The 46,687-nt window shown below is 39.7% G+C and carries 48 protein-coding genes; 6 read left to right on the forward strand and 42 right to left on the reverse strand.

Annotated elements, in window-relative coordinates; all coding sequences use genetic code 11:
• Positions 1-64 precede the first annotated feature (64 nt).
• Positions 65-1,072: a catabolite control protein A gene (ccpA, locus tag HMPREF2987_RS00070; RefSeq protein ID WP_075228829.1), complete on the reverse strand. Its 1,008-nt coding sequence runs from the start codon at positions 1,070-1,072 to the stop codon at positions 65-67.
• A 206-nt stretch (positions 1,073-1,278) separates the two neighbouring features.
• On the opposite strand from ccpA, the gene HMPREF2987_RS00075 reads away from it, so the two are divergent.
• A complete protein-coding gene (locus HMPREF2987_RS00075) occupies positions 1,279-1,596 on the forward strand; it encodes a DUF960 domain-containing protein (RefSeq protein WP_075228830.1) in 318 nt (105 codons plus the stop codon).
• A gap of 44 nt (positions 1,597-1,640) precedes the next feature.
• On the opposite strand, the gene folK is transcribed toward HMPREF2987_RS00075, so the two are convergent.
• From folK to pgk, 5 genes are all read right to left on the reverse strand, one after another.
• A complete protein-coding gene (folK, locus tag HMPREF2987_RS00080) occupies positions 1,641-2,453 on the reverse strand; it encodes a 2-amino-4-hydroxy-6-hydroxymethyldihydropteridine diphosphokinase (protein ID WP_075228831.1) in 813 nt (270 codons plus the stop codon).
• A 157-nt stretch (positions 2,454-2,610) separates the two neighbouring features.
• Complete coding sequence (gene folE, locus HMPREF2987_RS00085; protein WP_000380927.1) at positions 2,611-3,165, reverse strand: GTP cyclohydrolase I FolE; 555 nt, start codon at positions 3,163-3,165, stop codon at positions 2,611-2,613.
• Between the two features lies 1 nt (position 3,166).
• Positions 3,167-4,465: a bifunctional folylpolyglutamate synthase/dihydrofolate synthase gene (locus HMPREF2987_RS00090; protein WP_075228832.1), complete on the reverse strand. Its 1,299-nt coding sequence runs from the start codon at positions 4,463-4,465 to the stop codon at positions 3,167-3,169.
• A 1-nt stretch (position 4,466) separates the two neighbouring features.
• Positions 4,467-5,417, reverse strand: a complete 951-nt coding sequence (gene folP / locus HMPREF2987_RS00095) for a dihydropteroate synthase (protein WP_075228833.1) — start codon at positions 5,415-5,417, stop codon at positions 4,467-4,469.
• Positions 5,418-5,755: 338 nt separating this feature from the next.
• The gene (pgk, locus tag HMPREF2987_RS00100) at positions 5,756-6,955 is read right to left on the reverse strand and encodes a phosphoglycerate kinase (RefSeq protein WP_075228834.1); all 1,200 of its coding nucleotides are present in this window, start codon (positions 6,953-6,955) and stop codon (positions 5,756-5,758) included.
• 144 nt (positions 6,956-7,099) lie between these two features.
• Between pgk and HMPREF2987_RS00105 the strand changes: the two genes are divergently transcribed.
• On the forward strand, positions 7,100-7,807 hold the full coding sequence (locus HMPREF2987_RS00105) for a hypothetical protein (RefSeq protein WP_257374690.1): 708 nt from the start codon (positions 7,100-7,102) through the stop codon (positions 7,805-7,807).
• Positions 7,808-8,056: 249 nt separating this feature from the next.
• On the opposite strand, the gene HMPREF2987_RS00110 is transcribed toward HMPREF2987_RS00105, so the two are convergent.
• Positions 8,057-12,865 (reverse strand): endo-beta-N-acetylglucosaminidase, encoded by a 4,809-nt coding sequence (locus tag HMPREF2987_RS00110; RefSeq protein ID WP_075228835.1) that lies wholly within the window; start codon positions 12,863-12,865, stop codon positions 8,057-8,059.
• 302 nt (positions 12,866-13,167) lie between these two features.
• Between HMPREF2987_RS00110 and HMPREF2987_RS00115 the strand changes: the two genes are divergently transcribed.
• Positions 13,168-14,799 (forward strand): Na/Pi cotransporter family protein, encoded by a 1,632-nt coding sequence (locus tag HMPREF2987_RS00115; RefSeq protein ID WP_075228836.1) that lies wholly within the window; start codon positions 13,168-13,170, stop codon positions 14,797-14,799.
• Positions 14,800-14,828: 29 nt separating this feature from the next.
• On the opposite strand, the gene HMPREF2987_RS00120 is transcribed toward HMPREF2987_RS00115, so the two are convergent.
• The 12 genes from HMPREF2987_RS00120 to HMPREF2987_RS00170 all read right to left on the reverse strand — a co-directional run bounded on the left by HMPREF2987_RS00120 (position 14,829) and on the right by HMPREF2987_RS00170 (position 22,496).
• Positions 14,829-15,125 (reverse strand): bacteriocin immunity family protein, encoded by a 297-nt coding sequence (locus tag HMPREF2987_RS00120; RefSeq protein WP_075228837.1) that lies wholly within the window; start codon positions 15,123-15,125, stop codon positions 14,829-14,831.
• 24 nt (positions 15,126-15,149) lie between these two features.
• Positions 15,150-16,214, reverse strand: coding sequence for a glutamyl aminopeptidase (gene pepA / locus HMPREF2987_RS00125; RefSeq protein ID WP_075228838.1), 1,065 nt, complete (start codon positions 16,212-16,214; stop codon positions 15,150-15,152).
• A gap of 121 nt (positions 16,215-16,335) precedes the next feature.
• Entirely contained in the window at positions 16,336-16,572 is a 237-nt protein-coding gene (yidD, locus tag HMPREF2987_RS10145; protein ID WP_083312392.1) for a membrane protein insertion efficiency factor YidD, read from the reverse strand.
• Positions 16,572-17,294 (reverse strand): pseudouridine synthase, encoded by a 723-nt coding sequence (locus HMPREF2987_RS00130; protein ID WP_001222230.1) that lies wholly within the window; start codon positions 17,292-17,294, stop codon positions 16,572-16,574. Before HMPREF2987_RS00130 ends, yidD begins: the two co-directional genes overlap by 1 nt.
• The gene (gene scpB / locus HMPREF2987_RS00135) at positions 17,281-17,850 is read right to left on the reverse strand and encodes an SMC-Scp complex subunit ScpB (protein WP_075228839.1); all 570 of its coding nucleotides are present in this window, start codon (positions 17,848-17,850) and stop codon (positions 17,281-17,283) included. The genes HMPREF2987_RS00130 and scpB overlap by 14 nt, the downstream gene beginning before the upstream one ends.
• Before the next feature lie 12 nt (positions 17,851-17,862).
• A complete protein-coding gene (locus HMPREF2987_RS00140) occupies positions 17,863-18,597 on the reverse strand; it encodes a segregation/condensation protein A (RefSeq protein ID WP_075228840.1) in 735 nt (244 codons plus the stop codon).
• Positions 18,597-19,331, reverse strand: a complete 735-nt coding sequence (gene xerD / locus HMPREF2987_RS00145; protein WP_075228841.1) for a site-specific tyrosine recombinase XerD — start codon at positions 19,329-19,331, stop codon at positions 18,597-18,599. Before xerD ends, HMPREF2987_RS00140 begins: the two co-directional genes overlap by 1 nt.
• Positions 19,328-19,789 carry a cyclic-di-AMP-binding protein CbpB gene (cbpB, locus tag HMPREF2987_RS00150; protein WP_075228842.1) on the reverse strand — a complete coding sequence of 154 codons (462 nt, stop codon included), beginning with the start codon at positions 19,787-19,789 and terminating at the stop codon, positions 19,328-19,330. Before cbpB ends, xerD begins: the two co-directional genes overlap by 4 nt.
• On the reverse strand, positions 19,786-20,307 hold the full coding sequence (locus HMPREF2987_RS00155) for a metallophosphoesterase (protein ID WP_075228843.1): 522 nt from the start codon (positions 20,305-20,307) through the stop codon (positions 19,786-19,788). Before HMPREF2987_RS00155 ends, cbpB begins: the two co-directional genes overlap by 4 nt.
• Entirely contained in the window at positions 20,283-21,254 is a 972-nt protein-coding gene (locus tag HMPREF2987_RS00160; RefSeq protein WP_075228844.1) for a nucleoside-triphosphate diphosphatase, read from the reverse strand. The genes HMPREF2987_RS00155 and HMPREF2987_RS00160 overlap by 25 nt, the downstream gene beginning before the upstream one ends.
• Complete coding sequence (gene racE, locus HMPREF2987_RS00165) at positions 21,251-22,045, reverse strand: glutamate racemase (RefSeq protein WP_075228845.1); 795 nt, start codon at positions 22,043-22,045, stop codon at positions 21,251-21,253. The genes HMPREF2987_RS00160 and racE overlap by 4 nt, the downstream gene beginning before the upstream one ends.
• Positions 22,046-22,250: 205 nt before the next feature.
• Positions 22,251-22,496, reverse strand: coding sequence for a YneF family protein (locus HMPREF2987_RS00170; protein WP_004251708.1), 246 nt, complete (start codon positions 22,494-22,496; stop codon positions 22,251-22,253).
• A 273-nt stretch (positions 22,497-22,769) separates the two neighbouring features.
• Between HMPREF2987_RS00170 and HMPREF2987_RS10150 the strand changes: the two genes are divergently transcribed.
• Positions 22,770-28,043: an SIALI-17 repeat-containing surface protein gene (locus tag HMPREF2987_RS10150; RefSeq protein WP_083312393.1), complete on the forward strand. Its 5,274-nt coding sequence runs from the start codon at positions 22,770-22,772 to the stop codon at positions 28,041-28,043.
• Positions 28,044-28,154: 111 nt separating this feature from the next.
• Here HMPREF2987_RS10150 and HMPREF2987_RS00180 read toward each other — a convergent pair whose 3' ends face one another.
• From HMPREF2987_RS00180 to HMPREF2987_RS00275, 22 genes are all read right to left on the reverse strand, one after another.
• Positions 28,155-28,850: a hypothetical protein gene (locus HMPREF2987_RS00180; protein WP_075228846.1), complete on the reverse strand. Its 696-nt coding sequence runs from the start codon at positions 28,848-28,850 to the stop codon at positions 28,155-28,157.
• Positions 28,851-28,898: 48 nt separating this feature from the next.
• Positions 28,899-29,183: a DUF5960 family protein gene (locus HMPREF2987_RS00185; protein WP_075228847.1), complete on the reverse strand. Its 285-nt coding sequence runs from the start codon at positions 29,181-29,183 to the stop codon at positions 28,899-28,901.
• The gene (locus HMPREF2987_RS00190; RefSeq protein WP_075228848.1) at positions 29,176-29,538 is read right to left on the reverse strand and encodes a hypothetical protein; all 363 of its coding nucleotides are present in this window, start codon (positions 29,536-29,538) and stop codon (positions 29,176-29,178) included. Before HMPREF2987_RS00190 ends, HMPREF2987_RS00185 begins: the two co-directional genes overlap by 8 nt.
• Positions 29,535-30,950 (reverse strand): Y-family DNA polymerase, encoded by a 1,416-nt coding sequence (locus HMPREF2987_RS00195; protein WP_075228849.1) that lies wholly within the window; start codon positions 30,948-30,950, stop codon positions 29,535-29,537. The genes HMPREF2987_RS00190 and HMPREF2987_RS00195 overlap by 4 nt, the downstream gene beginning before the upstream one ends.
• 3 nt (positions 30,951-30,953) lie before the next feature.
• Positions 30,954-31,640, reverse strand: coding sequence for an XRE family transcriptional regulator (locus HMPREF2987_RS00200; protein WP_075228850.1), 687 nt, complete (start codon positions 31,638-31,640; stop codon positions 30,954-30,956).
• Positions 31,641-31,786: 146 nt separating this feature from the next.
• Complete coding sequence (locus tag HMPREF2987_RS00205; protein ID WP_075228851.1) at positions 31,787-32,299, reverse strand: GNAT family N-acetyltransferase; 513 nt, start codon at positions 32,297-32,299, stop codon at positions 31,787-31,789.
• Between the two features lie 388 nt (positions 32,300-32,687).
• Positions 32,688-33,251, reverse strand: coding sequence for a hypothetical protein (locus HMPREF2987_RS00210; protein WP_075228852.1), 564 nt, complete (start codon positions 33,249-33,251; stop codon positions 32,688-32,690).
• Between the two features lie 64 nt (positions 33,252-33,315).
• Positions 33,316-33,576: a hypothetical protein gene (locus HMPREF2987_RS00215; RefSeq protein ID WP_075228853.1), complete on the reverse strand. Its 261-nt coding sequence runs from the start codon at positions 33,574-33,576 to the stop codon at positions 33,316-33,318.
• A gap of 112 nt (positions 33,577-33,688) precedes the next feature.
• Positions 33,689-33,838, reverse strand: coding sequence for a hypothetical protein (locus HMPREF2987_RS10915; protein WP_180364482.1), 150 nt, complete (start codon positions 33,836-33,838; stop codon positions 33,689-33,691).
• 41 nt (positions 33,839-33,879) lie between these two features.
• Complete coding sequence (locus tag HMPREF2987_RS00220; protein WP_075228854.1) at positions 33,880-34,200, reverse strand: DUF6881 domain-containing protein; 321 nt, start codon at positions 34,198-34,200, stop codon at positions 33,880-33,882.
• A 181-nt stretch (positions 34,201-34,381) separates the two neighbouring features.
• On the reverse strand, positions 34,382-34,873 hold the full coding sequence (locus tag HMPREF2987_RS00225; protein ID WP_075228855.1) for a hypothetical protein: 492 nt from the start codon (positions 34,871-34,873) through the stop codon (positions 34,382-34,384).
• Positions 34,860-35,276: a hypothetical protein gene (locus HMPREF2987_RS10155; protein ID WP_083312394.1), complete on the reverse strand. Its 417-nt coding sequence runs from the start codon at positions 35,274-35,276 to the stop codon at positions 34,860-34,862. The genes HMPREF2987_RS00225 and HMPREF2987_RS10155 overlap by 14 nt, the downstream gene beginning before the upstream one ends.
• A 414-nt stretch (positions 35,277-35,690) precedes the next feature.
• On the reverse strand, positions 35,691-36,107 hold the full coding sequence (locus tag HMPREF2987_RS00235) for a hypothetical protein (protein ID WP_075228856.1): 417 nt from the start codon (positions 36,105-36,107) through the stop codon (positions 35,691-35,693).
• A 390-nt stretch (positions 36,108-36,497) separates the two neighbouring features.
• Positions 36,498-36,668, reverse strand: coding sequence for an Imm70 family immunity protein (locus HMPREF2987_RS10160; RefSeq protein WP_142995320.1), 171 nt, complete (start codon positions 36,666-36,668; stop codon positions 36,498-36,500).
• Between the two features lie 289 nt (positions 36,669-36,957).
• A complete protein-coding gene (locus HMPREF2987_RS00240) occupies positions 36,958-37,431 on the reverse strand; it encodes a hypothetical protein (protein WP_075228857.1) in 474 nt (157 codons plus the stop codon).
• A 151-nt stretch (positions 37,432-37,582) separates the two neighbouring features.
• A complete protein-coding gene (locus HMPREF2987_RS00245) occupies positions 37,583-38,254 on the reverse strand; it encodes a hypothetical protein (protein ID WP_075228858.1) in 672 nt (223 codons plus the stop codon).
• Positions 38,255-38,576: 322 nt separating this feature from the next.
• On the reverse strand, positions 38,577-38,960 hold the full coding sequence (locus tag HMPREF2987_RS00250; RefSeq protein WP_075228859.1) for a hypothetical protein: 384 nt from the start codon (positions 38,958-38,960) through the stop codon (positions 38,577-38,579).
• Positions 38,961-39,313: 353 nt separating this feature from the next.
• Complete coding sequence (locus HMPREF2987_RS00255) at positions 39,314-39,859, reverse strand: T6SS immunity protein Tdi1 domain-containing protein (protein ID WP_075228860.1); 546 nt, start codon at positions 39,857-39,859, stop codon at positions 39,314-39,316.
• A gap of 172 nt (positions 39,860-40,031) precedes the next feature.
• The gene (locus HMPREF2987_RS00260; RefSeq protein WP_075228861.1) at positions 40,032-40,238 is read right to left on the reverse strand and encodes a hypothetical protein; all 207 of its coding nucleotides are present in this window, start codon (positions 40,236-40,238) and stop codon (positions 40,032-40,034) included.
• A gap of 25 nt (positions 40,239-40,263) precedes the next feature.
• Positions 40,264-40,524 carry a hypothetical protein gene (locus tag HMPREF2987_RS00265; protein WP_075228862.1) on the reverse strand — a complete coding sequence of 87 codons (261 nt, stop codon included), beginning with the start codon at positions 40,522-40,524 and terminating at the stop codon, positions 40,264-40,266.
• Between the two features lie 778 nt (positions 40,525-41,302).
• A complete protein-coding gene (locus tag HMPREF2987_RS00270; RefSeq protein WP_075228863.1) occupies positions 41,303-42,250 on the reverse strand; it encodes an AEC family transporter in 948 nt (315 codons plus the stop codon).
• 77 nt (positions 42,251-42,327) lie between these two features.
• Positions 42,328-43,953 (reverse strand): malolactic enzyme, encoded by a 1,626-nt coding sequence (locus HMPREF2987_RS00275; RefSeq protein WP_075228864.1) that lies wholly within the window; start codon positions 43,951-43,953, stop codon positions 42,328-42,330.
• Positions 43,954-44,311: 358 nt separating this feature from the next.
• Here HMPREF2987_RS00275 and HMPREF2987_RS00280 point away from each other — a divergent pair, with 358 nt between their 5' ends.
• Together HMPREF2987_RS00280 and HMPREF2987_RS00285 are read left to right on the forward strand one after the other, a co-directional pair.
• The gene (locus tag HMPREF2987_RS00280) at positions 44,312-44,662 is read left to right on the forward strand and encodes a helix-turn-helix domain-containing protein (protein ID WP_075228884.1); all 351 of its coding nucleotides are present in this window, start codon (positions 44,312-44,314) and stop codon (positions 44,660-44,662) included.
• A 122-nt stretch (positions 44,663-44,784) separates the two neighbouring features.
• Positions 44,785-45,663 (forward strand): LysR family transcriptional regulator, encoded by an 879-nt coding sequence (locus tag HMPREF2987_RS00285; RefSeq protein ID WP_075228865.1) that lies wholly within the window; start codon positions 44,785-44,787, stop codon positions 45,661-45,663.
• Positions 45,664-46,346: 683 nt separating this feature from the next.
• Here HMPREF2987_RS00285 and HMPREF2987_RS00295 read toward each other — a convergent pair.
• Positions 46,347-46,687 (reverse strand): LPXTG cell wall anchor domain-containing protein (locus HMPREF2987_RS00295; RefSeq protein ID WP_142995323.1); only part of this gene is annotated, 341 nt, incomplete at its 5' end.

Raw genomic sequence — 46,687 nt, forward strand, 5'->3', positions numbered from 1 at the left:
CCTTTACTTAAATTATTTGTCTAACTTTTTGGGGTCAGTACATTTTGATCCCGACCTCTTTTTCTTATTCTTTTCGAGTTGAACGGCGTTCAATCAAACCATGTGGTAGGAGAACTTCACGTTCTTCTAACTCTTCCTTGTGCATAATCTTAGTCAACATACGCATACTAATGGCACCAAGATCATACAAAGGTTGAGCAATGGTTGTTAGATTTGGACGAGTGTAGCGCGCGATTTGTGAATCATCACTGGTAATAATTTCGAACTCTTCTGGTACAGAAATTCCTTTATCAGAAAGACCGTTCAAAACACCTGCCGCTAATTCATCGCCTGTTACAATCGCTGCTGTTGCTTTGGAAGAAATCAAGCGTTCTGCCAAGGCATAACCATCGTCATAACGGTATTTTGATTCAAAAACAAGACCTTCACTGTAGTTGATTCCGGCTTCTTTCAAAGCATCTTTATAACCAGCCAAGCGAATTTTCCCGTTGATGTCATCCACTAATGGTCCACTAATAAAAGCAATTTTTTTATTTCGTTTCAAGAGGTGGCGGACTGCATCAACAGTAGCATGTTTATAGTCAATATTGACACTTGGAAGTTGGTGCTCCACATCCACTGTCCCCGCGAGAACCACAGGAGTACGTGAGCGTGAAAACTCTGAGCGAATCTTCTCAGTTAAATGGTAACCCATGAAGATAACGCCATCCACCTGTTTAGAAAAAAGAGTATTGACTACAGATACTTCCTTCTCATCATCTTCGTCACTATTGGCAAGGACGATGTTGTATTTGTACATCTCCGCGATATCATCAATCCCTTTAGCAAGGGTAGAGAAATAAGTATTTGTGATATCTGGAATGACGACTCCAACTGTTGTCGTTTTCTTGCTTGCTAGACCACGTGCTACTGCATTTGGACGATAATCAAGACGGTCGATGACCTCTAAAACCTTCTTGCGAGTGTTTTCCTTGACGTTCTTATTGCCATTAACAACACGACTAACAGTCGCCATTGACACTCCTGCTTCTCGGGCAACGTCATAAATTGTTACTGTATCATCTGTATTCATTCCGTTTCCTTTCTACTTTGAAAATTTTGTTTTCATGATTCCACTATTTTCATTCTACCACTTCTTGTAAGCATTTTCAAGCATTTGATGAGGAAACTTTGAAAAAAGTTTCAAAAACATTCACAACTTTTTAAAAGCAGTTGACTTTTCTTGATTTTTCTAGCAGTTTGCAGTATGATAATAAAAAAATCAATCAGGAGAAATGGATGGCTTTTACAGATTCCCATAGACGGTGCGCCAGTTTCGGTGTTGTGACCAATCTACCAGACGATGTTATCGACTCTATCTGGTATATTATCGATCATTTTTTAAAGCATGTTTTTGAACTAGAAGATGAGCTCGAATTTCTACTTTTAAACAATGATGATTCCATCACCTTCCGTTTTTCAAGTCAACACCTTCCGACTACGATTGACTTTGATTTTAATCATCCCTTTGATCCACTCTACCCACCAAAAGTTCTGGTGCTAGATATGGATGGCAAGGAAACTATTCTCCTCCCTGAAGAAAATGATCTATTTTAAAAACTCTAGTCTCCTCTGTAAATACTTCGGAAACTAGAGTTTTCTTATTTTTTCAATTCTTGATACAAGTGACGAATTGGTTGTCCCAAGACTGGATGGATGAAATGAGGTGCAATTTCCTGCAGAGACTCTAAGACAAAGAGGCGCTCAGCGATATAAGGATGGGGCAAGATGAGGTCGTCTGTATAGATGATCTGGTCCTCTACAAAGAGCAAATCTAGGTCAATCAAGCGAGGTCCCCAATGTACCTCTCTGATCCGTCCCATTTCTGCCTCAATAGCTAACAAGGTTTCTAACAAGATTGGAGCAGGCAACCAGGTTTCCACTTCAACCACTTGATTAGCAAAGCTAGCCTGTTCAACACCACCCCAAGGCTCCGTCGTCAAGACACTGGATTCTTTGAGAATGTGGATGCCACGATTTCGCATTTTCTCAATGGCTTGCTCTAAGTTTGCTTGTTTATCTCCCATATTGCTTCCTAGGGCGATAAATGCTCGTTGCTTGCGACGATGAATGGTTACTGAGCAAGTATCTAGTGGCAAATGCACCGGTGCCCAAGGTTTTTTCAGTTCCAGCTCAATCTCTTGAACGAGAGGGTAGGTCTCAAAAGTACGCTCTACAAGTTTATAGGCTACCGTTTCAATCAGGTCTTCGCTTTCTTCCTGAAACCAAGTCGTCCATTTCTGGCAAAGTTCTCCGTAATGTACAGAAGCAGTTAAATCCAAGTCTGTCGCAGCCTTGGTCATATCATAGGATAGGGTGGCTGAAACGACAAACTTCTGCCCCAGTTCCTTCTCACTAGGAAAAAGTCCATGAAAGGCGAAAATTTCTAGGTCTTTAATTAGCAGTTGATCCATAACTAGTCCTTTCTAGAAAAATCCGCTTAACGCGGATTTTTTTTATACTCAATGAAAATCAAAGTGCAAACTAGGAAGCTAGCCGCAGTCTGCTCAAAACACTGTTTTGAGGTTGCAGATGGAAGCTGACCTGGTTTGAAGAGATTTTCGAAGAGTATTATAGTCCCATTAAACGATAAGCCTGATCTCGGAGGTCCTTATCTGTTTCAAATAGACCACGAGCTACTGTCGTCAAGGTTGCAGTGCCTGGTTTTCTGACACCACGCATGCTCATACACATATGTTCCGCCTCAATGACAACAAAGGCTCCTTTAGCACCTAGATACTCCATCAAGGCATCGGCCACTTCGATATTCAATCGTTCTTGAATTTGCGGCTTTTTCGAATAAACTTCAACCGTACGGGCTAGCTTAGACAAACCTGCCACACGACCATCTGGGATATAGGCAATATGAGCTCGACCATAAAATGGTAAAAAGTGGTGTTCACACATGGTATGGAAAAAGATATCCTTTTCCACTACCATATTGTCATCGATAATCTCAAAGGATTTTGACAGGTGCTCTTCAGCAGTTTGCCCAAGACCTGAAAAAATCTCTTGGTACATACGAGCAACACGGGCAGGTGTTTCCTGCAAACCTTCACGATTTGCATCCTCACCAACTGCCTCGATAATCATTTTTACAGCTTCTTCAATCTTTTGTGTATCCATTCTAATTTTTCCTCTCCATCAGATAGGCTCTCACTTGGCTCAAGAAATACAAGGAACCCGTGACTATCCTAACTGTTTTTTTCTCTTCATTTTCTGATAATTTTTGGTCTAGAAATTCTTGCCAATCTTGGTAGTTGAGATTTCTAGAATCAGCTAGCTCTTTCAAGATTTTTTCATCCGTCGCCCGACTATCCTCAAAGTGAGTGAGGGTCAGTTCAGTATCTGGCAAAGTCTCTAATAAGTCTAACATATCCTCCAAGGCCTTGGTTTTGATACAAGTAAAGAGGATTTCCTTATGGTAGTCGGCAAATCGTTCTTGCAAAGTTGCTACTAAAGCCTTTATGGCATGAGGATTGTGGGCCCCATCCAAGATCATCAAGGGGTCTCTCGACACAACTTCCAAACGACCTGGCCACCTTGTTTCTTCCAAAGCTTGAGCCACTAAAGCATTATCTGGCAATTTTTGACCAGTCTCTTTGCAATAGCTATCTAACAAGGCCACCGCCATCCCTGCATTCTCTATCTGGTGCAAACCAAGCAATCCCGTTTGGAAACAACCTTGTCTGACCGAACTTGAATAGTCAAAGACCTCTCCAGTGATAATACTCTCATGATGGCTTACCTGATAATCTCTTCCATAAACAATTCTAGCAGCCTGTTTTTCCTCTGCAATTTGGTCTATCACGGCCAAGGCTTCTGGGACAATATTCCCTGTTACCAGGGGAACTCCTTGTTTGATAATTCCAGCTTTCTGCTCCGCGATGGCTTCCAAGCTATCCCCTAGTAGAGCTACATGGTCCAACCCAATGGTCGTGATGCCAGTCAAGATAGGCTGGCAAACATTGGTACTATCCAAAAGTCCACCCATGCCGACTTCCATAATAGCCACATCGACTTGCTCAGAAGAAAAATAGTCATAAGTTATAGCAGTGATAATCTCGAATTCTGTCGTTCCTTGCAAGGCTTGAGTATGCTCCCCTTCAAGTAGTGAACGATAATCCGCCATCAAGGACTCTAATCTTGCTTCTGGAATGGATTCCCCATTAATAGTAATCTGGTCGGTATAATGAATCAGATAGGGTGAGCTAAAGACTCCAACTCTTAGCCCCATCTTTTCCAGCATATTTTTCAAAAAGGCTATAGTAGATCCCTTACCATTGGTTCCTCCGATATGGATAACCTTGAGTTTAAGATGAGGATTACCACGTAGGGCTAATAGCTTCACCATTCTATCCAAACCAAAATGCGGTTGGTCTGTCCGGTAGTTAGTTATCCACTGATTCGTTTCGTTTTTATTCATCTTATTTATACTGTTTCAAGTTTAAATTTTCCGCATCATCTGCCAGACGGATGGCTGATGCAATTTCAACCGCCATCTTGTGGCTGGCTACATCGTGTACGCGCACCACTTCCACACCTTGTCTAGCGGCGATACTGGTCACATGAGATGAAGCCGTATCACGATTTCGGAAGCCTTCTTCAGTTTCTGGATTTACTTCAAAACCATTTTCTTCCAGAATATTGATGACAAAGCGCTTACGAGAGACTCCCAAAAAGATTGGATAGCCCATCTCGTGAAGCTTATCAAGGTCACGTAGGAGAATGAGATTTTCCTTTTTGGTCAAGCCAAAGCCAATCCCAAGATCCAGCATGATCTTGTCTTTCGAAATCCCTGCTTTTTCTGCTCTTCTTAGAGCACGGTCAAAGAAAGCTGTCCTCAATTCTTCTACTGGTAGTTTTTCAAACTCATCTAAGTCTTCCTTTGTAAAAGGCTCTCCAAAGCCAAAATGAGGGAAGATAAGTGAACTAGGGTGCTGAGGGCGTGCCATGACTGGATTAAACATGATGACTACCTGAGCTCCAGCTTTGGCAACTACTTCCGCCATCTTCTCATCCCCCATAAGACCTGTAATGTCATTGACTATATGGGCACCAGCCTTTAGAGCTACTTCTGCAACTTGACTTTTCCAAGTGTCTACCGAAATCAGAACATCACTTTCTTGACGGATAGCCTGAATGACTGGAACCACACGTTGGATTTCCTCTTCAATCTCAACATAGCTATAGCTACTTCCAGGTCGAGTAGACTCTCCACCGATATCTAAAATAGTGGCACCTTCAGCAATCAATTTTCGAGCTTGTTTTAAGGCTTCTTCAACGGCAAAAAACTTCCCCCCATCTGAAAAAGAATCAGGGGTGACATTGATAATACCGCAAATAGCTGTTTTTGTATGATTGTCTCTTTTTTCCACGATTATCACTCAAATTTCATTTAGATTGGTATTCCTCTATTTTACTATTTTTTTTGGATTCTGTCCAATTATCCCTCGGTAACTAAATATCTCTTGAACTATACAAGGGCGCAAAAAAAGGAGAACCTGAGTCCTCCTTTTTAGGTTTTCTTATTTTTCAGTCAAAGCTGCAAGTCCTGGAAGAACTTTACCTTCAAGAAGTTCCATTGAAGCTCCACCACCGCGTCACAAATACCTCCACTAACACAAAAAGGTGACAGAGCCACCTTTTTGTTAACGTTTCAGTTTTGCTCCTTTTTCTACAAAATCAGGATTTTGTAGAGACTAACGGGCTGAAATTATTTTTCTGTAAGTGCAGCCAAACCTGGTAATACTTTACCTTCAAGGAGTTCCATTGAAGCGCCTCCGCCCGTACTAATCCATGAGAACTTGTCTGCACGTCCAAGGTTGATAGCTGCGGCAGCTGAGTCACCACCACCGATGATTGATTTAACGCCTGGTTGTTTCACGATAGCGTCCATTACACCGATTGTACCAGCTTGGAAGTCAGGGTTTTCAAATACACCCATTGGTCCGTTCCATACAACTGTTTTCGCACCAGTCAAAGCTTCGTCAAACTTAGCGATAGATTTAGGACCGATATCCAAACCAAGGAATCCTGGATCTACTGCTTCACCTTCAGTGTCTTTCACTTCAGTGTAGTCAGCAAATGCGTTTGCTTCTTTTGAGTCAACTGGCAAGATCAATTTACCGTTTGCTTTTTCAAGAAGAGATTTAGCAACATCCAATTTGTCTTCTTCTACAAGTGAGTTACCGATTTCGATACCTTGTGCTTTGTAGAATGTGTAAGTCATCCCACCACCGATAAGGACTTTATCAGCTTTTTCAAGCAAGTTTTCGATAACACCGATCTTGTCAGATACTTTTGATCCACCAAGGATAGCCACGAATGGACGTTCTGGAGCTTCAACAGCTTCTTGGATGTAGGCAATTTCGTTTTCAAGAAGGAATCCAGCGACTGCTTTTTCAACGTTTGCTGAGATACCAACGTTAGATGCGTGTGCACGGTGAGCTGTACCGAATGCATCGTTTACGAAGATACCATCTCCAAGTGATGCCCAGTATTTACCGAGTTCAGGATCGTTTTTAGATTCTTTCTTACCGTCAACATCTTCAAAACGAGTGTTTTCAACCAAAAGAACTTGTCCATCTTCAAGAGCATTGATAGCTGCTTCCAATTCAGCACCACGAGTAACACCTGGAAGGAATGTAACTTCTTGACCCAATTTAGCAGCCAAGTCAGCAGCTACAGGAGCAAGTGATTTACCAGCCTTGTCTGCTTCTTCTTTTACACGTCCAAGGTGAGAGAAAAGAATCGCACGTCCACCTTGTTCAAGGATGTACTTGATAGTTGGAAGTGCTGCAGTGATACGGTTGTCATTAGTAATCACGCCATCTTTTACAGGAACGTTGAAGTCAACACGAACGAGAACTTTTTTCCCTTTCAACTCAACGTCTTTAACAGTCAATTTTGCCATTTGGAAAGACTCCTTAATTTTTTTTATGTGTTAATTATATCACAAAATCAATAAAAGAGATAGCAAAACCTTAAACTTTTCCAGTTCTTTATTGCCCTTTATTTCTTATTGTTTTATAATAAAAAATAAGATAAGGAGCGCTAAATGATGAAAAATACTCTAACAGATAAGCAAAAAGAGGCAGATTCAGACCTCAATATCATTGCCATTTTGACAATTCTTTCGTTTATAGGATACATCCTTTTCCAAAAACAAATACTTGATTTCTCTCACCAAACAGAGTTTCCCGTCTGGATTCGTCTTCTTTTTCTCGCAACTCTCCAGTTTTGTGTTGCTGGATTGGGGACTAGCGTGGTAATGATTCGAAGAAAAGAAAGCTGGAAACAATATGGTTTGCTAGCTAAACACTTCCTCCCAACCCTCATTCAGACGGCTACTATCTGTCTCCCCTTACTTCTTTTTCTCATCAGTAGAGGGCAGATTCATTCCTATATCCCCTTTCAATCCATCCTCTTAACCAGAGAAGTTCTGGCAAGTTCTTTTCCGACAAATATCTTGGGTTTCCTCCTTATTGGACTTATCTGGGGATTCTGGGAAGGTTTTAATTATGTTGTCATTGCAAACAAAATTAACTGTCGCTTTCCATCACATCAGACTTGGCTTGATTACGGAGCCTTGACTTGTGCTCTTATCTGTCTGATGATTCATGGGATGATTAGCTTTCATCTCCATGCCATTTTAGAGGCTTTGTCTGTTTTTATCTTGATTTATGGTATGCTCGTCATTCAAAAGAGAACAGGCAACGCTTGGGGTTGTATTTTTATCTTCCTATTCATTTGGAACGCATTTTAACCCCCAAACAAGATTTTCACTTCTTAAACTCAAAAAGAGGTTGGGACAACAGATCCCAACCTCACTTTTTATTAGCAATTAAACTTTGACGCGGTAGCTGATTGAACTTTTTGTTCGTCTTTTAGACTCCAAAAAGCTCCTAATCATCCTCGCGGGGCTGGGACTACGAAATCGAGACTTTGTCTATCGATTTCTGTCCCACCGCCTTCTTTTTATTTCTAAGAAGTTACATTAAGCAAAGTTATTAACTTAATCTTCTTTTTTCTTTTGAGCTAGCAAACCAAAGCCACTTAAAACTCCAGCTAGTCCAAGAGCTACTAGATTTGCGTCTACTTCTACAGCTGTGTTTGGAAGTTGTCTTCCTTCAATTTTTTCAGCTTGTGCTTCTGCTTTTACTGGTTCTTGCTTCGTTGCTTGGCTTACTTGGGCTGGCGCAACAAATGGTTCAGTCTTAGGTTCTGTTTTTGTAGTTTCCTGCTTAGTATCTTGAGTCGCTGGAGTAGACACTACTGATTTGTCACCTGGTACTCTAGCCACTTTTGTACCGACTTCAACAATCTCAGTTACGGCTTCCTTGAGAACTTCCGTTCCCTTAAGACTACGATGTCCTTCAGAATCAATCTCTACAAGGTTTCTACGAAGGCCTGTAACTCCTACTTGAACCAAGCGACGTTCACCTGCTGAAAGGTTTGCGTTTTCTCTTTCTTCACGTCCAAATGCAAGAATTTCTTCTTCAACTACTAGGCTTGGGTTCTTAACTTCCAAGACTTTTGAACCATCAAGCGGTTGAGTGCTACTTTCAATTTTAGTACCAACTTCAGTAATCTCTGAAACTGCTTCCTTGACTACCTCTGTCTGAAGAAGTGTGCGATTGCCTTTAGCGTCTACCTCAATCAAGCGACGGATTTGCCCAGCTTCACCAGCTTGAACCACACGGCGTTCACCTAACAAGAGGTCTCCTGACGGACGTTCTTGGCGTTCGAAGGCTTGAGTTTCTGTTTCAACCACTAGCTCAGGTAGAGCTTCAACTGTTGGAGCAGATTCACCTTCTTCTAAGCTACCCACATGATGACTCTCTTCAACAAGAAGTTTTTTATTGAGTTCTTCCTTCATGCTTGCAAATGCTTCTGGACTTGGATTCGTTGAGCCGATAAGAGTTTCTGCTTGAGCAAGGATTGGATCATCTGCATTTTTCTCACGAACTTTTTCTAGAAGAGTTTCAAGTTCTTGTTTAGCAGCTTGATAGACTTGACTACCATTCAAATCTGCACCTGCTTGTTTTAAATCGTTCAGGGCTTGGTTGACTGCTTCTTGACTAGCGTCGTGGTTTTCTAGGACAGCTTTCGCTGCATCAATTTTCTCAACTAGAGCTGCTTGTTTTGCTGCATCAGCAAATGTATAAGCTATTGTTTCTTTGCGTCCTTGAGCAGATGTGATTTCTTGTTTCAGGTATTCGTCGTTGACAGCTGCTTTAGGTGATACTAGAACATCAAATTCGACAGTTTGTCCTTGATAGTGCAACTGAAGTTTTTGACGGCCTGTTTTTTGAGCATCATAGCCTGTAATTTCGACTCCTTGGTCTGTAAAGCTATGTTCTGTCTCAGTTTCATCATCATACAAGACCTTGAAACGTCCTTCTGATAAGTCAAGAGTATCGCCTACAAAGTAATCAATTTTTGGTTGCTTGCTAATATACAAGGCTGCGACTTCTTTTGGACCAGCTTCTTCACCGGTCACTTGAACCTTAAAGCTACCTGCAACTGGAAGACCAAGATAGGTCACTGTCAACTCTTGTTCGCCATGATGGTGAGCATCGTAGCCATTAACAGTAACTCCTGCATGACTAAGGTTGATGACTTCGTCTGCTTCTTCACCCTCATATTTAACACGGAGAAGACCACCTTTGAGATTCAATTCCTCACCATCTTGGTAACTTGTCTTTTTAGGTGCCACTTCTAGACTGACAGCCTTAATCTTTCTTTCATCCTGAGGAATCGTCACAGCAAGGGTATTACTGATTTCTTTACCTGGCAATTGTGTACGGTAGTAAAGAAGACTTGGCCGTTTTTCAAAGCTCAATGGATCTGTCGCCAAATCTCCTCCAACTGCTGTATTTAAGGTAGCGATTGGAGTTTGTGAATCTGCCTTGTCATAAACTGTGATGGTTGCCCCAGCAGGAACTTCTGAGAATCCAAGCTGAATCTTATTGTCCGTTAGGACACGCGCCGCCACTTTAGCCATTGGAATGTTTTGGCTCTCCGTATCAAGAGTTTCATACATCTTCCAGTTGTAGATACGAATGGCTTTCCATGGTGTTCCATTGTCAGACGTAATGACGTTCAAGCGCCAGTCTTGCGCAGTGATTGGGCTATCAAGGGTGATATCCGAAACATGGGCTTTATTGCCACGAACAGCTTTAGCTAGTTTCCATTCGCCTGCTTCATCTTTGTAGTAAAGGTCAAAGTCTTTGGTATTCATCAAACCATCGTTGACAGATTCTCCACCAGCACCGGCATGGTCCATGACCCATCTAACAACACGGCGTGGTTGTGTCAAACGGATATCAACGCTACCACTCAACTGAGCAGAAGACCATTTGTCAGATAGACTGGTGATGGTACCATTCAACATTCCTTCGATACCTTCTCCGCCTTCTGTATTTGGGAAGGTACTTCCGATAACAGTCGCTCCTGGAACGATATTTTCTGCAAGAGGTCTTGGAAGGCTGGTATCTTGGACAGTCATTCCCCACTCAAAGTTTGTAGTTGCTGCTTCAGAACGAAGGCCATTCTTCCCAACTGCGACAACCTTCAACTCTTGACTAGTACCAGTTGCACTAGCTGAACGGCTAACTTTTGGTAGGTAGATCGTAGTGGCAGACGAGCCTGTCAATAGACGCCAAGTATCGCCATCCTTCTCATAAACTTCATAGAAGTCAGCATCCTTGTTACCTGTAAAATGAACAATGGCTTCCGCTTCTTGAGCATTTTTCAGAGATTGTTTAGCTACTTTAAGAGCAGTTGGTGCTTGAGGTGCCTCTTGATTATCTGACACTGTCAACTCACCCAAGTTAAATTGGTAATCCTTAAGGGCAGCAGTGTTTTCGAAAGTAAGTTTGATACCGTAAATGGTCTGACCTGCCAAGGCACTCAAGTCAAATTCGTCTTTTGTCCAGTCGTCAGATAGAGTCAGTTCTTTACGAGCATTCTCACCACCATAAGTATAGTTTTTCTGAGTCGCAAACTCTACATAAACCTTGCTTCCCTTACCACCCTTATGGGCAACCCGAAGTTTTGTTTTATCCGTTACTTCCAGTTTGGTAGAGTAAAGACGAACGTCTTGGTTGGTATTTTCAGCTAAATTACCCGCAAATTTAAGTGAGTTACCGCCATTGTAGGCATCTTCAAAGTCATAATCAGTTTGGAGTTTAGCTCCTGATGATGTTTGCCACCAACGCCATGTAGGCAAGATACCTGATACAGAACGATAGTTCCATTCAGAATCCTTGGAAACTTTACCGTCCACAAACCATTTTTTACCATGTCCTGTGTTAAAGGATGTTGTAAAGCTACGGCCTACTGCTGGTGTGCGGTCAGCTACGAGGTTGGCAATCCCGTACCAGTCTTTGTCATCTGGTTTTTGACCAGTTGGATCTCCTTGGTAACCTGTGAAGAAGATATTTTCATTCTTATGATAGTCTTCACCTGTTTTCCCAAGACTCGTGATAGTATCTGGGGCAAAAAGTCCAAGTGATAAGCGAAGTTTGCCATTCTCATCAAAAAGGGCATCCCATTTCACTTTTGTCTTGTAAGAACCACCTTGTTGCAATTCCAAACCTGCAAAAACATCATACTGACTGCGTTCTAGCCATTTGGCCATAGCTACAGAGTAATCATTTTTCTCTTTAGTCCAGTTAAAGTTGGCAAAGAAGTGATCTGCAGGAACCTTGTCTCCTTCTTTTTGCATGAATGGATAGTTGTATTCACCAAGTCCATCTTCGTGATAACGACCATATTCATAGGTCATGGCATCGTACCATGAATACTTGACAGGATGGTTGACTTTAGCAGCATACTCCTTGGTATAAAGCATGAAGTCACGCATTTTCTTACCAAGAGGTGTTACGATATCACCTGTTGTTTCTTGGTTGATAAAGTAGCCGTCAAATCCATAATATTTGGCCAAATCAACCAACTTGCGAGCGATAGGGAATGTTCCGTCTTCGTCTTGTTGAAGGGCTGCAGCGAATTTTTCTTGGTCTGCAATACTGTTAGACCAGTTGAAGAATAGAGTACCTAATACTGGGACACCATTACGGTGACCAGCATCAATCACGTCTGGAGTTGGAACGAGCCCTTCCCAGAAGACCATTGAATTCAAGTATTGCCAGTAGTCAAAGGCATAGGCTTTAAACTCTTCACCACCTACAGAAGCATGGTCTTTAGCCTTAGAGTTAGTGTTAGCAAGGGCTTCAACCTTGGCATCCTTATTAGCTTTTTCATTGACAACATGTCCACGATAGCGCTTGGCTAGTTCTACTGAAGATCGGTTAATAGCATCGTCTTCACGGGCACCTGGTTCCCATTTCAACAAATCTTCCCAAGTGTCAAACTTAATTTCTTTTGGTCGAAGACTTTTTTCTTCTTTTTTAGGAACGTCAGAGACTGTTGCTTTTTCTTCTGGCTTATTTTCTGTGGTAGCAGGCGCTTCTTCAGCCTTAGGAGTTTCAGCAGCTGGACTAGTTGCTTCCTTATCACCTGCAGTCAACTGGTCCAAGGTTGTTTTTTCTTCTGAAACTGGTTGCTCACTTGCCTTGTCTTCCCTTGCTTCTAGCTCTTTCAATACTTCTGGTGCTGGTGTAGTTGCTTCTGCTGGAGTAGTGGTTGACGGTTTCTCTGAAGCTACTGCTGTAGTGGTTGTCCCATTTTCTGGAACGACAGACTCTTCAGCCAAAGCTGGACCTGCAAATAGAACTGAACCAATCATCAATGAGCAGGCACCCACTGACAATTTTCGAATACTATAGCGACAACGTTTTTCAAAAAATGGATTCTTCATTTTTTCTCCTTTTACTTTCAGAAAGTAAGCGCTTTATTTTTATTTTTAAAAAGTAGCTGCCCTAATAAAGATAATAGAACAGTTCATTACCATTTTACGCTATTTAAATGAAGAGTCAACATGAGTCCCAAAAGAACTATATAGAAGTGAAGAATTAATATAAATTAGACAATCAAGCTCCATTTTTAGAATAAATTTAACATTTTCTTAAAAAAAAATCATTTACTACTTGTTAGATCGCTCTTAATCCTTTAAAATAGAATGGGAGAGATTCCGCGATTATTTTTCGGAGGAAAAAGAAAATGTCCATTAATTGGCAGGAAATTGTATTTCACTTTTTAGGTGGTCTGGGACTATTCTTATATAGTATCAAGACCATGGGGGACGGTTTGCAACAAGCAGCTGGAGATCGTCTTCGATATTACATTGACAAATATACCAGCAATCCTTTCTTTGGTATTCTGGTAGGTATTGGAATGACTGCCCTGATTCAGTCTAGTTCAGGGGTTACAGTTATTACGGTTGGTCTGGTTAGTGCGGGACTTTTGACCCTACGTCAGGCTATCGGGATTGTCATGGGGGCCAATATCGGGACAACTGTCACATCCTTTATCATCGGTTTTAAATTGGGAGACTACGCATTACCTATGCTCTTTCTCGGAGCAGTCTGTCTCTTCTTCACAAAAAATAGAACCATCAATAACATCGGACGAATTGTCTTTGGTGTTGGCGGTATCTTCTTCGCCCTCAATCTTATGAGTGGTGCTATGGAGCCCCTCAAGGATTTACAAGTCTTTAAAGACTACATGGTAGAACTAAGTAAAAATCCAATCCTGGGAGTCTTTGTCGGAACTGGTTTAACCCTTCTAATTCAAGCCTCATCAGCGACCATCGGTATTTTGCAAAATCTCTACGCTAGCAATCTGATTGACCTTCAGGGAGCCCTACCCGTGCTCTTTGGGGATAACATCGGAACTACTATCACAGCGATTATCGCTTCACTTGGAGCAAATATCGCAGCCAAACGTGTAGCGGGCGCCCATGTGGCCTTCAACGTTATCGGAACGGTTATCTGTATCATCTTCCTCGTTCCCTTCACAGCCTTGATTCAATGGTTTGAAACGACTCTTCATTTGTCTCCAGAAATGACCATTGCCTTTGCCCACGGAACCTTCAACATTACCAACACCATTATCCAGTTCCCATTCATCGGAGCGCTTGCCTTCATGGTAACCAAGCTCATCCCTGGTGAAGATGAAGTTGTCAAATACGAAGCTCTCTACCTAGACGAGCAACTCATCAAACAAGCTCCATCTATCGCTCTTGGAAATGCTAAAAAAGAACTTCTACACTTGGGAAACTACGCTGCAAAAGCCTTTGACCTCTCTTACGACTATATCATCAATTCTAATGAAAAAGTTGCAGAAAAGGGTCATAAGACTGAAGAAGCCATCAATACTATTGATGAAAAATTGACTCGTTACCTCATCAGTTTATCAGGTGAAGCTTTAAGCCAAAAAGAGAGTGAAGTCTTAACCAACATCCTTGACTCTTCACGAGACTTGGAACGTATCGGAGACCACGCCGAAGCTTTGATCAACCTTAACGATTACTTGCAACGCAAGAATGTTCAATTCTCTGAAGCTGCCTTAGCAGAGCTAGCAGAGATTTATCTTAAAACGAGCGAATTCGTCAAAGATGCTCTTGAGAGTGTTGAAAATAATGATCTTGAACAAGCTCAAGCCCTTATGGAACGTCACGAAGACATCAACAATATGGAACGTGTTCTTCGTAAGACGCATATCAAACGCCTAAACAACGGTGAATGTTCTACCCAAGCAGGTGTCAACTTTATCGATATCATTTCTCACTACACTCGTGTATCAGACCACGCTATGAACCTGGCTGAAAAGGTTTTGGCAGAACAAATTTAAAACGAAAAAAATGCTTTGATTCTTTCGAATCAAAGCATTTTAAATAACTCTCCAATCATAAAGGAAGAAGCAGCTGCACCCTTGTACCTAGCTTCTTCCTTTTTGATATAGCGGGCAAGATTGACTAACTCTGGGGCTGGTGTTTTGGGATTTTGGAGTAGTTCGAGTGTAACTAAACCTGAAAGTCGGACTGCAAGCAAGCGCTCATTGGTGCTGGGCAACTGCTTAGCAGTTTCTAAGAGTGCAACCACTAAATCTTCACTCAAGTTTTGACGGGCATTATTGTAAAGATCCCGTACCAAGGTTTCTAGGTTTGGTTCTTCCATCCCTATCACCTCCATCTTTTCTGTTTAATAATTTTTGATTAAATCTACTGTAGAACGATCCAATTTTTTAACCAAGGCTTGTAAGAATGCTTGTGCTTCAAGGAAATCATCCATTGCATAAAGTGTTTGGTGAGAGTGGATATAACGAGCACAAACACCAATTGTTGTTGATGGGACACCACCATTTTTCAGATGAGCTGCCCCAGCGTCAGTTCCTCCTTTTCCACAGTAGTATTGGTACTTGATTCCAGCTTCTTCAGCTGTCGTCAAAAGGAAATCTTTCATGCCTGGGAGAAGCAAGTGACCTGGATCGTAGAAACGAATCAAGGTTCCATCACCAATCTTACCTTGACCACCATAAACATCACCTGCTGGTGAGCAATCCACCGCAAGGAATACTTCTGGATCAAATTTTGTTGTAGATGCATGGGCACCACGAAGTCCAACTTCTTCTTGGACGTTAGCACCAAGATAAAGTTCATTTCCCAGTTTTTGACCTGACAAGTTTTCTGCCAACTCGCTAACCATGAGAACTCCGTAACGGTTATCCCATGCTTTTGAGATGATATTTTTTTCATTAGCTGTAAGGATTGCGCTACTATCTGGAACGATGGTGTCTCCTGGACGAATACCGAAACTTTCAGCCTCAGCCTTGTCCGCAAAACCACCATCAAAGATGATATCTGAAATAGCTGGCATGCTTGGACCACCTGTTCCACGAGTTAAATGTGGTGGTACCGATCCTGAGATTACTGGAATTTCACGACCGTCACGAGTAAAGAGTTTAAAACGTTGGCTGCTGACAACCATAGGATTCCAACCGCCAATCTCAACGACACGGAAGGTTCCATCTGGTTTGATTTCACTCACCATAAAACCAACTTCATCCATGTGAGATGCTACCAAAACACGAGGGGCATTCGCAACTTCTGAATGTTTGATACCAAAAATACCACCTAGGCCATCAGTCACTACTTCATCCACGTGAGGTGTTATCTTCTCACGAAGATAAGCGCGTACAGGTGCTTCATGACCTGAGATAGCAGAAAGTTCTGTTACTTCTTTGATTTTAGAAAATAATGTTGTCATTTTAATCCCTTCTTTCTTTCAACCATTTTACCACTTTTTATAGGAGAAGGGTAGTGGAAATCACAAATCCTCCGACTTCATAGTTCTTATCAAGTAAAAAGGAATCCGTTACGATTCCTTTTTACTTGGTATTTCTTTTTAATGAAAAGTGGTCTGGCACAAGGTCCTTACCTGTTTTCGACCAGGGATGGCAACGTAATATCCTAGCCAGTCCCATAAGGACTCCCTTGAGGCCATGTTTTTCAATAGCCTGAATCATGTAATTTGAACAAGTGGGCTCAAATCTACAAGAAGGTGGAAAGGCTGGCGAGATAAAGCGTTGGTAAAAGCGCACAGGCGCTATTAAAATTCGTTTCATTATTTCTTGGTTACAGCCATGGTGTGTAGTTGGCTGATTTCTTTTTTATTGAGACGGCGTGATTCTCCTGGACGAAGTCCAGTCAAGTCTAAGTGTCCAAAACGTGTCCGAGACAACTTATCCACTTGAAGCCCAACAGCTTCAAACATCTTTTTAACCTGATGGTTACGTCCTTCATGGATAGTCAACTGTACTACTGAGCGATTTTTGACTGGGTCTACTTTGAGAATCTCATAGACAGCTGGCTTGGTTTTCTTACCATCAATCTCAAGACCACGAGTCAAGGGACGAAGATTTTCCTTGTTAGCTACACCTTTCACACGCGCAACATAGACCTTGTCAATCTCATTACGAGGGTGAATCATCTCGTCTGTAAAGTCACCATCATTGGTCAAAATCAAGACTCCAGATGTATCCCAGTCCAAACGTCCCACAGGGTAAATCCGTTCTTTCACATTAGGCAAGAGATCCACAACAGTCTTGCGTCCCTTATCATCTGTCACACTAGAAATCACTCCGCGTGGTTTATTGAGCAGATAATAGACCTTTTCTTCGTTGTAGATGGGTTGACCTTCAACTTCTACCTTGTCACCAGACTTGATAGTCGTCGCTAATTCACGTACCACCTGGCCGTTAACCGTCACCAAGCCTTGCTTGATCAACTCTTCTGCTTTTCTCCTACTGGCCACACCTGCGTGGGCAATATACTTATTGATTCTCATCTTCTTCTATCCTTTCACCAAATAATTGGCTTTCTTGTGCTTGAATGTCAAGCTCATCAATCACGGGCAATTCTTCCAAGTGGTTAATGCCCATGTAATCTAGGAAATAATCCGTCGTTACATAGAGATTAGGGCGTCCAAGAACTTCTTTCTTTCCATCTTCTCGTATCAAATCGAAGGCCTGCAACTTAGCTAAGGCCCCACTCGAATTAACCCCACGAATAGCGTCGATTTCTATACGTGTGATAGGTTGCTTATAGGCAATAATGGACAAGGTTTCAAGCGCAGCCCGAGATAGACTCTGGTTGATGGGCGCCTTAGAATATTCTTTCAAAATGGCTGCGAATTGAGGCTTGGTTACCAATCTGTAGGCACCACCTGTCTCAATCAGGGCCAGACTAGAATCCTGGTCTTTTTCATGCTTTTTGGCTAATTTTTCTAGACTCTGCTGAATACCTGTTGGAGGTAGTGAGAGGAGTTCAGCCAATTGACGAATCCTAATCCCATCTTCACCCGCTACAAAGAGGAGTGCTTCTATTTCTGCTAAAGTACTCATATTTCCTCTCTATCAAGCCTGACTTTGTTCTACTTGATTTTCTTCTTTCTTTTTCATGAGATAGATATCTCCGAAACTCTCTTCCTGGATCAAGAGAATTTCTTGAGTTTTAATCAATTCCAAGGTTGCTAAAAAAAGTGTAATGATCTCTTGTAAATCCTTGGTTTCTTTAAACAAATCCTGCAAGCATAGTTGTTGCCCTTCTACCAAGGCTTCTCGAACGATGACCATCATATCCTCAATCTTATACTCATCTCGTAAAATGGTTGTGTGACTTTTGGAAAATTCTTCTTTTTTCTTAGCTAACAAAGTTGAAAAGGCTAAGAAAAGGTCGATTGTTGTCTTATCGTGCACAAGTTCTGCATCCTCGTATATCAACTCTGTCGGAGCTTTTGAGTAATATTGAGCTCGTTCTTGGTGCTTAACTTCCAACTGCTCTCCCAAGAGCTTGAACTTGCGGTATTCTTCGATCTGAGAAAGAAGGTCCTGTTCAAGATCATCTTCTAAATCTGTCACTTCTGCAACCTTTGGCAAGAGCTTGCGACTCTTTATGAGCATGAGTTGACTAGCCATGACCATGTACTCACCTGCGACTTCCAAACGCATGGCTTGTAAGGTTGACACATAGGCTAGGTACTGCTCGATAACCTCTGTGATAGGCACATCATAGATATCCATCTGGTACTTTGAAACCAAGTGCAAAAGAAGATCCAAAGGCCCTTCAAAATCTTTTAATTTAATATCCATTATCTATATTTTTCCAAGGTCATGACTGTCTTCAACCCTAACTTTTTAGCGATTTCGTACAAGTCAACCTTTTCTTCGATTTGTCTTAATATAAACTGTTCTCTCAATCCTTGGGCAGATAAATCTGAAAAGCCTTTTTCCTTTAAAAAAGCTTCCAACTGACGAAAGGCCCATTGACGAGAGTACGATTTCCCCGCTTTTTCAAAGAGATAGGTCTGCCCCATCAAGGGCTCTAACTCCGCAAGCAAGTTTGTGGGAAGGCTCAAGATTCTTTGTTGAGAAGCTTTATTGACTCTCAACACTTGAAAATCTAGGTTCACATCACTTGTTTTTAAGGCTAGAATTTCACTTGGTAAGAGGCCCAATTCAACTATCAGTAAGGACAACAAACGTCCTTCTGGATAGGTGCTTTCTTGCCAGAAAGAACTGAGGTCTAAAAGTTCCGACTTTCCTGGCTTTTTCTCAGCCTGTTTCGGCAATTCTAAACGATAAAAGGTGCCAATCATTCCTTTCTGATATAAAAAGTAAAGAAATTGATTGCAAGCAGAAACTTTACGCTTTTGGGCACTAATCTTAAAATTTGATAGTTGAGCTTGGTAGATTTTTAAACTTGTCTCAGAAATTCGTTCTCCCACAAGATCTAAAAACTGCTCCAAGTCATACTTATAGGATTGCTTAGAATTCACAGACAAACCTTGTTTTTCTTCTAAAAATGCTGAAATTCCTTCTCTCATTTGCTTCGAATCTCATATTCCTTACTAAAATCATGCAAGAGAGCATTGACAGCCTTAAGGATAGACTTGCGCGTGATAATGCCTTGGAAGATACCATCCTTGTCAACGACTGGTAGGAAAGACTCATCCACTAACTTATGTAAAACATCCGTCAGTGTATAGTCTGGACTGACAACCGCTACGTCCTTCTTGGTCATGTGTACAATGTCTGTATCTGCCATGGCTTCCTGACTCAAGCCCTGCTCCATCTGGTAGGCCAGAATGTCCCTAAGTCCAATAGTGCCGACAAATTCTTTCTCATCAGTCACTACTGGCACTCTGGTATAGGTCATCTGGCTAAGGAGGAGAATTGCATGATCTGCATTGTGGCTATCAATGAGTACAGCCAAATTTTTAGCAGGAGTTAAAAAGGTTTCCTCTTGCTCCAGTAAAAACTGTTCAAACTCTTTGGCAATCATCGAGCAAACTCCTTGGACAAGCCTGGATAGACCTCATGATCACGTGTCAAAAAGTCCACTTTAAAGTAGCTATCATCAATTTCTACACGGGCATAGAGGCATTCTCTGATAGTCCCACGTGGCTGACTGATAGAACCAGGATTTAAAAAGAGGGTCTTTCCTTCCATCCAAGCACTTGGTACATGCAAGTGACCATAAAGGCAAATATCTGCATCTTCTTCCTGCGCCCAGAAATCAAGCTTTTGGAAATTAAAATTAATATCAAACAAGTGACCATGGGTTTGGATAATCTTGGTAGGCCCTAGTTGAGTCACTAAACGTTCTGGGTAGCCTGCATAAAAGTCCATATTTCCTTTAACAACACGGATCCCCTCCCAAAGCGGAGAGTCGGGACGGAGTTCCGAGTCACCATCATGAAAAATGGCATCAACTTTCCCCAGATAGCGGTCACGGATTTCTTCTACAATTAAGCTATCTCCGTGGGAGTCACTCATTACAATGATGGTTTGCTTTGCCATGATGGAAATACCTCCAAAAGTTTCTTAACGGCTAAGGCACGGTGGGATTGACTATTTTTTTCTTCAAGGGTTAATTCAGCTGATGACTTGCCTGTTTCTCCTACTAGGAAAAGAGGATCATAGCCAAAACCATTTTCACCCTTAGGTTCAAAGTTAATGTAGCCTAGCCAATCAGCTTCGACAACCAAGCTTTCCTTACCTGAACTAGCTACGACCAAGGTTGTGTGGAATTGAGCAGAACGGTCCTTGAGTTCAAAGACCATAGCCAATTCGTGCAAGAGTTTGGCATTATTTTCACGGTCAGTAGCTCCAACTCCTGCAAATCGAGCTGACCAAACGCCTGGCAAACCACCCAGAACATCAACTTTAAGACCAGAATCATCCGCCAGAACCATCTTGCCTGTCAATTTAGAGATCGTTTCTGCCTTGAGACGGGCATTTTCTTCGAAGGTCATGCCTGTTTCTGCTACTTCAGGCAGGTCTGGATAGTCATTAAGGTTCTCCACATCATAACCAAGTTTGTCAAAAATAGCTCGAAATTCCTTGGTCTTACCTTCGTTACGAGTCGCAATCAGCAAAGTTTCTCTGACCTTGTTTGTCTCAAAGAAATCTTGAACGTTGACTCCTTCTTTAGGCAATTCAACATACAAGAGTTGCCCATTTTCAACTAAGAGCAAAGCCCCCTGACGTTGAATGACTTCCAAATTTCGTCCCATTTCTTGGTTAAGTATATCTACCACAAAGGACAATAAACGGTAGAGAGAACCATAGCGTAAAACGGTAACTGAAAGTGGAAAGCCTCGCTCCTCATCTCCAAATATTTCGGCGAATTGGAACAGGGGAAAGTCTAACTCATCATCCGTCAAAGTCCGAATGCCGCCAAAAACACTGTAGGAACCTACATACCAGTCCTGGTCATCCTTGTATTCATAAATTTTATTTGTCATAATGTTACATGCTCCACATGAATCTCTTTTTCCAGCCATTCTGCACCAATCTGAGCAAAACTCTGACTATTTGCTGTTGTGTAAAAACGGTGTTGTAACGAGCCTGCATCTCGGCTTCGATTGATTTCAAAATAATTGAGTAAGACAGAGATGTCCCGCACGCACTCTGCACCACTATCGATGAGTTTTACATCTGGTCCCATCACATTTTGGATGATGGGACGAAGAAGCGGATAATGGGTACAACCCAAAATCAGGCTATCCACCTTTCCAACCAAGGGACGCAGGGTTTCATAAACCACTTTCTTAGTTACACTGGTTGATAAGGCACCCGACTCCACCAAGGGGGCAAATTTGGGACAAGCCAAACTCTCCACCTGCAAATCTGGATCCAGATCATGGATTTTCTGACGGTAGATGTCTGATTGTACCGTCATGGGAGTTCCAATGACCCCGATTTTCCCACCTTGGCTAGACTTAATGGCTGCCGAGGCTCCTGGCAAAATCACACCCAAGACAGGAATGTCTAGTTGAGCCTTGATTTCTTCCCAGACGACTGCCGTTGCCGTATTGCAAGCAATGACAATCATCTTGACATCCTTGGTCAAGAGAAAGTTGACCAACTGCCAAGTATATTCACGAATTTGCTCAGCAGGACGGGGCCCGTAAGGCGCTCGTGCCGAATCTCCAATATAGACGATTTCTTCATGGGGAAGCTGGCGCATGAGCTCACGCACAACCGTCAAGCCCCCGACACCCGAATCCAAAAAACCAATTGGTCGATTATCCATAGAGTCTTCTTTCTAGTCTTTTTTCTGATTGATAGTTCATTATCATTACATCTCTTAGTGAAAGTGCTGACAGACTGGCAAATTCCCAACTGTCTCCCTCTTAATCATAATCAAATATCAATAGAATGCAAGGAAAAAGTCTTATCCTTAAATATAAGTCAAATATAGTGAGAAGTCTGGAACTTTCATCCCAGACTTTTCCTATTTATTTCTTTTTATTGTTAGCAAGGGCTGCTTTTTGTTGGCGAATGATTTGGTGGTACACTTGTTGTACCTTAGCTTCGCTTGGCTTTTGACCATTTGCACTCAACAGAGTACGAACTGCTTCTGCGTTCAAACGTGGGTTATCCGCAAATTCTTTTTCGATTTGCTTACGTACCAAGTACATTCCTCCAAGAGCTCCCCCTAGAAAAGCTAAAACAATCAAGACAATTGCCAAAATAAGATCCATAATATTTCTCCTGTTTCTTTTTGAGTCTTCTATATTATACCATAAAGTCCCCCGCCTGACTAGTTTGATTTACGCTTACATCCACTGTGATTTCCTAAGTAATTAGCAAATACTTCATACTTAGTAAAATAAGCCCATTTTCATTGAAAGCCCTTGCAATAATTCCATTTATTTGTTATATTAAGATTATCCGAAAAAATCACATATATTTCTGAAGACTTATTTTTTTGCAATAAAATGTATGCGCTTCCAGACATGAGAAAGGAGAATTTTGTGGATAAAAGATATTGGGAAAAATCCTGCAAGTATAGCATCCGAAAATTGAGCATCGGAGCTGCCTCTGTTTTACTAGGAGCTGTTTTTTTAGCAGCACAGGGCGTGGCTGCTGATGGTATCGAAATTACGGAAAGTGAGGCAACAATTACTGAAACCTCTGCTAAACCGGATACGAAAGTTGAGGAAGTTGTTACTTCTAACACAGAGACTCAGCCTATAGCTGAATCATCTGAGAAGCAAACCATCACAGAACCAGAGTTACCTCAAACAAGTAGTCAGTCAGATACAAGTACAGCTACCGCTCCTGCTGAAAATAAGGAGAGCGAGAAACCAGAACTTCCTGTGAACAAACAAGAACATTACGAACTACATTACAACCAACCAACTGCTCCTTCCTATGACGGATGGGAAAAACAAGCCCTTCCAGTCGGAAATGGAGAAATGGGTGCCAAAGTCTTTGGTTTGATTGGCGAAGAAAGAATCCAGTACAATGAAAAAACACTTTGGTCTGGAGGCCCGCAACCAGATAGTCAAGACTACAACGGTGGAAACTACAAAGATCGCTACAAAGTCCTGGCAGAAATCCGTAAGGCTTTAGAGGACGGTGACCGTCAAAAAGCCAAACGCCTAGCTGAAAGAAATCTCGTTGGGCCTAATAATGCCCAATATGGTCGCTACCTAGCCTTCGGTGATATCTTTATGGTCTTTAACAACCAGAAGAAAGGGTTAGATACTGTCACAGATTATCACCGTGGCTTGGATATTTCTGAAGCTATCACAACTACCTCTTATACCCAAGACGGGACAAGCTTCAAACGTGAGACCTTCTCTAGCTTCCCAGACGATGTTACTGTCACCCACTTGAGTAAAAAAGGAGATAAGACCCTTGATTTTACACTTTGGAATAGCTTGACTGAAGATTTACTTGCTAATGGAGATTATTCTTGGGAGAATTCTAAATACAAACAAGGGACTGTTAGCGTTGATTCTAATGGTATTTTACTCAAGGGAACTGTCAAAGACAACGGTCTTAAATTTGCCTCTTATCTTGGTATCAAGACAGATGGACAAGTTACTGCTCAAGATGGTTATTTGACTGTTACAGGAGCAAGTTATGCAACACTACTACTCAGCGCCAAGACTAATTTTGCTCAAAATCCGAAAACCAATTATCGCAAGGATATTGACGTAGAAAATACTGTCAAATCTATCGTTGAAGCTGCTAAAGCCAAAGACTATGAGACTCTGAAAAATGACCACATCAAGGATTACCAAAGCCTTTTTAATCGTGTTCAATTAAACCTCGGTGGTAGCAAGTCTAATCAAACTACAAAAGAAGCTCTTCAAACCTATAATCCAACAAAAGGACAAAAACTGGAAGAACTCTTCTTCCAATACGGACGTTACCTACTGATCAGTTCGTCTCGTGATCGGACAGATGCCCTCCCTGCCAACTTGCAAGGGGTCTGGAATGCTGTAGATAATCCACCTTGGAACTCAGACTACCACCTCAATGTCAACCTACAAATGAACTACTGGCCTGCCTACATGAACAATCTTGCAGAAACGGCTAAGCCAATGATCAATTATATCGATGACATGCGCTACTACGGTCGTATCGCTGCTAAAGAATATGCAGGTATCGAGTCCAAAGAAGGTCAAGAAAACGGTTGGCTGGTTCATACCCAGGCGACACCATTTGGCTGGACTACTCCTGGTTGGAACTACTATTGGGGCTGGTCTCCGGCTGCCAATGCTTGGATGATGCAGAACGTCTATGACTACTACAAATTCACCAAGGATGAAACTTATCTTAAAGAAAAGATTTATCCAATGCTCAAGGAAACTGCTAAGTTCTGGAATTCCTTCCTGCATTATGACCAAGCAAGTGACCGTTGGGTATCTTCTCCATCATACTCACCAGAGCATGGAACTATCACGATTGGGAATACCTTCGACCAGTCTCTAGTTTGGCAACTTTTCCACGACTACATGGAAGTGGCTAACCATCTGAAAGTGGATCAAGACCTTGTAACAGAAGTTAAGGCTAAATTTGATAAGTTAAAGCCACTTCATATCAATCAAGATGGTCGTATCAAGGAGTGGTTTGAGGAAGACAGCCCTCAGTTCACCAACGAAGGTATTGAAAATCACCACCGTCACGTTTCTCATCTGGTCGGACTCTTCCCTGGTACCCTATTTAGCAAGGATCAACCTGAATACCTGGAGGCTGCGCGTGCTAGCTTGAATCACCGTGGAGATGGTGGTACTGGATGGTCTAAGGCTAATAAAATCAACCTCTGGGCTCGTCTCCTAGATGGAAATCGTGCCCACCGTTTGTTGGCTGAACAGCTCAGATCTTCAACCCTAGAAAACCTCTGGGATACGCACGCGCCTTTCCAAATTGATGGTAACTTTGGCGCAACCAGCGGGATGGCAGAAATGCTCCTTCAGTCTCACACAGGTTATATCGCACCATTACCAGCCCTTCCAGATGCTTGGAAAGACGGGCAAGTTTCTGGTCTTGTAGCCCGTGGCAACTTTGAAGTCAGCATGAAATGGCAAGAAAAGAATCTTGAATCCCTCACCTTCCTTTCAAATGTTGGTGGAGATTTGGTTGTAGACTATCCAAATATTGAAGCAACTTTGATTAAGATCAATGGTAAGGAAGTCCAAGCTACCCGTATCAAAGATAACCGTATTAAGCTTGCTACTCAAAAGGGTGATGTCATTACATTTGAAAACTTCCCTGGACGAGTGACTCGCTTATCAGCCCTTCGAAAAGATTCCGTCACAGCTGAACTCGACTTTAATGCAGTTGAGGGAGCAAGTCATTATGTCATCCGACGAGAAAGCAAGGATGAAAACAGCCAAACTCCTAGCGTTCGTGAGTTCATCACCAACCAAACTCACTTTATCGATCGCTCAATTGATTCTAGTCACGCCTATACCTATACCGTTAAGGCTATGCTAGGGGATCGTACAACACCAGTTTCAGATCCTGCTTCTATCGATGCCTTCAGTGAGTTGATGGATGACCGTGACAAACGCATCCAGTACGGCTCTGCTTATGGAAACTGGGCTGATTCAGAACTCTTTGGTGGAACAGAAAAATACGCCGATATCTCAAATGGAAATTACTCCGATAAGGATGCGACTGCAACTATTCCTTTCAATGGACCTGGTATTGAAATCTACGGACTCAAGTCATCTCAATTGGGACTTGCTGACGTTAAAATCGATGGTAAATCTGTTGGAGAACTTGACTTCTATACTGCAGGAGCAACTGAAAAAGGTGTATTAATAGGACGTTACACAAATCTTTCTTCAGGTTCTCACCTCATGACCATCACTGTTAAGCGCGAGCACAAAGGACGTACAAACGAGCGTGCAAAAATTTCTCTCGACTACTTCAAAGTCTTCCCAGGCCAAGGAGCAACTGTTGAGAAGATTGACGACCGTGACCCTCGTATCCTGTATGGTTCCATGTTTAAGGATTGGAGCGATGCAGAACTCTATGCTTCTACAGAAAAATACGCTGACATCAACGCTGATGATAGCCTTGCTTCTGAAGCCACTGCAACCATCCCATTCTCTGGAACAGGTATCCGAATCTATGGATTAAAAACAGCATCACTAGGCAAGGCACTTGTCACACTGGATGGAAAAGAGATGCCAGCCCTTGACTTCTACACTCCAGGAGCGACTGAAAAAGGTGCATTAATTGGCGAATTTACCAATCTAGCAGATGGCGATCACGTTCTTACTTTGAAAGTAGATCCGAATTCTCCCCAAGGACGAAAGAAAGTTTCTCTTGATTCCTTTGATATCTTAAAAGCTCCGTCCGTGTCACTCGATAGTCCAAGCCTTGAAGCCGTTAAGAAAGAAGACAAGACTGTTACTCTAACCTTACCAGCTGGTAATTGGGATGCAGTCGCTGTGACCTTCCCTGGTATCAAAGATCCTCTTCTACTCAGAAAAGTCGATGATGACCATCTTGTCACATCAGGCGAACAAACAGTATTAACCATTAAGGACAACAAGGTCCAACTAGATATTCCTGAGGCTACAGATCGTAAAGCTGGCAATTCGATAGAAGCTTATGCCATCCAAGGTACAACAACTACTAGTCCTGTTGTAGCTGTCTTTCCTAAGGACGAAACTGCTCCAGTTGAAGAAAAAATCCTTACAAGTAAAGGGGATGAGCCCGCTCCAGTTGTAACCATTCCTGAGTACACAGATCCTATCGGCACTGCGGGTGAACAAGAAGCACCTTCTGTAGTAATTCCTGAATACACTGAACCTATCGGCACTGCAGGAGACCAGGAAGCACCTTCTGTGGTAATTCCTGAATACACCGAACCTATCGGCACTGCAGGAGACCAAGATGCGCCTTCTGTGGTTATCCCTGAATACACTGAGCCTATCGGTACTGCGGGTGATCAGGAAGCGCCTTCTGTGGTTATCCCTGAATATACTGAGCCTATCGGTACTGCGGGTGACCAAGAAGCACCTTCTGTAGTAATTCCTGAATACACAGATCCTATCGGCACTGCGGGTGAACAAGAAGCACCTTCTGTAGTAATTCCTGAATACACCGAACCTATTGGAACTGCAGGAGACCAAGAAGCACCTTCTGTGGTAATTCCTGAATACACTGAGCCTATCGGTACTGCAGGTGAACAAGAAGCACCAAGTATCACACTTCCTGAGTTTAAACTCAAAGTAATGAAAGATCAGACCACAAGAGCTCAAGTTATTAGTGGAACAACTGAACTCGAAGGAGCAAGCTACCTTGACAGTCAAAAAGTTGAAAACAAAGAACTCTTAGGCAAAAAATACGATGCTTATGCCCTTCAACTCAAGGATAAAGATGGCAAACCAGTTCAACCAAAAGGTGCTGTACTCGTTCGTTTACCAGTTTCAGGTGCTGTCCAAGAACTCTATCAGTTAACTCCGACAAAAGACTTGAAATCACAAGAATTCACCATCCGAGATGGGTATCTTGAGTTTATCGCTCTTGACCTGAACACCTATGCTATTGTCTATAAGACAGAGAGCACAACTGTTAAACCAGTGCTAGCCCAGACAGAAGAAACAAAGGTAGAAACTACAACACCATTGGCTCAAAGAAAAGATGCCAATGACAAAGCTTCTACGAATGAAAAACAACTTCCAGCTACTGGTGAGCAAACTAGTCCTCTCCTCTTTATGGCAAGTCTCAGCCTAGCCCTCTCGGCTGCCTTCTTACTAAAAAGTAAGAAAGATTAAAAATTGTCCCCCCCAGGAATAAAAATTTATTCCTATATAAAAAAGGATGGAAAATCATTCCATCCTTTTTCTGTTTCAACCTTATCAATAAAATCACTGACAACCAAACACCTAGAAATCAAGACCCAAAATAATCCACTCATCTACATAATCCCAAAAAGGTATCGGAGATTCTGGTAACTCATCCTTTGACCAAAATACACCTCCTTTATCTATTGGTTTAGACAAGTCTAATACGAGATACGTTCCCATACCATTGCTAAAAAAATTGTAATAACAGGAAATGTCAGCTGTTAACTGCTCATCAAATTCCCAATCATAATCTGCTATTGGTTCAATCATATCTAGGTCGTCTAATCCCATACTTTTACTCGTAAAATCATTAAAACCTGCATGAATGTGTGTATAGAAATCACGGATACTTCCGTCAAGTTCTAGTTTGGACTGATTAAAGTGATCTGTAAACTCTTGGTCCGAAATCGGCATTTTGCCCTCATAAAAAACCAAGCTATTGCTTCGATACGTTCTAATTGAATAAAGCAATGAGTAATTGCTTCCAATTTTGATAAGTTCTATATCTTCTGAAAATTCTTCTAGATATGAGATTGTATTACTGAGTTCTTCAGCTAGATATTTTTTCCACTCTCCTAGGATGATTTGTTTTCTTTTAGAAAAATCGGATGTTTGAAACGCATCGCGCCAATATTGTGGAATAATATGGCTGGACAGATTTTCAAAATTAGATAAAATCTCGACCATCTCTCCAGATGGCACATATTTCTTTAAAAAATTTAATTTTTCATTCATACACTACCTCTATTAATTTTTGTAAAATTCCCTTGACCCTACTATCCTTCAACTCTTAAGTCCTAGATAGGTATAGTTTCGGGTCCCTGGACAATCTTTTTCCATCCTCACCCTAAAATAAAACCAATGTTCCCTAGCATCCTTGGCATTTTCCTTGTTCAAGACAAAGTAGTTCTTTTGGTTAATGGCCATGGTGCGTAGAATATCATCAATCAAAAAAGTCAGGGGTACATTCATGGCAGAGTATTTTTGGAAATCTTCCTCGAAACGAATATAGTCATCTGAGAAATAGTCCATCTGCAGCTTGTTTTCATATAACTCTTTTCTAGTCATCAACTTCCTCCTGACAAAGTTGGATTGCGAGAATATCATCTACCCTTATTAATCTATAGCCCTCATCAGTTTTAACAGAGATTTCTTGAGGAGATAGTTCTCTTAGTTCACCCAATATCATGCTTTTATGATTTTTCTCCTTGACCATAAAAGAGCCTTTTTGTCGTCCGACGTAGAGCTGGGAAAGTAGCAACAACTTCTCGACTGAATTCAAATCTGTCGATAAATCCACACGATTTTTTTCTGCACTGAGTGAACTCGTATGCTCCGATAGAAAAAAGCCCATCCACTTCTGCATGCCTGGATCTTGATAGTCCCTAGCGGATTGGAAGGGCAAATAAGAGCGATCAATCATTTTAGTCCATCTAATCCTCCAGCAGAGTGCCCTCCGATCAGCTTGCTTCTAGCAATACTTCTCGATGCGTCCTCTAAAGCAGTCGCCTTCAAGAGAGAAGTAAAGCCGAATTGTTCTCGAATCGAATCAATGGCAGTCTGGAGCCTTTCTTCTTTTTCTAACTTATCAACATCATCAAAAAGGGAAATCAATGCAAAGGATTCGTCCACAAATCCTGAATAACTAACGGCAACGCTCCTGACGGCCCCAGAAGTATATTTACTATGAAATAATTTCAGTACATAACTGACTAAAAGACCGGTACTATTGGTCGGCTCAACCTTCATCTGGGTATGGATGGAGCGTTTTTGTTCCTGCTTAGAAAATCCAAGATGAATAGACACAACTGTCGTCTTCTTCCTGGCCCGTCGAAGCCTGATAGCCACCTGCTCAGCCATCTCTCGAAGGATAATTTCGATGTCTCGCTGCTTGACATAATCTCTCGGTAAAATTTGTGAATTGCCTAAGCCGTGAGATTTGGCTTTATAAGGCTTGTGAACATTACTCTCATCTATTCCATTGGCATGAAACCACAAGCGAAGTCCAGCTTGCCCAAGCTCCTTCTTCAGGAAATCCGGATTGCTATTGGCTAATTCCTTAATTGAATAAATACCTAAGCTATTTAAACGCTTCTCCATCCGATGCCCAATCCCCCAAAAGTCAGTCATCTTTAGAATAGACCAGACCTTATCCTCCACATCTTGGTAAGACCAATTGGCTCGCATAGTCGGTGTGTGCTTGGCTTCATTATCCAAAGCCAACTTAGCAAGCAGAGGATTGGCATTAGACATACCGACTGTCGAGTAAATCCCGGTCTGTCGCCAGATATCTCTCTGGATACGAGCCGAAAGCATGTCCAGCTTATCTTTACGAGAAATCTGCTGATCTGGGATAAAATAATTGAGCGAACTGGTTAGGTCAATAAAGCCTTCATCAATTGAATAAGGATAAATATCATCTGGACTGCCATAGTTCTGAAAAATACGCTGAATTTCCAGATTGACTGCGATATACTTATCCATCCTAGGAGGGACAATGACGGTCACTTGAGCCCAATCCTCGATAAATTTCACATAAGCTGAATCTGTAGGTAAGCCTTGTTTCTTAGCATTGTAGTAGGAAAATTTGCGCGTCTTGATATCAAAAGGCAGGTCATGAGCACGACCTACATTTACTTTCCCAAAGACCTTTTTAAACATAGGCGAGGAGGCAAGAATAAGCCCAACAGAATTATCCGCCCGACTCATGACACAAAGGGAGGTTTTGAGAGGATGGAGCCCTCTTTCTACACACTCAACACTGGCATAAAAGGACTTCATATCGACAAAGGCAATATCACTTTGGGGCTCTCTGGAATAATCAAAGTAGCCCATAGGCTATCCCTCCATCGGTACAAAATTACCCACGATAATGCCTACAATCCGCGGATCTTCTTCGTAAGAAATATGAATATCCTTGTATTTAGGATTGATGGAGACTAGACGTAAACCTTCTGCTTCTCGGTAGACCCGTTTGATATAGGTCTGGTTATTGCAAACCACTGCATAGACCGCTCCGTCATAATCAAATCCGGTCTCTCGAATCAGAGCTACTGAACCGTTTTGATATTTGGGTTCCATAGAATCTCCAGAGACCCAGGAAGCAAAATCGTGAGCCAGTTCTTCATTGAAATAAACCGTATCGAAGTTTCGATCATCATAAACTGAAGCACCGATACCAGCCGACATGCGTTCATAGACATGATACTCGTAGAGTTTTTCTGAAATAGCAGTCACCTTCTTGGCTTGTTCTTCTTGAGCCAAGTTGCGAGCATAGACTACCACCTTTTCTTTCCCTTGATTAGAGAGGCTATTATAGAGACGTACGATTTCGATTTGGGTGAAATAGCCTTTTGGTACTTTTAAGATTTTCTCTAGCTGACTAACCTTTTCTTTGGAAGGTTCCTTGACTCCACGCTCCCAAGCTGAATAAGCCTGAAAACTAATGCCAAGCTTCTCTGCAATCTCTTTCTGTGTTAGTTTTAGCTCTTTCCTACGAGCCTTGAGTTTTTGTGGTTGGTACATATTTTACCTCCTAGTGTGGTGTTTTCATCGTAAGTTGACTTGATTTTAAAAATTCAACCATTTTGGTTTAGTTTTATTATATAAAAAAAGTAGACAAATGTCTACTAGGAATGTTAAGTTTTGGCAAACGGCTGGTAATGATGATGCTATAGCTTCCTTATCTCAAATACTGCCGTATGAATCCACTCGTTATTCATTTGAAAGTCATTTTCTATGATTTTACTAAAGGTAAAACCATTTTTTAAAAGCACTCTCTGAGAAGCCAGATTGTACGTTGCCGTCCCCGCGATAATCTTATGTAAACCATAAGTAGTAAAGGCCTTTTCTAAAACGAGTTTAACCGCTTCGCTGGCATATCCTAAATTAGTAACATTTTCTCCAATCCTATATCCAAGTTCTGCTGTTTTTCTATCCTTCCCTAAAACACTTAAATTGATTCTTCCAACCATAACACCTTGTGCATCTCTAATAAGATGCATGTAGACATCATGATTCTCTTGTTCCCTTAACAATTCCCTTGTAATTTCTTTAAAACCTTCTAAGTCAAAATAGTGGGCTGGTCTAGGAGGTAGACTCCGCTCAAAATACTCCCGATTTTCTTTTTCAAAAGAATAAATATCTATACTATTTTCTTCAGACATCAACTCTAAACTTATCATTGTAAACCATCTCCTATCATTCTCTAAACTCAAATTTACTCATGTTCACACAAAGTGACATTTACAGAACTTAAAGAGATATCTTAATTTTTTCATATCGTATCTACATTATAACACAAGATACTATGAAGAAAAATAATATCCATCAAGGTCCTCATAAATTCCAACATCTTGCTAAACAGGCTGGAACGCCTATGGAAGCTGTTTTAAAAGCACTAACCCACAGCGATACATGCTTTCCTATCAGAGCAAATACGACTCTTATCCTGGCATTTAGTTACAGATCAAACTCTAACTTGACATCTAGAAATTCCAATCGTGAGTTTAGCACATTTGCAAAGTAAGATGAAGTTTTCAAGGGTGCGACCAGTTATCTTTGTAAAAACATTTAATAAAAGTCACTCGTCCAGAAGGGTACTTGCTTATATTCTTTTAAAGCCAGAGAAAGTTCTCTATTTCCAAATTCAATCTCAAAATAATCGTATAAGTCTTTGCCATAATAAATAATATCTAAATCCACTACTGATAAAATCGGCATCTCCTGATTCTCATAACTAGGGAGAAAACGATGCCCACATAAGGGGATTAAGCGAGGTGCTGATCCCAATATTTTCCTGATTTGTACATTTCTGTCCAAGAGTGTAGTCGGCTCGATCCCCCAAGATGCATCCCACACCAGTTCATCCAAACTGTTCAAAATTCCATCATAGGGAGCAGCTAGGTTCCGTTTCATATGTTCTATATTTTCAGCTGAGAAATCTCTCCAGTTATAAAAACCTTCTGAAATAGGCAATAATTGTTGATAGACTGCCAACCACTGCTCAGGAAATTCAATTCCATAGATTGTCTCAACTTTTTGTATTTCTTCATCACTTAGACCTGGTTCCAAAGAAATCCCATTCTCGAGCAATAGCGTCTTAATCCTATCGATTTTCAAAAGATCTCCAACCATTTCCTCTCCTCCTATTCACTCCCTATTTTATGGAGATTAGAGCACATGTCACATCTTAGCTAAATTAAAATGACTTCAAAAAATCAACAACCCCATCATGTAATTGTATATTCTTATTTAAAACTTCCTTACTCTCTTTATCAGATAACTCTAAATTCATATTACGATAGCCATCCAACAATTCCATCATCAAAACCAAAGTATCATAACTAACATTAAAAAGCAGTTCTTCTTTAGTTAAATCACTCTGATGGATATTCATATTTACAGCTTGCTCCTGGATGATTTGTAGTTCTTGTAAAAATAGTGCTTGCTTATCTGTCATGCTTTATCTAGTCTTTCTATTTTTATTAGGGGTATGTTGAACTTCCTTATCGCATAGGCCTGGAGATTCAAGTTACCAAAATTCTCTCTTTGACAAATGAAGATTGTTCCTGTCATAAGATAAATTTCCTGAATAATTCTGGAATTCCACCTTCCTGTGTCAATAAAGTCTTTACAGCAAAATCAACCCTACCTTCGGAAACTAAATCCTTTAATGATTGTGGATAGGAAAAAAAAGAATGATTAAATGTAATATCTGGCATAAATGTTCCCCCTCTAACTATTGAAAAATGGCAAATACTTGTTACCTTTCTGCCCATCTAGCTAATTTGATACAATAATCCTCGATTAAAGCTTCTGTGTCGTACATTTTTAGAATGTTTTCAAAATCGATTGCTGATATTTCAGACACATCAAACTCCCCTGTAGCATTTATTGCATCAAAATCACTTGGGTATGGAGCTTCTCCCAACTCCAAGGGTGTCCGAGTATCAAAGTAAGTTACGTGTCCATCAAGAAATATATCTAATCGTTTTGTTTCATAGCGTTCCTCGTCTATTTCAGAATACATTATGATCGGATCACAGTCATTCGTATGATTCCAAATTGTTTTATAATACAACATCCAATCCCCCTAACTCCCAAACTATCTATCCAATCAAAATCAGCTTTCTTTAGATAATGGACTAAGTAAGTCTTTCGTTTCATTTCAACTGATTCAGTGATTGAATTATCCAGTAAGAGAATGTCCTCTCCTATTTCTATGTATCAAGTATACTCAAATAGTAACTGTCAACTTTACAAGGTCAGCAATAAAATTCAATTTCCCAGGCACTACTATCGTATATTTCCACTCTTACTTGCAAAGCTTCTGCACCTTTTTCTAAAGCTTCAAATTCAACAGGAGTTGCAGAGGAAACAACTATTAAATTATTTATATCCTCTATTCCCTTTGAAAATTTTAAAAGTCCATCCCAACTCATCGGATAGCCATATTTTGAATTTAAGACTAGATCTTCAAATTCTGGCATAGGCAGATTATTTGGAGCTTTTCCTACAGCATCACATTCAAAGATATACCAATCTTCACTATTAGATGGTATTTGGGAAAGAATCTCAAAAAAAGTCAGCTTTTGATTATCCTTTAACAATTGTCCACTTATTTTCAACTCGTATTCTCCTAATTTTCTGTAATAATGTCCATCTACAATTCTTTCATCTGTCACACGGTCCAAAACATAGGTTACTAAGATTTTTTCTAGTCGTTCCTTTAAAACTGAGGGGTTAATTGGTCCCACCTACTAAGCTAGTAAACCAATCATCATAAAATTGTTTCTGTTCTGCGACACTGACACAGTTTAAGTTTGGTTTATCTTGGTCAAAAATCTCATAAACATTGTTTAAACTGGCTTGTTTTCCCATTTCCAAGAAATAGGCTTTTTCTCCTCCAAAATTCAGCTGCATCGGAGAAGGAAATACACACTTGTCAGCTCCATTGCATTGGAGAATTCCGCCTTCCTTTTCCAAATCCAGACGATAGTTCGTAAGCGCCTCAAAGAAAGAGTCAGCTTCATAGCGTTTAAAACCCGAATCTCTATCAACATCAAAAATACATAATTCTTCGCTATCTCTAATAAAAATCTGACACGTTTCTATTCTATTATCATTTTTATAATAAATTGGCAATAAAACTACTCTCATTTCCCACCTCTGCTGATTTTATGTAATAACTTGAATAAGATGATCAACTTTTGGGATAGACTTAATAAACTGCAAGATCATTCCATCTTTCTAATAAGGTCTCACCATCGATTAATGGTGCTGATAAAAGTTCCTTTGGGCTATAAAAAATGTGATAGGCTTCCTCAGAAACCGTAAAATATAACTTCCCTAAGTCTTTCCTTTAACTGATATAAAACTTTCTATCTTGATAATATAGAACAAACTCTTCCCCATAGGATAATAATTTTTTAAAAAATTCATATGACATATCTTCATCTCGTTCCATTATTACTAAATTGGCCTCTCCATTGTCTTCATTCACCACAAGTGCCAGCTGGAGGAATTCCTTATCTTTTTGGTATTACTTTCAACCACACTATTAATTGAATACATTTATGACTTATTCCTCCAGAAAAAATCATGTTCTGATCGTTTGATTCTTTCAACAGTAACATCCCTAGAAATGATATTGAACTTGACTAATCCTTCTAAAACTATCCTGGTTTGAAAAAAACTGTCATCGTAATATTCAAGAGATATCTCTTGACAGGTATACAAGTGATTTTGTGTAAAATCTTTTACTTTAAATTTTTTGCGATTTTGTGCATCCGTCTCATAATTCAGTGCTGCACAAGCAAGGAAACTGACTTTCCAACATTCCTCTAAATCTACTTTATTCTCATAATAACTTTCTATATATAGATGAACTTCATCACCAAAATATAATATTTGTAAATCTAGAATCCGACCATCCCAATATTCCGTCTGATTTATCTTATCTTGTTTTTCCCTTATTTCAAATTCTATCATGTCTATTTCCTTCGCTTATTACAGTAACAACTATCATGCCGATTATACCATCGCTACCATGGATATGCAGCAGTTTTTTGCCCTACTCTAGTCTTTGACCGTTTGCATTCTGATTGATTTCAGTTTGATCTGAATTCTATCGTCAAAAATACTTATAAGTCTTAAAATTTTTGTCACTTTAAAAGCACCATAGATATTCTTAATTGTCAAAGTATCCGAATTCTCAAACTTTAATAGTCACTTAAAATCAATCTTCCTAGCATGATGAAGCAATCAAGAAAATCTACAAACTAGAAATCTCAACACTTTTTCCATAGAACTTGCATGTTCAAAGCCCAAAATATTATTATAAGACGATAATTTGCTAAACTCTATGCCAATACTCTGTAGTTAGAGTAGACAATTCTTTAAATAATATACTGAAACTCTCCCCTGATACAACTCGTTCATAAGGATTGGATAAGGACTACCCCAATTTGCATTTTCAAGACGTATAAAGACAGTCGAAAAAAAGGAATTCAAAATCCAATTGTCTAATAGAACAAGCCAACCTTTAGGCAAGTGACATCGTAATCCCCCATTAATTTATTTCAACAGAGAATCTCTCATTCTAAGCTATTATAGCATTCTTTCAAGTAAAGTTGTATGGGCTTTTCTAAAATTCATTAAAAAACACCTCATGGTGTGAACCATGAAGCGTTTCGAAAGCTTGGTACAATTGTATTGATTGAACTTTTGAGACAAGTGACTATGTCAGTTTGCAGAACAATTCATATAGAAAACATCTGTGCTCTCCTCTGTATGAAGTGTAAAATACTTTATAAGCTCAATGGGACCTATTCATGTTAGGTTAAACCATTTTCATCACCTTAAAGTGCCCCTCTGGATAAGTCCCTTGATAGCCAACTGGAATGTAGCCTCCCTCATAAATCAAAAGTAAATCATCATGAAAAGAAGACTCTATCCCAAAATCGTCTTGCAGTAATTTATAGTTTCTAAGAGTGCTTACATCAAATAAAATAGAATCTATGCATGCCTGTGGCAAAAAATTTTTCTGTAGGTATTCTTTTAATATAGGTTCAATAGATTTACGAAAGTAGGCTGCATTTTCATTCCAGATTTTTCCTATTCCAGATCTGACCTGGCCTTTGTTCTTAAGTAAGAATTCACTACGAAATTCCCAAACAAGCTCTTCCCATTCACTAGATTCTATATGTTGCAATCCTTCAGTGCTATCTAATATTTCTATCTCAAAGGGAATTTCCATATTACCTTCTCTAAAACACTCAAGAATATACTTCATATCCATATATTTTTCTTTCATTTAGAAAAAACCTCATTTCTTTTTCGATAATAGAATGGGCATTGTAATGATGACTACCGATATCTTTTCTTATGCTTCCAATTAATGGAACAGTCACACAGTCATTATAACTATAATTTGGAGTGGTTTTCTTTATCATATAGCAGACATACTATAAATATTCAACTCTAAAATTATAGTTCAACATCCCTTCTATAGTATAGATTTTTTTATCAGCAGTTCTATAAACATACAGATTCTCATTAGATTTCATCAATTGATCCATATCAACGAAAGCGTCATATATATCTCTCCCTTCCTCACAAAATTGGATTCTTACAAAATCTCGTATTTCAATTCCTAGTGAGTAGTTATTCCCAATTAATAAAATTAATAATTCTCCTTTATTGTTCATCCTTAAGCCTGATAAATAATTATCTTTCGGAATAGACAATTTCTCCCAATTATCAGAAACGATCTTATCTGACGATAAATATTTTGTGTGTTCAATATTATAAGCAGTAGGTGATGTATCAATTTGCGGGGAAAAATCAGTTACAATATCTATTATAAAGCAATCACTAATCAATAGGTAACGTTGTATTTCTTGTACTTGATGATTACTTTCTAATTTATAAAGCCCTGCTTCAAGATTTTCTAAATTGTGACTGGAGAAGTGATGTTTATTATATACATAACAATAATCTACATATCCAAAATTAATGAAAGTATGATTATGTTTAGATTTTATAAGAACTATAGTATCCTCATTATCTGAAATAATACCAGATTCAAGCATTATTTCCGCTCCTTTAGAAAAAGAAAATAAAGTTTTAACTTCCATAGATTTACTCTCCATATCTAATTTTAGTACCTATATATCGTCCGTCTTTTAACCCAATATCCATTGTGGCTGACCTATTGTGTCTGTGCTTGTCTTTCTTGCCCCATATAGGTTATAGCAACTGGATACGACGACTTGGCCATCCTTAGTCAAACCTGCTACAGAGCCTGATATGAGGATAGGCCTCGCATTATTTGAATGATTGTTGGGAAACTTTGTGCCTATTGAACAGTAAAAGCACTTGAATCAATTTCTTCAAGTGTTTTTTATATGCAAAGCAAGGTATAATCCTAATTTGCTAATTGTTTATTGCCTTAAAATCTTATAACTCTTTGATTTCTATGGACTTGCAAACTATATTATATCCATCATAACCATCAAGATATAAAGAATAATGCTTTAATTTCTGGCGCTTGTTCATTTCTTCAAAAAGATTCCTGTTCGCTTCCATTAACTGTAGTATAATTGATGAATTAAATATTTCTAAAACTTTATCATAAGCTTCGATTGTGTTTACCGAAAACAATGCGTTTACCTTTGAAAAATAGTGGACTTCTTGAAAGATCAATTCAACTTCTGAATAGATATCATCATAGTCATATCCCTTTAAATTGATACAAATAGTTGTACCTGAAAAAGTTATTTGAGGTAACTCAGACAAAAGTGAAGAAAACATTGGAAGAGTGTATATCGTTTTATTTTCCATTATTCGTACTCCCTCTAGGTCTTGCAGTAGAAATAGTTAGTTTATTACGTAGCAGCTGCTCAACAGTAGTTTATTATGCAATGGATTACCGGTATTATCGGTTACATGCCAGTGATTTCTAAGAACTTCTGCAACTGTCAACACTTGAGAGGTTCTTGTGTTTTTTCTAACAACGAAGGGATTATGATCAATTCTCTATCTCAGTTGCAATATCTACCATAGTAGTTGTTCCATGCATCCCTAATATTTTAGGTTCGGTATTTAATTTTTCACCCGTTTCTTTACAGAAAAAGTTACCTTTAAAATGAAGTTGAGATCGCATCATCTCAACTTCACTTTGTAATTATTGTTTCTTAGTTCTCAAATCCCACTCCACCTGTAATCTGAGTAATGAGTTCTAAATGTTCTTTTATGCCAACCTTGTCAATATTGGCTAAATCCCTTTTTCCTCCCAGTACCAGAAGAGGAACAAAGCCAAAGCATTGATTGTAGTCCAAGCTCCCATACTCCTTAACCGCTTCTTCATAAAAAGGAATATCAAAATAGTCCTTTAACAACTCTTCATCCTCTAAATCTTCTAGAAAATAGTACATATCTTCTAAAATAGTGGTGAAATTTTCCTCCTTGTATTCTACAATTCTCAGATAGTCTCCTTCCTCCAGAGTGATAATATCCCCAAATGCAGTTATAAAAACAGGAATAGATAAATCACCTCTAAAATAGGTCTTTTGTACAAATTCTATATATTCTTCTGGATTGATAATTTTTAGATAACCATCAAGTAAAAAGCCCAGTCCATATTGTTGCCACAATTCCACTAATTCGTCTGGAACTTTTGAGGCATACTTTTCAATGACTTCTTCTGGCATCGCTGCAAATTTGATAAATTGTAAGTTCATTTTTTCTCCTAGTATTGTAATTTAACATTCAAGTAAATTTTATTTAAATCTTAATAAGGTGTGGTTCTAACGATTTCGTCCACAACATTATCTTTAATAGTAATTGCTGTAAAATTTTAGACTATAGCGAAATTATCGTAGAATATATCCCAAACTCTAGAAAATTTTATTTTTAACCGAAGTAAAAAAATAAATCTTTACAAAAATCAATCTCCTCTTGAGCTAAATCTCTGTTTTTTTCTGTGTCTAAACTATAGAGTACACCTCTCACAGTATTAACAGAATTTGCTTGCTCTAACATTTGTAAACGTATTTCAGGATTATCAATGTATTTAATAATAATATTACATAATTTTTCTTTAACATCATCATAATTCATATTAGTCACCTATAAGATCCACTTTTTAAAATTCAATTACCGAATTAGTTTTCAATTGTGGATAGCCTCCTTTCCCATATTCGGGATAATAAGATGTGATTGGCTCCAAAACTTTTCCTGTATCTCCGGCTTCCTTAGGAACATACACATTATCCATTATCTGAAGTATATCGAACTCTCCACGAAGTTTCACATTACTCCAAGAAGGAGATATTTGATAAGCATCTTGCATCTTACTAGCTAAATCAAATTTAGATAAACCGATGTAACTTTTAGGGGCTTCCATGGTCCTCATTGTCTGTTCAGCATACTTAGAATCCATATGATGATAAAACGTTGATGGCAAAGTTCTACACATAAAAATCTGATTTAGATGTAATTTTAGACACTGGTAAAGCTAACACAAGTTATCGTACCAGCAAGGCAAGTAGTTTACTAGTCGCCCCAGGCAATTCTAGTTGTTGAACAGGAATCATATCCTTGCGTGGCCTCGTGACTAGTAAATCCCCTGCCATCGGCTTCGTCATAAGCAAATCAACCGTAGAAACTCAAACTATTTGGCTACTTCGGCCTTCAGTCACTGCCTTAATCAACTACCGTCCTGACTATCATAATATCTTTCTCATACATAGTCAAGTCCTCCCCTAAAAAGACACCAAGTGAAAATCCTTAAATATCCGTAAACACTGATCGTATCGTATCGATTAATCTTTTGTTACCACCGACTTGGTCAGGTTACAGCCACATTTGTAAGCGACTAAAGTCGCTAGAGCTATCCTAATTGCGCACCACCAGTTCCCATAGAAAAAACACCTTGCAAGATGCAAAGTGTTTTCGTCTGTATTCTGCTGTCCAGCAACGAATTAATGTTTAGAGAACTGGCTAGCTTTACGAGCTTTCTTAAGACCTGATTTGAACAGTCTGGCTTTTAGGACAGCTCAAAAGCGCTTGATAGGAAACGTCCGAAGAGTTCCTGCCGATTTTGATTTCAAGAATTAGGAATAGATGTATCTATGATAGTGCAATTTCTTAACGTAAAACTTTCAATCCTATCCTCTTCCTTCTTATCCTAACAAAGTTTGTAATATTGGAATAACAACGATAAATAGAACCGTACTTAGAGTCACCACATTCGTAGAGAATTCCACATCTCCTTTTCCCTGATTAGCAAGGATCGGGAGAACAGCTAAAGCTGGTGTAGCGGACTGAATCATAAAGGTCTTAAATTCTACTGTCGCCATATTTGGTGCAAAGAACTTCAATACAAGAATCATGATTAGAGGAGCTAGGATAAAGCGTCCAACTAAAGTGACAATTGTATCTTTATCAAAAGTAATAGTTTTCAAGCCTGCCTTTGCAAGAACGATACCAATATAAATCAGAGATAGGGGAGTGACGATATTTCCAATATAGGTTAAGGTATTCGTTGCGAAATCTGGAATAGAGATTCGGAGAATCAAAAATAGCAGAGCCACAAGAAAACCTACAAGAGGAGCTGGTAGCAATTTCTTCCAGTCAAATTTACTTGTCTCCTTGCTTTGACCCGATTTACTGTCACTCGTCATCAAATACACGCCCAATGTCCAGGTGGAAATCGTGTTGGTGATATAGTAAATTAAGAAATAAGGAAGAGCCTGATCCCCAAAAAGAGCAACGTTTAAAGGTAAACCAATAAAAATAGTATTGGCATTCACAAAGGTATTAATCATGGTTCCTCGCCGTCCTGGACGAACCTTGAAAACCACAACTGCAATATAAGCTACGATATATCCCAAGATAAAGGCCACAAATGTATAAAAGAGACCTCCAGAAAGACTGATTAGTTTATCTAGTGTTAGGTATTTCATTACCGACACAAAGATTGACGCTGGCAAGGCTACATTCATGATCAAACGAGATAGGTTAGGTCCAAAGGCATCTCCAAACCATCCCTTCACCTGAAGAATATACCCCAAAACAATGATAGCGATAATCGGAATGATACTCGTAATCGAGGTTAAAAAGAGTGACATAGGTATCCTTTCTAAATTACTTAAGTCCACAGCCCATACAAATCTGCCGCTAGCGAAGGATAGACAGCAGCAGTGAATTATTTATACTCTGGATACCACTTCAAATCACGAACCGCTTTGGCCATATCTGTTTCCTTAGCACGCGCAAGACCTTGCTCTTGTGCTTTTTTAGCGACTGCTTCTGCTACTTTAATAGAAACATCTGCTACATACTTGAATGGTGGCAAGACAGGAGCTCCTGGTTGGCCTGGATTGACAATACCACTCAATGAATGAGCTGCTGCTCCAATCATTTCATCAGTCAAAAGACTTGCTTCAGAAGCTAGCATACCTAGACCAAGACCTGGGTAAATCAAGGCATTATTGGCTTGACCAATCACATAGTCGACACCTTTATAAGAAACCGTATCAGCAGGAATTCCTGTTGCGACAAAAGCTTTGCCATCTGACCATTCAATCAAATCTTTAGCACTAGCTTCTGCTAGTTTGGTTGGATTTGACAAAGGGAAAATCATCGGACGTTCTGTATTTTCACACATAGTTTCTACTATTTCTTTAGTGAAGGTATTAGGCTGGGTCGAAGTTCCTACAAGAATGGTTGGCTTCACAGTCTTCACTACTTCAAGCAGGTCAGTCAACTTGTCTGCGTTACTAAAGTCAGCACGTTTCTTAGCAAATGGTTTTTGCTCTGGTGTCAGGTCATCCATGTCATCAAAGAGAAGACCTTGTTTATCAACCATAAAGAAACGTTTATAGGCTTCTTCTTCAGAAAGACCTTCACTTACCATTTCACGAAGAACACGAGCGGCAATTCCTGCACCCGCAGTACCACCACCATAGCAGAGATAAACTTGATCTGTTAATTTTTCACCACTAATATCCAATGAACCAAAGATACCACCTAAGGTAACGATTCCTGTACCTTGAATATCATCATTAAAAGTTGGGATTTGTTTCCGATATTTTTCAAGAATATTGGCAGCATTTGAGCGACCGAAATCTTCCCAGTGAAGGTAGAGTTTAGGAAAGAGACGTTCTGCTGTTTGAACAAATTGGTCAATGAAGTCGTAGTAACGGTCTCCGCGAACCCGTTCGTGACGATTTCCTAAGTAATTAGGGTTGTTACGAAGTTCTTCACGGTTAGTCCCTGCATCAATAACTAAAGGAAGAACCATAGAAGGATCGATTCCAGCAGCACCCGTGTAGACCATCAATTTCCCGACAGAAATATCGACACCATTTGTTCCCCAGTCACCGATTCCAAGGATTCCTTCTGCATCTGTTACAACAATGAGACGAATCTCGCGATCCCCAGCAGCATTTTTCAAAGTGGCTTCAATATTTTCAGGATGATTGATATCAAGATATCCCGCATATTGTGGATCTACAAAGAGGTCACTATAGCCTTCAATGGTATCTGCAATGGTTGGATCGTATACAATTGGATTGAATTCCTCCAAATGTTGAGAAAAGAGGTAATAGAAAAGAGTTCGGTTAGTGTTAAAAATTTCCATTAGGAAAAGACGCTTTTCCAAATCATTGGCTTTTGTTTGCATTTGTGCATAAGTTTGCGCCGCTTGCTCTTCAATCGTTTGAACATACGGTGGCAGTAAACCAATAAGACCTAGTTCCTTTCGCTCCTCTAAGGTAAAGGCAGTACCTTTATTGAGGAAAGGGTTGTTTAAAATATCATGTGCAGTCATAGTGCAACCTCCTTTTTACTTCTATTATACCACTTAAAATGAATTGTTTGGAAAACTTTGTTGTTTTAAAAATACTATTGTGTACGCATATGTTATAATGAGTCTACGAAGGCAATTTTCTAATAAGCTCTTTATACTTAAAACACTATTGTTAATGGCACTTTAAGTTGTTATATTTTATAAAGTTCTGAACTCATAAAACTCTCGATGATCACTCTTTACTAAAAGTTTCGAGTAAAAGAAACTAATCATACAAATTGGCAATCCGAATTAAAATAAATATTATATAAGTTTGTTATGCAATACTTTGTATTTTTTAAGATGTTTTTTTGTCATGCAAAACTTGTATTCTATTTATATGACGAATAAAAACTATTTACAACACTATATTTCCCAAAAAGTGAAATATTTTCGAACACAGAAAAAAATGAGCCAGGAAGAACTTTCGGAACAAGCAGGACTTGGGCTTAAGTATATCAATCAACTCGAAAACCAAAATGTGAATCTGACCATTCACAGTCTTGAAAAAGTGATTGTCGCCCTAAAGATGACCCCAGAGGAATTTTTCAATTTTGATAGCCTTGAATCAACCTCTGATAAGACCGACAATCTTTCACTCAAAAGAATCAACATGAAGATTAAACAGCTCCCTATTGATAAACGAGAAAAGATGTTGGTCATTTTTGAAAGTATCTTAGATAACCTTTGATATCCCTGACTCACTTACATTTTAACCGGCGAATACTCGTATAGTCAAATTGTAGGATACGGATAAGATTTATTTATCTGGCGATTTCCAATTTTTTCTCCATTTAATGAAAGTGAGCCCCTATGAATTTAAAAGATCTACAATATTTTTATGATCTCTGCCAGCTTCAATCCTATACGGAAGTAGCAAAACAACACAAAGTCAGCCAACCATCTATTTCTTATGCCATCAAGCGCTTAGAGGAATCTTTTAATTGCAAATTGATTCACCATGATCCCTCGCATCGTTCCTTCAAACTCACTCCTCAAGGACAAATCCTTCTAAGGCATACAGAAAAGATCTTACCTGAAGTTATTTCTACTCGCAAAGAAATCAATCGCTCCTTGGCCCAATACTCTACTGTAGGATTCCCTCCTATTATCATTCAGTATCTCTTTGCTGCCTTAAACGAAAAAGATAAATTCGATTTTTTAAAAAAAGTACGCCCTATCCGCGGTGGCTCCGTAGAGTTATTAAATCTTCTCCTCAAGGGAGACCTTGATGCAAGCCTACTCGGCTTGATTGAACCACTCAATCATCCCTCAATAGAGACACATGAACTCTTTCATAAAGAACTGTATGTCGTTTTATCTAAGAACCATCCCCTTTCTACTGCTCCTTCCCTCGCTTTTGAAGATTTAGTAGATCAATCCTTTATACTTTTAGACGAACACTTTGTTCACCTGAAAGCTTTTGAATTACTTAATCAAAAGCATCAAAACAAGGCAGAAATATTCTTTAAGAGTGACGACATTGTCATCATTAAAGAACTTTTAAAGAAAGGGATTGGCCTTAGTTTGCTGGCTGATATCGCACTTTCTGATGAAGATGATGATTTAATAAAAATCCCTCTAATACCGGAGGACCAGATAACATTTACAGTTTATTATGCTTATCTCAAATCAGCTACACTGTCATCAGAAGTAGAAGCCTTATTTAATCTCATTAAATCATATGAATAGAAAAAAAACTCTAACTATCAACTACCTGATAGCTAGAGTTTTTTACATTATAGGTATTAGACTAAAGCACGAAGAAATAGGATATGATCGCCGAATTTTTCATTTACCCGATACCCTTCAAGGAGATTTCTAATTACAAATCTACAAGATATCAATAAAAAAAGAACACCCCGAAAGGTGCTCTTTGTAAGTATAGTAATTCTTTCGAAGAACGTTTTGAGTGCAGTGGTTGCCATCCAATCAAACATCGCTTCGCTTGTTTTCTTGGGGCAACTGTGCATAGCATATCTCTATGCGACTAAAGTCGCTAGAGCTATCCTAATTGCGCACCGCCAGTTCTCATAGAAAAAAACACCTTGCAATATGCAAAGTGTTTTCGTTTGTATTCTGCTGTCCCGCAACGAATTAACGTTTAGAGAACTGGCTAGCTTTACGAGCTTTCTTAAGACCTGGTTGGGGCACCACTTATTTCATCTAATTTCAAAGTGCTTTAAAATCAACGTTTTCATAAGTTTTCAAAAAATAAAATTTCAACTAATTTTAATCAATTTCATCAAAATAAGGTAAACTTTCATCAAAAATAAGCAAAAATCGAACCAGAATATCAAAAGTTTACCTTATATAAAATCTTTACATATCAGAGCAACACCATAGAAAAGAGAGCATAACGCTCTCTTTCTTTTTTATCTAAATTTTCGTTTTCCAGCTAAAGCAAGTAGTCCAACACTTGCTCCAAGCAATGCTAAAAGTCCTGAATCCTTTGTTCCTGTATTTGGAAGTTGTTTCTTAGGTTCTGCTTTTGTATTTGTAGTTTGTGCAGGAGCTTGATATGTTTTATCGTCTTTAGTTCCCATCGTAGCAACATTAACAGGTTTGTTTTGAGCCTTAGCATCTACAATATCAACTACTTTACCGTCAGCGTTAGTGACTTCTTGAGGTTGACCACCTGCCTTACGGATTGCATCTGCTTTATCTTTCAAAGCTTGCAAACGTTGTTGTTCAGCAAGGTATGCGTCATGGTCGG

The sequence above is a fragment of the Streptococcus sp. HMSC067H01 genome, assembly GCF_001814775.1.
GTDB lineage: Bacteria > Bacillota > Bacilli > Lactobacillales > Streptococcaceae > Streptococcus.

What these genes read in the sequence shown, in the direction of transcription:
- ccpA (WP_075228829.1), bottom strand. Translation starts at nt 1,072, where the DNA reads ATGAATACAGATGATACAGTAACAATTTATGACGTTGCCCGAGAAGCA.
- HMPREF2987_RS00075 (WP_075228830.1), top strand. Translation starts at nt 1,279, where the DNA reads ATGGCTTTTACAGATTCCCATAGACGGTGCGCCAGTTTCGGTGTTGTG.
- folK (WP_075228831.1), bottom strand. Translation starts at nt 2,453, where the DNA reads ATGGATCAACTGCTAATTAAAGACCTAGAAATTTTCGCCTTTCATGGA.
- folE (WP_000380927.1), bottom strand. Translation starts at nt 3,165, where the DNA reads ATGGATACACAAAAGATTGAAGAAGCTGTAAAAATGATTATCGAGGCA.
- HMPREF2987_RS00090 (WP_075228832.1), bottom strand. Translation starts at nt 4,465, where the DNA reads ATGAATAAAAACGAAACGAATCAGTGGATAACTAACTACCGGACAGAC.
- pgk (WP_075228834.1), bottom strand. Translation starts at nt 6,955, where the DNA reads ATGGCAAAATTGACTGTTAAAGACGTTGAGTTGAAAGGGAAAAAAGTT.
- HMPREF2987_RS00105 (WP_257374690.1), top strand. Translation starts at nt 7,100, where the DNA reads ATGATGAAAAATACTCTAACAGATAAGCAAAAAGAGGCAGATTCAGAC.
- HMPREF2987_RS00110 (WP_075228835.1), bottom strand. Translation starts at nt 12,865, where the DNA reads ATGAAGAATCCATTTTTTGAAAAACGTTGTCGCTATAGTATTCGAAAA.
- HMPREF2987_RS00115 (WP_075228836.1), top strand. Translation starts at nt 13,168, where the DNA reads ATGTCCATTAATTGGCAGGAAATTGTATTTCACTTTTTAGGTGGTCTG.
- HMPREF2987_RS00120 (WP_075228837.1), bottom strand. Translation starts at nt 15,125, where the DNA reads ATGGAAGAACCAAACCTAGAAACCTTGGTACGGGATCTTTACAATAAT.
- pepA (WP_075228838.1), bottom strand. Translation starts at nt 16,214, where the DNA reads ATGACAACATTATTTTCTAAAATCAAAGAAGTAACAGAACTTTCTGCT.
- yidD (WP_083312392.1), bottom strand. Translation starts at nt 16,572, where the DNA reads ATGAAACGAATTTTAATAGCGCCTGTGCGCTTTTACCAACGCTTTATC.
- HMPREF2987_RS00130 (WP_001222230.1), bottom strand. Translation starts at nt 17,294, where the DNA reads ATGAGAATCAATAAGTATATTGCCCACGCAGGTGTGGCCAGTAGGAGA.
- scpB (WP_075228839.1), bottom strand. Translation starts at nt 17,850, where the DNA reads ATGAGTACTTTAGCAGAAATAGAAGCACTCCTCTTTGTAGCGGGTGAA.
- HMPREF2987_RS00140 (WP_075228840.1), bottom strand. Translation starts at nt 18,597, where the DNA reads ATGGATATTAAATTAAAAGATTTTGAAGGGCCTTTGGATCTTCTTTTG.
- xerD (WP_075228841.1), bottom strand. Translation starts at nt 19,331, where the DNA reads ATGAGAGAAGGAATTTCAGCATTTTTAGAAGAAAAACAAGGTTTGTCT.
- cbpB (WP_075228842.1), bottom strand. Translation starts at nt 19,789, where the DNA reads ATGATTGCCAAAGAGTTTGAACAGTTTTTACTGGAGCAAGAGGAAACC.
- HMPREF2987_RS00155 (WP_075228843.1), bottom strand. Translation starts at nt 20,307, where the DNA reads ATGGCAAAGCAAACCATCATTGTAATGAGTGACTCCCACGGAGATAGC.
- HMPREF2987_RS00160 (WP_075228844.1), bottom strand. Translation starts at nt 21,254, where the DNA reads ATGACAAATAAAATTTATGAATACAAGGATGACCAGGACTGGTATGTA.
- racE (WP_075228845.1), bottom strand. Translation starts at nt 22,045, where the DNA reads ATGGATAATCGACCAATTGGTTTTTTGGATTCGGGTGTCGGGGGCTTG.
- HMPREF2987_RS00170 (WP_004251708.1), bottom strand. Translation starts at nt 22,496, where the DNA reads ATGGATCTTATTTTGGCAATTGTCTTGATTGTTTTAGCTTTTCTAGGG.
- HMPREF2987_RS00180 (WP_075228846.1), bottom strand. Translation starts at nt 28,850, where the DNA reads ATGAATGAAAAATTAAATTTTTTAAAGAAATATGTGCCATCTGGAGAG.
- HMPREF2987_RS00185 (WP_075228847.1), bottom strand. Translation starts at nt 29,183, where the DNA reads ATGACTAGAAAAGAGTTATATGAAAACAAGCTGCAGATGGACTATTTC.
- HMPREF2987_RS00190 (WP_075228848.1), bottom strand. Translation starts at nt 29,538, where the DNA reads ATGATTGATCGCTCTTATTTGCCCTTCCAATCCGCTAGGGACTATCAA.
- HMPREF2987_RS00195 (WP_075228849.1), bottom strand. Translation starts at nt 30,950, where the DNA reads ATGGGCTACTTTGATTATTCCAGAGAGCCCCAAAGTGATATTGCCTTT.
- HMPREF2987_RS00200 (WP_075228850.1), bottom strand. Translation starts at nt 31,640, where the DNA reads ATGTACCAACCACAAAAACTCAAGGCTCGTAGGAAAGAGCTAAAACTA.
- HMPREF2987_RS00205 (WP_075228851.1), bottom strand. Translation starts at nt 32,299, where the DNA reads ATGATAAGTTTAGAGTTGATGTCTGAAGAAAATAGTATAGATATTTAT.
- HMPREF2987_RS00210 (WP_075228852.1), bottom strand. Translation starts at nt 33,251, where the DNA reads ATGGTTGGAGATCTTTTGAAAATCGATAGGATTAAGACGCTATTGCTC.
- HMPREF2987_RS00215 (WP_075228853.1), bottom strand. Translation starts at nt 33,576, where the DNA reads ATGACAGATAAGCAAGCACTATTTTTACAAGAACTACAAATCATCCAG.
- HMPREF2987_RS10915 (WP_180364482.1), bottom strand. Translation starts at nt 33,838, where the DNA reads ATGCCAGATATTACATTTAATCATTCTTTTTTTTCCTATCCACAATCA.
- HMPREF2987_RS00220 (WP_075228854.1), bottom strand. Translation starts at nt 34,200, where the DNA reads ATGTTGTATTATAAAACAATTTGGAATCATACGAATGACTGTGATCCG.
- HMPREF2987_RS10155 (WP_083312394.1), bottom strand. Translation starts at nt 35,276, where the DNA reads ATGAGAGTAGTTTTATTGCCAATTTATTATAAAAATGATAATAGAATA.
- HMPREF2987_RS00235 (WP_075228856.1), bottom strand. Translation starts at nt 36,107, where the DNA reads ATGATAGAATTTGAAATAAGGGAAAAACAAGATAAGATAAATCAGACG.
- HMPREF2987_RS00240 (WP_075228857.1), bottom strand. Translation starts at nt 37,431, where the DNA reads ATGAAAGAAAAATATATGGATATGAAGTATATTCTTGAGTGTTTTAGA.
- HMPREF2987_RS00245 (WP_075228858.1), bottom strand. Translation starts at nt 38,254, where the DNA reads ATGGAAGTTAAAACTTTATTTTCTTTTTCTAAAGGAGCGGAAATAATG.
- HMPREF2987_RS00250 (WP_075228859.1), bottom strand. Translation starts at nt 38,960, where the DNA reads ATGGAAAATAAAACGATATACACTCTTCCAATGTTTTCTTCACTTTTG.
- HMPREF2987_RS00255 (WP_075228860.1), bottom strand. Translation starts at nt 39,859, where the DNA reads ATGAACTTACAATTTATCAAATTTGCAGCGATGCCAGAAGAAGTCATT.
- HMPREF2987_RS00260 (WP_075228861.1), bottom strand. Translation starts at nt 40,238, where the DNA reads ATGAATTATGATGATGTTAAAGAAAAATTATGTAATATTATTATTAAA.
- HMPREF2987_RS00265 (WP_075228862.1), bottom strand. Translation starts at nt 40,524, where the DNA reads ATGGAAGCCCCTAAAAGTTACATCGGTTTATCTAAATTTGATTTAGCT.
- HMPREF2987_RS00270 (WP_075228863.1), bottom strand. Translation starts at nt 42,250, where the DNA reads ATGTCACTCTTTTTAACCTCGATTACGAGTATCATTCCGATTATCGCT.
- HMPREF2987_RS00275 (WP_075228864.1), bottom strand. Translation starts at nt 43,953, where the DNA reads ATGACTGCACATGATATTTTAAACAACCCTTTCCTCAATAAAGGTACT.
- HMPREF2987_RS00280 (WP_075228884.1), top strand. Translation starts at nt 44,312, where the DNA reads ATGACGAATAAAAACTATTTACAACACTATATTTCCCAAAAAGTGAAA.
- HMPREF2987_RS00285 (WP_075228865.1), top strand. Translation starts at nt 44,785, where the DNA reads ATGAATTTAAAAGATCTACAATATTTTTATGATCTCTGCCAGCTTCAA.